The sequence below is a fragment of the Actinomadura rudentiformis genome (assembly GCF_008923185.1).
GTDB lineage: Bacteria > Actinomycetota > Actinomycetes > Streptosporangiales > Streptosporangiaceae > Spirillospora > Spirillospora rudentiformis.
Genome location: NZ_WBMT01000016.1, coordinates 230687 through 285604, shown reverse-complemented (window position 1 = coordinate 285604; position 54918 = coordinate 230687). Strand labels below are relative to the sequence as shown.

Sequence of the window (54918 nt, the reverse complement as noted above, 5' to 3'; positions counted from 1 at the left end):
CGAGCATTTCTCAGCCCACGCGCCCAGGGAGAAAATGGTGTTCTTCCTGGGGGCGGCCTTGGAGGATGCGGACCGGCGGGAGCGGGCGCATCTGCTGGGGTCGCTGCCGCTCCCGGCACGGCTGATCTGGTACACCATCGGGCGCGTCAAGTACGCGCGCCGGGTCCGCAGTGTGCGCAGGGCCTGACACGTGCAGCCCCGCACTTGCAGCACTGCAAGTACAGCCCGGCACTTGCAGCACTGCAAGCCTTGCCTGAGGCTTGCAGTGCCTGGGCTTGCCGTGCTTTGCGGCCCTAGTCCTTCCTGCCGGGCAGTTTCTGCGCCTGCTTGATCCACGAGACGAACTGCTTCTCGTCGAGCTCGTCGTCCTCGCGGAGGTTGAGGTAACGCATCCCCTCGTGCTTGGACTCCTTGGGCGGAACGGGGTCAAGCGAGGTCCCGCTGGAGAACTGCAGCTGGATGTACTCGGTGTAGCAGCGGAAGGCGAAGAACCAGCCGTCACCTTCGTTGCCATAGAACGGCTGATTCCACTTCACGACCTTGTGCACATCGGGAACGGTGCTCACGACCAGGTGGTCGAGCCGCTTGCCCACCGAGCTCTTCCAGCCGGGCATGGCCGCGATATAGGCCTGCACCGGCTTGTCGCCCTCCCCCTTCGGGATCTGCGGGTTCCCACCGGAGAGCAGTTTCGGTCCAGAGCCGGACTTCTTGGCGGTGTCCTTTTTGTTCGGCATCGGTGCTCCGTCGTCGTGCTGGTCAATTGCCGTGCTCGTCAATGGCCGAGGAAGGTGTGGACCTATCAAGGCGTTACCCGGCTCCCACGATTGAAACGGCCTGCGGCCGTCCGCTAGGGAGGAGCCGCGTGCGGCGAACTCGTCTCGTGTCGCCAACGACCGACCGGTTGGTCAGGGGCCGGCCCGATGTCCAGCGCCTTCTCGCGTTCGGTCTCCTCCGGGCTCAGGGTCTCGCCGCGGCGCACCGCGTACCGCAACATCGGCGGCGCCATCAGCGAGGTGCCGACGGCCACCAGGACGATGATCGTGTACATCTCCATGGTGAGCACGCCGAGCCGCAGCCCGACCATCGCAATGATCATCTGGATGACGCCGCGGGCGTTCAGCCCGGCGCCGAGGGCCAGCGCGTCCCAGTGGCCGAGCCTGCCGGCGCGCGCACCCACGTACCCCCCGGCCAGCTTGCCGGCGACGGCGACCACCAGCATGAGGCTCGCCGCACCCAGCACCACGGGGTCGCCCAGCGCGGTGAGGTCCATCCGCAACCCGGCCGTGGCGAAGAAGAGCGGGGCGAGCACGGACAGCACGAACGTCCGCAGCGGTGCGAGGCGTTCGCGGTCGACCCATCGCGACGAGCCGATGAGAATGCCGGCGAAGAACGCGCCGAGGACCCCCTCCATGCCCAGTGCCTGCGTCCCCGCCGCCGACAGCATCACGATCAGGACCGCCACCGCGACGACCACGCCCGGGTCGGCCGACCGGGAGGGCAGCCGCAGCATCATGCCCACGACGGGACGTCCGATGAGCCAGGCGAACAGGAGAACGCCCGCGAGGCAGCCGACCGCCACCGTCGCCTCGCGGCCCCGGATCCCGGTGGTGGCCATGGCCGACACCATCGACATCAGCAGCCAGCCGGCGACGTCGTCGACCGCCGCCGCACTGATGATCAGCTGGCCGACGTTCCGGTGGAGCAGGCGCATGTCCAGCAGCGTCTTGGCGATGACGGGGATGGCGCTGACGCACATCGCCACGCCGATGAACCAGGCGAAGACGGCACGGTCGGCGCCCTCGGCGATCAGCGACGCGGGCAGCATGAACCCGACGGCCACCCCGAGCGCCAGGGGGACCAGCAACCCGCCGGCACTCACCTGCGCCACCGCCAGGCTCCTGCGCCGCAGCAGCTTCGTGTCGATGCTCATACCGGTGACGCCCACCAGCAAGAGCACGCCGAAGTACCCCACCGCGTCCAGCAGATGCATCTGGCCGGGAGTGCTCGGAAACAGCCAGCCGGACAGACCGGGGGCCACATGGGCGAGCAACGAGGGCCCCAACAGCACGCCGGCGGAAAGTTCACCCACGACGGCCGGCATTCCCAGTCGCCGCGCCAGCTGCCCCAACACCACCGCGAGGCTCAGCAGAAGGCTGATCTGCAGCAGCAGAACGAGCGCCTCATGGGCGTTCATCGGGGCGATCGGGGGTGCCGCCACGACCATCTGATGCTCCCGGGGGCACGTCAGTGGACGGGGCATTCGTAGATGGGATCGAAGTCGTCGAACAGGCCCCAGGCCTTTTCTTCACGCAGGCGCTGGAAGAACCGGTTCTCGCCCGACCAGAAGTCCCCGTTCAGGGCCCGCACGAGCCAGAAGTGCTCGATCGATTCCTTGGTGTCGAACGGTCCACCCGACGTGGCCTGGAGTCTCTCCTGAATCCCCCACCACCCCGCACCGGCAAGGCGGTCGCCGCCATTCTGCGGGCTCACCCTGAGTTCCCGGCCCTCGGACACGTACCTGTTGTCGTACACCGCGCGAATGAGCCGGTAGTACGTCTCGTAACCGGTCTTGAAGAAGTTCTGGTAGCGCAGCGCCGCCTCCTTCTCCTCCGCTTCCCCGGCCAGCACCCGGGCGGTCTCCTCGGCCGCCCTGCGCCCGGTCGTGAGGGCGAGGAGCACGCCACCGGAGAAGACCGGGTCGGTGAAGCACCCGGCGTCGCCGATGATGAAGAAGCCGGGCCCGGCAAGGGTGTCGCAGTGATATTCGAAGTTGTTCTCGCCGGTGAGCTCGCGGATCACCGCCGTGCCCTTGATGCGCTGGGCGATCCGGGGAATCCGCTCCAGGTTCTTGGTGAACATGTCCTCGGGCACCGATTCCCGGAGGATCTCCGCCGGTGCCAGGCAGCCGATGCTGATGACATCGGGACGGATCGGAATGGCCCAGAACCACCCGTCCTCGTACAGCCCGAGCTGGATGTCGCCTTCGGTGGCCGGGTTGTTGCGTTCGTCCAAGCCTCCGAAGTGCTTGAACACCGCCGCCATCCTGAGGTCGTTGTCGGTCTTGCGCAGGTCCAGCCCTCGCGCGATCACACCAGCCCGGCCGCTCGCGTCGATGACGAAGCTCCCGGTGGTCTCGTGGTCCTCGCCGTCGCAGGTGTACCGGACGCCGGAGATGCGCTCGCCGGAGAAGAGGAGTTTCCGCACCCGGGCCTTCTGGAGGACGGTCACACCCGGCGTCTCCGCCGCGGCGTCGAGGAGGATCTTGTCGAAGTCCGAGCGCTCCACGTGGAGGGTCCAGCCGCGCCGCCCGTCCCCGATCTGGCCGAGGTCGAGGCGCCGGAACGTGCCTTCGGTCCCGGTCAGCTCGATTCCCCTCTTGATGACGAAGCCGCTCTTGGCCACCCGGTCCAGGAGCCCCATCTGCTCCAGCACGTCCGCGGTGTAGGTCAGCAAGGACTCGCCAATGTGGAACCGTGGCATCTCCTCGCGCTCCAGCAGGAGCACCGAGTGGCCTTTGCGGGCGAGTGTGATCGCATACGCAGACCCACTGGGCCCCCCGCCGATCACGATGGCGTCATAATCGTTGTTGCGAGCCTCGGCCACTGGTTACTCCTTCACGTCTTCAGGGGCACATCATGAAGAGCCCCGGCACTCTGGCTCATTTCTCAGGTGCATGTCCCTACCAGATGCCAGAATCCATATCCCCCGACTGAAAGTCAACGCATTCCATTCCGCGCAAGAGTCGAGCAGGCCTTTGAACGTTGCCGGTCAAGAGGCGAAACAGCCGACGCCCGGCGGTCCGGGCGTTCGACTGCGGAAGTTTCTCGGTTGAACGTCTCGACGGCACCTCAGACCAGGCCTGACACAGGATAGGACCGGAAAGACGACCGTACAGAGCGCCGGGTCGACATCAACGATCTGCAGTTGAACATCCGTCGTGATTGACTGAGATATGCCCCCGACAATGGGCGGCTCTACGGGTCCGCCCATCTTTCATCGGAATTACCACGAGCCGAGGCTTGAATCAATTGGACCGACGCGAGGAGCTCGATCGTGCTCATTTTGACCGGCACCGCCGTTGAGGCCATCCGCATCCTGACGAAGAAACCTGGGCTTTCGGAGGATTCCGGCCTCCGCATCGTGCATCACGATTCCGCCGGCGGACTCGAACTGTCCATCGCACCCGGGCCGGACGCGGAGGACGAGGTCATCGAGACCGACGGCGTGCGCGTGTTTCTGCAGACCACGGCCGCCCGCATGCTGGGCGGCAGAGCCCTGAACGCGGAGATCGCCGAGGACGACGTGGTGTTCCGCATCACGAACCCGACGAACGGTGAAGGGGCCCCGGGGACTCAGCGCCCATAGCGGGTCGCGAGCCTTTCTGATGATCGTTGGCGCGGGCCTCACCTGACCACGCCACCACAAGGCGCCGCTGTGCTGTCAGCAGCGAAAGTGCTGCTTGCGCGAGTGCTGCGTGCGCGAAGGTGTGCGCCAGGTTGTCGCGTCGTCTCCACGGCGCGACCCACATCTGCCATCACGGTTAGTAGTTGATCCGTGACGTCCGGGAAGGGTGGAGGTGCTGTCTGCTCCCGCCGCCCCGTGCGGCGGGCCGCCATCTTGCGCTGGCCCCTGAGGGCCGGAGCGGGGCTGCGGCGCCCACGTGTCTTCGAGGATCGGAAAGGGAACCCCCATGAGCAGTCCTGAGACACCTGCGCCCGCCGTCACCGTCGCCCCGGCCGATGTCCGGTATCCGGCTCTGAGCCGCGGGTTCAACCAGCGCTGGATCGCCCGGCCCGAGTACGTGCGCATGGTGACCTCGCCGCGCGGGGTGGTCAGGGCACTGTCAGAGGCCGTCAATCAGCCGGCGGTTGATCCGGCACGTACCCGCGTGACCGTTCGCTCCGGTGGGCACTGCTACGAGGACTTCGTGTGCGGCGACGACGTACGGGTGATTTTGGACGTCAGTCCCATGTGCGGGATGCACTACGACCCCGACATGGAGGCCTGGTGCGTGGAGCCCGGGGCGACCAACTGGCACGTCTACAGCCACCTGTTCCCACTGTCGGGCCGCACCCTGCCGGCCGGGTCGTGCTACTCGGTGGGGCTGGGCGGCCACATCACCGGCGGCGGTTACGGGCTGCTGTCGCGCCAGGCCGGCCTGACGGTGGACTACCTGTACGCCGTCGAGGTCGCCGTGGTCACCGACCGCCGCACGGTCGAACTCGTGGTGGCCACCCGCGACTCCCCCGACCCCGACCTGCGGGACCTGTGGTGGGCCCACACCGGAGGCGGTGGAGGCAACTTCGGGGTGGTCACCCGGTTCTGGTTCCGTGACCCGCCCGCCCCGCCGCGCCGTGTCCTGGTCACCGCCCGCACCTGGAGCTGGCAGGGTTTCACCCAGAAGCATTTCACCCATCTGGTCAGCTCCTACGGCGAGTACTTCGCCGCCCACCAGGACCCCGCCACCGCCGCCGGCCGGTTGTTCACCCTGCTGACCCTCACCCACAGCAACCAGGGCACGAACAACATCGGCCTGGTCGCGCAAGTCAACGCCGACGGTGACGATCCCGGCGACGAAGGCGTCGCGGCCATGCTCGGCTTCCTGGACACCGTCGACAGCGACGCGATCCCCACCTCCGGGCCGATGTTGTCGTCAGTGGCCGAGCACGGTCCCATCCCCGACGCCTGGAAACCGAGACTGATGCCGTGGCTGACCGCCACCCAGGCGCTCAACAGCTCAGGAGAGAACCGCTGCGGCAAGTACAAGTCGGCCTACCTGCGCCGCCCCTTCTCTGGCCGGCAGATCCAGGCAATGTGGGACTACCTGGGCAACACCCACTACACCGACTACACCAACCCCGAGGCGGTCATCCAGATCGACTCCTACGGCTCGGCGATCAACCGCCCGCCCCGTGACACCGCCGTACCGCAGCGCGACTCGATCCTGAAAATGCAGTACCAGGTCTACTGGCGCCGGCCCAGCGACACCGACCCCGGTGACGCGGCCCGGCACGTGGCCTGGATCCGCGACACCTACCAGGCCACCTTCGCCGACACCGGCGGCGTCCCGATCGTCGGCAGCCGCACCGACGGCTGCTACATCAACTATCCCGACGTCGACCTGAACGATCCGGAGTGGAACACCTCCAACCAGCCCTGGTCTCAGCTGTACTACAAGGACGCCTACCCCCGGCTGCAACGCGCCAAGGCCCGCTGGGACCCCCTGAACATCTTCCGGCACCAGCAGTCGATCGAGGCATCCTCAGACCCCGCCGGCTGACCTGACACGTCCTTGATGAAGGCGTCCCAGGTCTGCCACCTGAGTCTCGGGCGCCTTCGCGGTCACCGGTTCTTGGCGGTGAACGTCAGGTGAGTGACGCCACTGGGCGTGGAGACCGCCTCGATCTGATACGCCTCCTCCAGCGACTCCAGGCCGTCCCAGAGCCGGACACCTCGACCGAGCAGGATCGGGACCTGGACGACGTGCATGTGATCGACCAGCCCCTCGGTAAGGAAGTCGCGAATCACCGAGGGCCCGCCGCCCAGGCGCACGTCCCGGCCACCGGCCGCCGCGCGGGCCTGGCTGAGCGCCTCGGCGGGTGAGGCGTCGAGGAAGTGGAAGGTGGTGCCGCCCTCCATCTCGACCGATGGCCGCGGCCGGTGGGTGAGCACGAAGACCGGCGTGTGGAACGGCGGGTTGGCGCCCCACGCACCCTTGTAGCCGGGGTCGTCCTGCCAGCCGGGCGGGCCGAACTTGCCGGCGCCCATGATCTCGGCGCCGATGCCGGGGCCGTGCATGGCGGCGAACGCGTTGTCGGCGCCGACGCTGCCGCCCCGGCCGCCGCGCATCTGATGCCAGAACCGGGTGGCGAACATCCACTCGTGCAGGCGTTCGCCTGCGTGACCGAACGGGGCGTCGGGGGCCTGACCTGCGCCGGTGGCAAAGCCGTCAAGCGAGATCGTGAAGTTGTGAACGCGGACGTCGGACATCAGAGTCCTCCTTCGATGGGTGAACTTCCTGGTGCACCTCCAGCATGAATCAATACGAGAATGACGTCCAATGCCTATTCCCATGGAAAAACATTGACAACATTAATCAATGACTGGCGGAGAAAACTGCACTGGCGGACGGGTGGTCACGTGTTGCCTTTGGCGTACACGTCAAGGGTTAGGGTCGCGCAGTCGTACCGGCCTTCAGAATCGAGATGCGATCATGGCTGATCTGCCCCGTACCCACCGAGAAGTACAGCGCCGGCGGCGACGGGGAGATCGGGTCGGAGTGGCTCGACCGGTTCGCCGCCTGGCTGCGCGCCGGCGACATCACTTTCCCGTACGTCAGTGTCCCGGGCATCCATGCGGCCCTCAGGCGTTGCACGACATGATGACCGGTCGACACCTGGGCACCGTGGTGGTCGCCCTTTAGAGACTCAGGAGGCCCGATGCGGATCGGCGACGCCGCGGCGGCAGCCGGCACCACCCCGCGTGCCCTGCGGTTCTACGAGCAGGAGGGACTCCTGCCCCCGCCACGGCGCACCGCCACCGGGCAACGCCTCTACAGTCCCGAGGAGGTCGCCCGCATACGCGTCATCCGCGACCTCCTCTCCTTCGGCCTGACGATCGCCGACCTGCGAGGTTGCGCCGACCGACTGGCCATGCTGGACACCGAGGTCCTTCCCGAGTACGGCGCTCCCGGGGGAGCCTGCTCCCGGCCCGCAGGCATCGCCGAACGCCGCCTGGCCGCCCTCGACACCGAGATCGCCCGCCTGACCGAACTCCGCGTCCGCCTGGCCGCCCAGCTACCGGATGTGCGAGTCGGTCAGGCGGACGACGCGACGGCTTGAGCGGCCTGGAACGCCACGCGCCGTACCTCGTCGGCCTTTCTGGTCTCGGTGGAGTAGGCGAGCGTGACGGCGATGTTCCCGCGCCGGACGAGCACGACGGCCGAACGCAGGCGTCCGTCCACGATCACCGCGCACGCCGCGTCGCCCAATCCCACGGGTTTTTCAACGACGCCCATGCCGGCAAGCGCGGCACAGGAGCGGTCGTGCTCGGCACGAGCGACCTTCCCGGGCTTCTTCGCGACGTCGATCTCAAGGTCGGTGTGGCCGGTGGCGGAGGAGGTGTACGTGGTCCGGCACGAGGCCTTGGCGCGCCCATCTCGCCCGAGGAGGGGCCGGCCATCGGTGATCGTCTTCATGCCCGCGAGAGCATCGCACGGGTCACGCAGCGCGAAAGGGCGGCCGTAGGGCAGGAACCCGAAGAACGTGGCGACAAGGACGCCCACCATGCCGACGACGAGACTGAAGATGAACGCGAGCAGGGCGGGCCCATAGGGTTGGCGCGCGACCTCCCGGAGCGAGTGCCGCCGCGTCATCGGGCGGCCGCCAGGATCGTCCCGGCGAGGCGTTCGAGCTCCAGTTCCCTACCGGGCGGGAACTTCTCGCCGGTGAGCCAAAGGACGAGATCGTCCCGGTGCCCGAGCACCCTGTAGCCCAGGCGTCCCGCGGAGTTCCATGTGCAGAAGACCCCTCCCGCTGCCGGGCCGCTTCCGCATGACGCGGCGCCTTCACTCCGCTCGTGGTCGAAGGCCGTCCTCGCCTCGCGCGCACCCGAGTACGTCACATACCTGGTGCCCTTGCCCTTCTGCTCGTCCACCCTCCGTTCCCCGTAACGCCGCAGCCGCAGACTGATCGCCGGGCCGGAACGATCCGGCGCCACAAATCGGCAAGACGCGATGCTCCACCCCGACTGGCGAGGATCGGGGAGTGTGGCGTAACTGATCCTCGCCTTGGGCAGAAGGCGGTCCAGCGATGCACGGTCCGGCAGATTGCAGGGCGAGGGAACCGCCCGGGCCGGGGCCTCTGTCTCGGTCTGATCGTTGGCCATCCCCCAGGCGACTCCACCACCGAGCAGCAGCCCGGCCATGCCCGCCGCCATCGCGGAGCCGATGCGCCCCCACGGCCACCCTTTGATCCTCACAAGTACGGGATTATGCCGCCAAGCGGCTTCAGCGCTCGTCGTAGGGTCGTCATATGAAGGGTCGTCATATGGGACCTGGGCACGAGGTATGGGCTGCCGGCGACGCCTACGAGGCGTACATCGGCCGTTGGAGCCGCAGCGTCGCGGACGCTTTCCTGCAGTGGCTGAACGTTCCGGCCGGGCGGCGGTGGCTGGATGTGGGGTGCGGTACCGGGGCGTTGACAGCGACCGCCCTGGCCACGGCGGAGCCCGCTCAGATCACCGGCGTGGACACCTCCGCGGCCTTCCTGGCACATGCCCGCGCTCACATCGTCGACAAGCGGGCCACCTTCCACCTGGCGGACGCACAAGCACTGCCCTTCCCCGACCAGCACTTCGACGTGGTCGTCAGCGGCCTGGCGCTCAACTTCGTTCCTGATCCCCACCGTGCCGCCGCAGAGCTCGCCCGCGTCACCGCGCCGGGCGGCCTGGCCGCCGCCTATGTCTGGGACTACGCCGAGGGCATGGCCATGCTGCGCTACTTCTGGGACGCCGCGGTCACCCTCAACCCTGCCGCAGCCGAGCTGGACGAGGGCCGCCGATTCCCCCTGTGCCGTCCAGAACCGCTCAGCCGGCTATGGGCCCTCGCCGAAATGGACGAGGTGACGGTGCAGGCGATCGAGGTGCCGACCGTGTTCGCCGACTTCGACGACTACTGGAACCCGTTCCTGGGCGGTCAGGGCCCGGCCCCCGGTTGGGTCATGTCGCTGGCCGGAGAGCGGCGCGACGCGTTGCGCGATCTGCTCCATGCACGCCTCCCCCGCGGCCAGGACGGATCGATCCCGCTCACGGCCAAAGCTTGGGCTGTACGGGGCGTTGCGCGTCCTAGGACATAGGTCCGATCCGGATGGCTGACACGATCCAGGCCTCGCTGGGGCATTGAAGTGTGAATCCGGGCGCGTGTCCGGCCAGTTCGCCCCGCTCGACGGTCACGCCCGCCGCCGCAAGCTCGTCGACGACCTCGGAGTAGCGCCGTCCGAGCATCTGAACTCCCTGACAGGTGACCGTTCGGGCGAGAGATGCGATGACGATCCCCGTCAGGACATCGTCGGCGGCGAACTCCAGCGTCAACCCGTGCTCAATGTAGGAATCCTCGCCCGCCGCTCCGTATTCGGGAACCGATTCCAGGCACGTGCCGAGCATGGCGCGAAGCTCGTCCCGCCGCATCCCGAGCCGCACCGGCCCGGTGCCCACGCCCGGCGTGACGTCGTGGGCGCGGAGCGTTCCCACGCGCGACTCGCCTTCCACGAAGTCACCCACGCTGCCGCGCCGGTCCTTGGGGAAGAGGCCGACCATGGTGACGTCTGTGTCCACGCACCACAGGTTGAAGCCGTCGTCAGGGAGCTCACACCCTTCGTCGTCTTCGACGATCCGGCAGCCCAGCTCTGCCAGATCGTTCCGAACGCTCTCGTACGGCCGGTCGAGCAACGGCACATCGCGGTGATAGAGGGGAACGTCGCTGACTTCGATATAGAAGAGACGCTCCCGGTCGTCGTGGTGCAGGATCAGCCCGCGCTCCACATACTGGTCGGCCAGCCCGATCTGGGCGTGCCCCTTGCGGAACGTGCGATGTTCACCCAGCCGCCGCTGAAGCACGGCCCGCTCCTCCCCCAACCGCGCCTCAGCCAGCCCTTCGAACGGCAGCACCTGGTACATGCTCATCCCCTCTCATCTGCCATCTCTCGCCCCGTGCGATCCCCCAGACACCGAAGCGCTCTGGGCTATATGTGATGGTCGCAGCATCTGACAGCGGAAGGACGTCAGACGCACCCATCATGATTGTTGGGGGAAATTTCGGGTGTGGGTGTGTCCGGAAGCGCGGGGGGCGTTCGTCACTAAGGTGCGATCACGTCACACCAAGGAGCGCAGAGTTGAAGTACATGATGTTCGTCTGCACCGACGCCGAGCCGGATCCGGATCCGGAGAACCGGCCTGACATCGACGTGTGGGTCTCGGAGAACGACGCGAGTGGCCGGCGCCTGCAGGGCAGCGCGCTGGCGCCGGAGTCCGCGGCCACCACCGTCCGGGTCCGTCAGGGGCAGCTGCTGCTCAGCGACGGTCCGTTCGCGGAGACCCAGGAGGTGATCGTGGGCTTCGACCTGCTCGAATGCGCCGACCTGGATGAGGCGATCGAGGTCGCCCGCGCTCACCCCATGGCCCGGGAAGGACGGCTGGAGCTCCGCCCGTTCGCCGAGCTCGAGCGGTGACGGACAGGCGACCGGCTGCGGCGGCTTCGGCCGCCGCAGCCGCGTGCTCGGACGCCTACCCCCGCATCGTCGCGGCCCTGATCCGCGTCACGGGCGAGTGGACGCTGGCTGAGGACTGCGCCCAGGAGGCACTGGCCCTCGCCTTGCAGCGGTGGCCCGAGCAGGGCGTGCCCGCGAACCCGGGCGGCTGGCTCATGACGGTGGCCCGCAACCGGGCGATCGACGTGTTGCGGCGCGCGTCGGTGGAACGCCGCAAGCTGCGTGAGCTGGCAGTGCTCGCGCTCACCGATCCGGATCCCGCAAGCGCACAGCCCGTACAGGAGGAGGTCGTGGACGACCGGCTGCGGCTCATCTTCACGTGCTGCCATCCCGCGCTCACGCTCGAGGCGCGCGTGGCGCTGACCCTGCGGACGATCTGCGGCGTGCCGGCCGCCGACATCGCCCGTGTCCTCCTGGTCAGCGAGTCGACCATGACCCGCCGGCTGACCCGCGCCAAGTCGAAGATCGCTGACGCGGGCATCCCGTACCGCGTGCCCAGCGGGCCGGCTCTCGCCGAGCGGCTCCCCGGCGTCCTGGCTGTGCTGTATCTGCTGTTCACTCGCGGCTACAACGCCGACGGGCGGCCCGCGTTCGCCGAGGAGGCGATCCGCCTTGCACGGCTGCTCAAGCAGCTCATGCCGGAACAGAATGAAGTGTCCGGGCTGCTGGCGCTCTTCTTGTTCCAGCACTCTCGCCGCGACGCACGCCAGGACGCCGAGGGCAATCTGCTCTCCCTGGACAGGCAGGACCGGTCCCGCTGGGACCACGCCGCGATCGCTGAGGCCCTCGACCTGCTTGCCGCGACAGGGCGGAACGGCCCATACGCGTTGCAGGCCCGCATCGCAGCCTGCCATGCCACTGCCGCGTCCGCCGACGCCACCGACTGGCGGACGATCGCGCGGTGTTATGACGAGCTGGCCCGGCTGCAACCCACGCCCGTCGTCCAGCTGAATCGCGCCGTGGCGCACGGCTACGCGCACGGACCCTCCGCGGGACTGGCGCTGCTCGCTCAGGCCCGCGCCGGCGGCTCCCTTGCCGACCATCCCCATGCCTTGGCCGTACAAGCCGATCTCACCGCCCGCCAGGGTGAGCATGATCGGGCTGCCGTGTTGTTCCGGCAGGCCGCAGCCCTGGCCCACAGCGAACCCGAACGCCGCGCGCTGCTCGACCGCGCCGATCGTGGATGAAAGATCCGTTGTCATGTGCCCCACCGACATGACCTTGCCGGGCCTTGCGCCGCAAATGGCACCCGTGGACGCCTGAGGTACTCCCCGCACATCAGGTCCAATGGCCGCGTTGCGTCGAACGGCGTACTGCTCATGTCGCCACCGGATGGACGCCACAGGGCGTACCGGTGGCTGAGTGTGAGCGCGTGAACGAGCGAGGAATCACTGTTGCCCTGCTGGGCCCGCTGGAGGTGCGCCGGGACGGGGTGTCGGTTCGTCTCGCCGGCGGCCGCGTGCGCACATTACTGGCCCTGCTGGCAGTCTCGGCGAGCGACACCGTGCCGGTGCAGCGGCTGGCGTCGGCCCTGTGGGGAGAGGACCTGCCGGTCAACGTCCGGCGCAGCGTTCAGACACTGGTCACCCGGCTCCGCCGCGCGCTGGGCTCGCACATGGTCTCCACGATGCCCGGGGGTTATCGGCTGGATGTCGAGCCGGACCGGATCGATGTGCTGCGGTTTCGCCGGTTGCTGGCCGAAGCGGGCCGCGCCCGGGACGCGGCCGAGGAACGCCGCCTGGTCGTGGAGGCGCTGGCGCTGTGGCGAGGCCCGCCGTTCGAGAGCATCGATTCGGACTGGCTGCGCACTGCGGAGTCGGCCTACCTGATCGAGTCGTACCTCGGCGCGATCGAGCGGCGGATCGACCTGGACCTGGCCGAGGGGCGTCACCATGAGCTGATCGCGGAACTGATGCGGCTCACCTCACACCATCCACTGCGCGAATCGTTGTGGGAGCGTCTGCTCGTCGCGCTCGGTCGCTGCGGCCGTCCGGCCGAGGCGCTGGCCAGTTATGAACGGCTGCGCCGCAGTCTCGCCGACGAGTTGGGGATCGACCCCTCGGCAGAACTGCGTCGTATCCACGCCTCTCTGCTTCGAGCCCGAACACCGTGAACGCGCAGTGGCCGCGCAATCTGGAGCTGGCCCGCCCTGAAGAATCGGACGGGCCGCTCAGTCATGGGGCCTGGCTGTCAAAGCTTGCTCTTGACGTAGTCGGCGGCTTCTTGGGCGTTGCGGAAGTAGAGCAGGTGCGCCAGGAAGCTGTTGCCGTTGCTGCAGACGGGATCGCCTTCCTGGCAGAAGTCCTTGATTTTGCTGCCGTACGGGCCGCTCGTGCCCTGCCCGCGCTGGGGGTTGCCGAAGAACAGGACGGCCGCGACTCTCGACTGCAGCGACGCGGGGATGGTGGCGACGCTACCCGTGCCGATGCCGATCGAACGGTTGAGGACCGCGGCGCCCTGCGAGTAGCCGGCCAGGACGAAACGCTGGCCCGGGCAGGCGGCGGCTTGGCTGGTGACATGGTTGACCATGTCGGTGTTGCCCTTGACGGGCGAGTCGGCGTCGAGGTTGGCGGGGTAGTTCACGGGGTAGGCGCTCACGGTCCTGCCGGTGAGCGTGGACCTCAGCGCGGTGTTGACGGGGTCGCCGACGATGACGCCGAGCGTGCCCGGCTCGAAGGTGCCGCGGGCGACCACGAACTCGATGTCGGTGCACGCCGCGGCGCCGGCGGACGCTTGTCCGGCGGCCGAGACGAGGCCGGCGGACGTGGCCAGCGCGGCCAGCACGATGCCGAACGTACGCTTGGTACGGGCGACAGGCATGGGGGGATACCTCTCTTCCCTGGACGGCCGACGGGGCGTTCAGCCGTGCGGAAGCGTCAAGGTAGTCACGCCCGGCAGCCAGGCCATCAATGGGCGCGACAAAACGGGCACCGAGCCCTATCAGGCGGCTGACAACCGGATCGGCGCACGTCAATCCGGGCTATGCGTTCATTGCATGGGCCTAGGTCTTGGACTCAGCCGGCGGATCCGCGCTCTCCTTGATCAAGAGGGACGTCCACGTCCCCGATCACCTTGATCTATCCGACAGGAGTACGCCCATGCGATTGCGCCGAGGGATCGGCCTTGCGGTGATGGCGCTGACCGTGGCGTCCGGCTGCTCGGGCACGGAGGCGGCCGCCGGCGACCCCGGCCCGTCCCGGCCGCCCGCCGGCTCGGGTGCGAGTCCGTCGACGCCGGAGAAGGGCGGCCGGCCAGCCGACCAGGCAGGTGCGGAACGGGTCGCGCAGCGCTTCGTCACGGCGGCCAACGCCGGGGACGAAGCGGGTGTCGCGGCCACGTTCGCCGAGAACGCCAGGTTCGACAGCGTCGGCCGCATCTACCCGTCGCGCAAGTCGATCATGAACGACTTCCTCATCCCGGAGGTGCTGCGGGTCGGCGGTCGCTACAAGGTCTCCGGCAAGCGCTGGGAGGCCGGACGTCACGTCGTGGACTACGACTTCTCGACCGGGCACGGCGGCAGCGAGAGCTTCTCGTACGCCTACCTGATCCGCGACGGCCTGATCCGCGATGTCATCGGCCGCTACCACTGATCGCCGGCCCTCTCCCCCGCCTTCAGGTAGGAGCGCACGTGACCACGAACCTCGCCCTTCGCCGGGAAGGGCCGCCCGGCGCCGTCACCCGGCGCACCTGGCTGGCCCTTGTCGTCCTGGCGGCGGGTCTCGCCATCGACACCGGCAGCGTCGCCGTCGTGAACTCCGCACTGCCGGTGATCGGACAGCGGTTCGCCATGGACGACGCTCTGCTGCAATGGACGATCACTCTGTACGCGGCCACCTTCGCGGGGTTCCTGCTCTTCGGCGGCAGGGCGGCGGACGTCCTGGGCCGGCGGTTCGTCTTCGCACTCGGCATGGGCATCTTCACCGCCTGCGCGGCCGCCGCCGCAGTGGCTCCGAGCGCCGAGGTGCTCGTCGTCGCCCGGGCTGGGCAGGGCCTCGGAGCCGCCCTGTCCGGACCCGCCTCGCTCGCCCTGGTGACCCAGCTGTTTCCTGAAGGCCCCCTCCGCAACCGCGCCCTGGCCGTCTACACCTCTGTCGGGGCTTCCAGCTTCAGCGGCGGCCTCGTGCTGGGAGGCGTCCTGACCGACGCCTTCGGATGGCGCTCGGTGTTCGCCGTGCTCACGGCGACGTCCCTCGGCGTCCTGCTGATGGTGCACGGCGTGCTTCCGCGCGGCACCTCGCTCGCGCAAGGTATGGATCTGCAGGGCGCCGTCCTCGCCACCCTCGGCCTGGTGTCGGCGGTCTACGGCGTCGGCAACGCCTCCACCAATGGGTGGAATGACGTGCGAACCTGGGCTCCGCTGGCCGCCGCCATTGTGCTGCTCGGCGGATTCGCGCTCTGGGAGCAGCGCGCCTCCGAGCCGCTGCTGCCGTGGACGATCTTCCGTTCCGCGCCGGTGCGGGCAGCGACGCTGGCCGCGGTGACGTTCTTCACGCCCGTGCTCGGCCTCCTGTTCTTCGCCCCCCTCTACATGCAGGGGATGCTGGGATACTCGCCGCTGGAGTCCGGCCTGGCGATCGTGCCGATGGGGCTCATCGTCATGGTCTCCGCCAACGTCGCCGGCCGCGTTCTGACCCGGGTCGGGCAGCGCCCGCTGATCGTCAGCGGGCTGCTCCTCATCGCCGCGGGCGTCGGTGCCCTCTGGACGCGTACCCCGGTCGAGGGCGCCTACCTGCCGCACGTCCTCCCCGGCATCGCCGTCATGAGCGTGGGTCAGGGCCTGGCCTTCGCCGCGCTCACGGCGGCATCGCTCACCGATGTCCCTCTGGAACGGCACGGCGTCGCGGGCGCGCTGAACGTCACCGCGCAGCAACTCGGCGGCAGCCTCGGCGTCGCGGCACTGGTGACCGTCTCCCAGGCGGCCGACACCACCGCGAACGCCGCCGGCGTGCTCGACGGCTACCACGCCGCCTACCTCGCGGGCGCCGCCGTCGCAGTGATCGGCGCACTGGTGATCGCGCTCCTCCCCTATGGGCCGCGGGACTGAAATCGTGTGGACGCTTCGCCGTCGATGCCGTACACAGACCGAATGCACGAGATCGAGTTCCGGGTGCCCGGTCACGGGCTGGTCGAGGTCCTCATAGACGGCGTCCTGCTCCTCGACCTCGTCCGCGAGGCTGAGCTTCCGTACGCGCGGTACGAGCAGCTCGAACGCGCTGAGGAGTTCGCACCCGAGGCGGCTCCATTGCTCGCGGGCGACTACAGCGAATTTCTCGGGCGCTGGACAGGCTGGCCGACCCGGCACTACCTGGGCGAGCCCGTCGAGGTCGCCTACAACCAGGACGACGGCGAGACCATGCTGCTCGGATGCACCTGCGGCATCGCGGAGTGCTGGGCGCTGCTGGCCAGGATCGAGCTCACGGACACGGAGGTCCGCTGGTCGGGGTTCCGCAACAACCACAGGGACTGGGACCTGTCGGCGACGCTCGGGCCGTTCGTCTTCTCCCGCCACCAGTACGAGACGGCCCTCACCCTTACCGCCGCCGACCCGGCCCAAAAGCCCTCGGAAACCGACCCGCCCACGCAAGCAGGTCAGTAGTTGTATGGTCCATCTCACCTACGGCGGCCGGCAGCGGTAGTGGGGGGTGGCCTTGAAGAAGACGCTTCTTGTCCTCGCCGTCCTCCTGACGGCGTCCTGCGGCTTGTCCGATGACAGCTCCACGAAAGAGGTCAACGCAGCCGAAGAGGGGAATGACGGCGCGCGAGCGTGGGTCAGCGCGGACCAGCGCCACATCGAGCTGATGGCGCCCGGTGGCGCCTGTGATCAGTCCGCCGAGATCCGGGTCTCCGAGACGGCTCCCCGGGTCAGGGTCGCCCTCCGCGTGACCACGAAGAAGGGGAACTGCATCGCGCTCCTCGTGAGCCGCAGTTTCCGGGTGGACCTGAAGAAGCCCTTGGGTCATCGGGCCCTCGTGGGCGCCAACGGCGCCGCCTACCCGCGCTTGAACGCGCCGCCCTGGCCAGGCAAGCCCAAGTCCGAGATCCCGACAAAGGTCATCCACGACGTGTTCATGTGATCGTCTCGGCCAGGGTCTGGTGGCGGCCGGCGGTGTATTCAGTGGTGAAGATCTCTTCGCCCAGGATCTGGCGGCAGGTCGCGGCGATTCTGTCGGCGTCGGCACGTTCCGCTGGGGACTGCGGGAGGGCGGTGGCCTCTCGGGACGCAGCCGCCGCACCGAGGAGCCGGGCGGCGTGGGCGTGGGCGCCCGCGAGGGCCATGGCCCCGGCCAGGCCCTCCGCGGCGGCGACCGCGCTGCGCGGGGCGTCGAGCTTGCGTGCCGCGCTGTACGCCTCCAGGTGCAGGGCGCGGGCGGCCTCGGCGTCGCCGCGTTCCTCGGCGGTGAAGCCCAGTTCGACCAGGACCATCGAGAGGTACAGGGGCTCGGCGCCACCTCCTGACTTCGCCCGCCGTACCAGGTTGCCGAGGTGTTCCTCGGCGAGATCGAGCTCGCCCTGCCTGCGGGCGGCGTAGCCGAGGACGATCTCTGCGAGGATCTCGCCGCCCGCGTGGTCCTGCTCCGTGGCGAGGCGGAGAGCGCGCTCGCACAGCTTCCAGGCCTTCGCGTAGTCGCCCAGTTGCACATGGGTCCAGCCGAGCCAGGCGAGTTGACCGCTGACCTCCGGCCACAGGCCCAGCTCCTCCGCCATGTGCACACCTGCCTCGTGCAGCCTGGCGGCGCGGTCGTTGTCGCCGGTCAGTTCTGCCAGGCCGCCCAGCCAGCCCGAGGCCTGCAGTTGACCCCATCGGTCGCCGAGCTCGGTGAACAGCTCCGCGCTTCTGGTCGCTGCCCGCTCGAGTACGGTCAGGTCGCCACGTACGTGCGCGAACTGGGCGCGAGTGCTCAGCGCCGCAGCCTCGCCCCACCGGTCGCCCGTGGCGCGCAGGGCCTCCAGAGCCCTGTCGAGCAGGTCTTCAGCGGCTTCCATCTCGCCCAGGTTCACCAGCGCGAAGGCCAGGAACCACGCGGCCCTGGCCCGCTCGCCCAGCTCTCCGGCGAACACCTCGGCTGCCTGCTCCCGGCGTGCGGCCCACTCGGCACTCCCACCGTTCAGAACGGAGATGCCCACAAGCCACGCCATCGCCACGGACCCCGTTACCTTTTTCGCGTCCCCGCCACCCGCTGCGGTGAGGGCGGTTTCGAGTGAGCGCCTGGCTTCGGTCAGGCGGCCGCGGAGGTACCAGTACCAGGTGAGGGCATTGGCGAGACGGAGGGCCAGCTCCGGGTGAGCGCCGTCCACGACGGCGCGGAGGTTCGCGGCCTCCGCGTCGAGCAGGCCAAGCCACTGGCGCTGGTCGGGGCCGTGGAGGTGGGGGACGGCTCGTTCAGCGAGATCGGTGTAATGAGCATGGTGGCGGTGCCGTACCTCATTCAGGTCGCCCGCCTCTCGCATGCGTTCCACGCAGTAGGCGGCGACCGACTCCAGCAGGCGGAAGCGGTTCCCCGCCCTTGCCACCAGCGACCGGTCGACGAGGCGGGCGAGCAGGTCGAGGACGTCATCGGCGGTCACGCCATCGCCGGGGCACACGGCCTCGGCCGCCTCCAGGACGCACCCGTCGGCGTGTACGGCCAGGCGGCGCAGCACGAGCCGCTCCTGCTCGGTCAGCAGCTCCCAGCTCCAGTCGATCATGGCGGTCAGCGTCTTCTGGCGGGGAGGCGCACCCCGATGCCCGGTCGCCAGCAGCCTGAAGCGGTCGTCCAGCCGGTCCACCAGGCCGTCCACGCCCAGCGCCCGCACCCTGGTGGCGGCCAGCTCCAGCGCCAGCGGGATCCCGTCCAGCCGCTTGCACAGCAACGAGACGGCGGGGGCGGTCGAGTCGTCGAGCCGGAAATCGCTCTGCGCGGCAGCCGCCCTGGCCGCGAACAGCCGGACCGCGCTGTCGTGCTCCAGCGGCGGCACGGTCCACACCACCTCTCCAGGCAGCGCCAGCGGCTCCCGGCTCGTCGCGAGGATCCGGAGTTCTGGTGCGGCCCGCAGCAGCGCCTCCGCCAGGTCCGCCACCTGTTCCACGACGTGCTCGCAGTTGTCCAGCACCAGCAGCACCCGCCGGTTGCGCAGCGCACGCGCCAGCCGGTCGCGTGCCGGGAGCGGCTCGCCGCCCGGGTCGCGGATCTCCATGACCGCCATCACGAGCTCGGCCACCTCGCCGGACCGGGGCATGGAGGCCAGCTCGACCAGCCAGACACCGTCGCCGTGGGCGGAGACCAGCCGGCCCGCCGTCTCCACGGCCAGCCGCGTCTTGCCCACCCCGCCGGACCCGCAGAGCGTCACCAGCCGGTTCGTCCCGAGCTGTGCGGATACCGCGGCCACTGACTCCTCCCGTCCGATCAGCTCGGTGAGCGGAGCGGGCAGGTTGGTGGCGTGCCGTACCGCTGGAGCGAGGTCAGCGTCCTGGGCGAGGATGGCCCGCTGCAACTCGGCCAGCTCGGGGCTGGGGTCCAGGCCGAGCTCCTCGCCGAGCCGTTCGCGCAGGTCGGCGTAGCTGTCCAGCGCCTCGCTCTGCCGTCCGGCCCGATACAGGGCCTTCAGGTGTACGGCACGCAGCCGCTCACGCAGCGGATGGCGCGCCACCAGGTCGGCCAGCTCCCCGGCGAGCAGGGCGTGTTCTCCCAGCTGCAACCGGGCCTCGGCGTGCGCTTCCACGGCGGTCAGGTGCTGCTCTTCCAGCCGGGCGACCGCCGCCCTGGTGAACTCCTCGTCGGCGAAATCGGCGAACGCCGGGCCCCGCCACAGGGCCAGCGCGTCGGCCAGCAGCGCGGCCCGCGTTCCCGGGTCTTTCGCCGCTTCGGCCTGCTTGGTGAGCTCGGTGAACCGGCGCGCGTCCACGGCGTCCGTCTCCACCTGCAGCAGATAGCCCGCGGGCCGGTGCGCCACCAGGTTCCGATCGCCCAGCGCCTTGCGCAGCTGCGAGACCCTGACCTGCAGCGTGGCCGATGGATTGGCGGGTGCGTCGTCTCCCCACAGGTCGTCGACCAGCCGGTCGGCCGACACCGGGCGGCCCTCGTGCAGAAGCAGGTCGGCCAGGAGCGCACGGACCTTCAGCCCGCGGACCGTGACGGGCACCCCATCCGCGTCCCACACCATCAGCGGGCCAAGCACCCCAAACCGCATGACCGCCACCTTATGCCGGGGCGGTAAGTGCGGTGGAAGGAAACGGTAAGGGCCGCCCAGCACAGTAGTCACATGGCAAGCAACGAACGGCTGCGGGTGGCGGTGATCATCGGTAGCACCAGAAGCGGCAGGTTCGGCCCGACGGTGGCCGAGTGGTTCGCCGCCCAGGCCCGCAGGCGAAGGGAGCTGGAGGTCGACGTCGTCGATCTGGCCGAGGCGCGGCTGCCCGAGGTCCTCACCGACGAGGACGAGGAACTGCCCGCCGAGGTGCGGGAGCTGGCTCCGCGGCTGGCCGCGGCGGACGGCTTCGTGGTGGTGACCCCCGAGTACAACCACAGCTTCCCCGCACCGCTCAAGACCGCCATCGACTGGTACTACGCGGAGTGGCAGGCCAAACCGGTCGCCTTCGTGTCGTACGGCAGAGAGTCGGGCGGCCTGCACGCGGTCGCCCAGCTCCGCGAGGTCTTCGCTGTGCTGCGGGCGGTGGCCGTCACCGAGGCGGTCAGCCTGCCCTGCTACTGGGATCTCTTCGACGCCGACGGCTCCTGGCCCAAACGGGGCGCGAGCTGCCATGCGGCGGCCGGAATCACGCTTGACCAGCTGTCATGGTGGGCCCGCACGCTGCGGGACGCCAGAAACGACTACCAGTGGAGAGAACAATGAGGAAAGTCATCGCTTCGACCTACACCACGCTCGACGGCTACATCGACGAGCCGCAGAACTGGTCGTTCGACTACCGGACGGACGATGCCAGCCAGTACGCCCTGGACCTGATGCGCAGGTCGGACGCCCTGCTGGCGGGACGGGTCACCTACGAGGGGTTCGCGTCGGTCTGGCCGACCAGGCCCAGCGACGAGTTCTCCGACCGGATCAACGGCATGCACCATTACGTGGTCAGCGACACCCTGGAGAAGGCCGACAACTGGGGCACCTCCACCATCATCAGGGGCGAGAACCTCGTCGAGGAGGTCACCAAGCTCAAGCAGCAGCCGGGCCGCGACATCATCATCTACGGCAACGGGCAGCTGACTGACGCGTTGTCGCAAGCCGGGCTGCTCGACGAGTACCACCTGTGGGTGCACCCCCTCATCATCGGTGAGGGTGAGCCGCTGTTCAGGCGTGAGTCGAAGGCGAAGCTGAAGCTGCTGGAGAGCAAGACGTTCAGCTCCGGCCTGGTCATCCTGGTCTACCAGCCCGAGCAGTAGGTCATATCTCGTCGTCATCTCCGGCACCGTCCGGATCGCGCAGGTCGCGGATGGTGCCGGAGGCCAGGTCGGGCAGCAGGGCGTACATAGGTCTGGGTGATGGCTCTGATCGCAATCAGGACTTGGTCTCGGGGCGGCGGCGTGTGATTGGTTCAAAGGGCTTTGGCAGGCCTGTCTAAGGAGAATCGTGAGGGACGCGGTCATCGTCGACGCGGTTCGTACGCCCGTCGGAAAACGCAACGGAGCCTTGGCGGGCGTTCACCCCGCGAATCTCTCGGCACATGTTCTGAAGGCGCTCGCCGAACGTGCCGGGGTCGAGCCGGCCGAGATCGACGATGTCGTGTGGGGGTGTGTCAGCCAGGTCGGCGACCAGTCGGGCAACATCGGCCGGATCGCCGTGCTGGCGGCGGGGTGGCCCGAGTCGGTGCCCAGCACGGCGGTCGACCGGCGGTGCGGCTCCAGCCAGCAGGCGGTCCATTTCGCGGCGGCGGGTGTCATCGCCGGGCACTACGACTTCGTGATCGCCGGTGGTGTCGAGTCGATGAGCCGCGTGCCCATGGGCTCGGCCGGGCGGGACGGCCGGCCGTATCCGGATGAGGTGCTGGAACGCTATGGCGTATCCGGCTTCAACCAGGGCATCGGGGCCGAGATGGTCGCCGAGCGGTGGGGCTTCTCCAGGCGCCGGCTCGACGAGTATTCGGCCCGATCGCATGCCAGGGCCGCCGCGGCCGTCGACTCCGGTGCGCTCGACGGGCAGCTCGCCCCGGTGGGCGAGCTGAAGGCAGATGAGGGCATTCGCCGTGGATCCTCGGTGGAGACGCTCGGCGGGTTGAAGACCGCGTTCCGCGACGACGGTGTGATCACCGCCGGCAACGCCTCGCAGATCTCCGATGGGGCGGGCGCCCTCCTCATCACGTCCAGTGACATCGCCCGGGCGCGTGGGCTGCGGCCGATCGCCCGCGTGCACACGGTCGCGCTGGCCGGCGACGATCCGGTCATCATGCTGACCGCGCCGATCGAGGCCACGGCCAAGGTGCTCAAGAAGTCCGGGCTGCGCATCGACGACATCGGCGCGTTCGAGGTCAACGAGGCCTTCGCGCCGGTGCCGCTGGCCTGGCAGGCGGAGACCGGCGCCTCCGATGATCGGCTCAATCCCCTGGGCGGGGCGATCGCCGTCGGGCACCCGCTGGGCGGTTCCGGGGCCGTCCTGATGACGCGGCTCGTGCACCACATGAAGGACCAGGGCCACCGGTACGGGCTGCAGACCATGTGCGAAGCAGGCGGCATGGCCAACGCCACCATCCTCGAATTGCTCTGAAAGGATCCGCGCACATGCGTCTGGAAGGACTCTCTGTCGCCGTCAGCGGCGGCGCCTCCGGCCTGGGGCTGGCGACGGCCCGCCGGGTGGTCGAGGCAGGCGGCAAGGTCACCCTCATCGATCTGCCCATCTCAGATGGTGCGGAGGCAGCCAAGGCGCTTGGTGAGGCTGCCCGGTTCGTTGCGGCGGACGTCACCGACGCCGACCAGTTCGCGGCGGCGCTCGACGCGGCCGACGACTTCGGGGACCTGCGGGGGCTCGTGCACTGCGCGGGTGCCGGCCGGAGGCTCCGGCTGCTCGACAAGGACGGCGCCCCCGGCTCGGTCGAGGACTTCGAATGGGTGATCAAGCTCAACCTGATCGGCTCGTTCAACGCGCTGCGGCTCGCCGCGGCGCGCATGGCCCGCCACGAGGAAATCGGCGGCGAACGCGGCGCCATCGTGCTGACCGCCTCGGTGGCTGCGTATGAGGGCCAGATCGGGCAGATCCCGTACACCGCCGCGAAGGCGGGCATCGTGGGGATGACCTTGACGGCGGCTCGTGACCTGGCCAGCAGGTCGATCCGGGTGTGCACGATCGCGCCGGGCGTGATGGACACTCCCCTGTTGGCCCGCCTCCGGGATGACGTGCGGACGGCGCTTGAGGCCAGTGTCCCCAACCCCGCCCGGCTTGGGCAGGCGGACGAGTTCGGGCAGTTGGCGTGCCAGATCCTGGAGAACGGCTACCTCAACGGGGAGACCATCCGCCTCGACGGCGCCATCCGCATGGCACCGCGCTGACCTCCCGCGACCGGGCTCCCCGGCGGCCCGTCCGGGCCTCTGCCGAACGTGGCGCCGGGGATACAGTCGGCCCCGTGGACCTGCACCAGATCAAGTACTTTCTCGCGGTCGTCGACCACAACGGCATCAACGCCGCGGCGGCCGTGCTCGACGTCGCCCAGCCCACCATCTCGCAGGCCGTTCAGGGCCTCGAACGCGAGCTCGGCGTGCAGCTGTTCCACCGCATCGGCCGCGGCATGGTGCTCACCTCGGCCGGGCACAGCCTCGTCGGCCCCGCACGGCGCATCCTGCGCGACGTCGTCGCCGCGGAGGGCTCGCTCGTCGACGCGGCGGGGCGGCCTCGGGGGCGGCTGGACATCTTCGCCATGTCCGCGTTGTCGGCCGATCCCGTGGCGCGCCTGGTCGGCGCCTTCCGCAGGGAGTTCCCGAAGGCCGCCATCAGGATCGGGGATCTCCGTGACGAGGCGATGGCGGCCTCCCTGATCAAGGAGGGGCACTGCGAGATCGTGGTCTGCCACCTGCCGGCGACGGACCAGGCCGGGCTGGACGTCTGCGAGCTCGGCGTACAGGAGTACTGGCTCGTCCTTCCGCCCGGATCGGCGGCGCCTCCGGACGATCCGCTGCCGCTCGCCGAGCTGCCGGACATCTCGCACGTGACCGTGCCGCAGGGCAGTTCCCTGGCGGTCGGCGAGATCGAGCAGGCGGTCACCGCCGCGGGCCGGGCCATCCACCCGTCCGTCGTCGTGGAACACCGCGAAGCCCGGCTGCCCTTCGTCCTCGCCGGGGTGGGCGCCACGTTCCTCGAACGGTCGATGGCCGAGGCCGCCGCGGCCCGCGGAGCCGTCGTGCGGTCCCTCGAACCACGGATCAGCCGGGCCTACGGGCTGGTGTACGACTCCGCCGCGCTGTCCCCGGCGGGCCGCGCCTTCGTCGATCTGGCGCGGGCGAACGGCTGCCCGTGAGCACGCGCCACGTTGGTCACCCGCTCCGCTCGGGCTTCGGTGCGAGGGAAGGGGCGCGTTCCCGCAGCTCGTGCTTGCGCACCTTCCCGCTCGCGTTGCGCGGCAGTTCGGAGACGACGGCGAGCCGGCGTGGCACCTTGTACGCCGCCAGCCGCGACCGGCACCACTGGTCGAGCTCGTCAAGCGTCGGCGAATCGGACTCCGAAGCCGGGACCACCACCGCCAGCGGCGTCTCGCCCCACCGCTCGTCCGGCATGCCCACCACGGCGACCTCGGCCACCTTGGGATGGGCGGCGAGGGCCTCCTCCACCTCGGCGGAGTAGATGTTCTCGCCACCGGAGATGATCATGTCCTTCAGGCGGTCGACGACGTAGATGTAGCCGTCCTCGTCCTGCCGGACGAGATCGCCGGAGTGGAACCAGCCGCCGGCGAAGGCCGCCGCGGTCTCGGCGGGCTTGTTCCAGTAGCCGGTCATGATCGACGGTCCGCGATAGACGATCTCACCGACCTCCCCCTGCGGAACGTCGTTCATGTGCTCGTCCACGATGCGGACCTCGACGTTCAGCAGCGGAGTCCCCACCGAACCGATCTTGCGCAGGGCGTCCTCGCCGAGGAGCACGGTCGCCACCGCGCTGGACTCCGTCTGCCCGAAGACGCTCAGCAGCTTGGCGCCCGGGAACGTCTCGAGCATCGTGTGCAGCAAGTCCTTCGTCGCGGGCGCGGCGCCCCACGAGATGATCCGCAGGGCGGACCAGTCCCGGTCCTTGACGTCCGGGACGTCGCAGACCGCCTGCCATTGGGCCGGGACGAGAAAGCAGTAGCCGACCCGTTCGCGTTCCAGCAGGTCGACGGTCTCGGCGGGATCGAAGCGGCCCGATTTGGCGATCACCGTCCGGCCTCCGACCAGGATGCTGGACAGCAGGGCCGCCAGGCCCCCGATGTGGAAGAGCGGGGTGTTGATCAGCCAGACCCGGCAGTCGACCGGTGGAGCGAAGTGGGCGAACCTGCTCATGGTCTGGATGAGGAGGTTGTAGTGCGTGAGCACCGCGCCCTTGGGCCGTCCTGTCGTGCCGGACGTGTACATGATGAAGGCCGGGGCGAAGAGGTCGACCGCCACTTCGGGCAGGCTCTCGGGGGCGTCGCGCAGCGCGTCCTCATAGCGGTCCATGCGGTCCATGTCCGCGATGGGCTCGTCGTCCGCTCCGAGCACGAGACAGTGGCGCACCGTCGGGGCGTCTTTCCATGCCCGTGCGAAAGTCTCGGTCAGTGCGGCGTCGACGACGGCGAGGACGGCTCCGCTGTCGGACAGCTGGTAGGCCACCTCATGGGCATGCAGACGGAAGTTGATCGGCACGCAGATGGCGCCCAGCCTGGCGCAGGCGAAGAAGGTCTCCACCATTTCGAGACTGTTGAACGTCATCACCATGACGCGGTCGCCCTCGTCCACGCCGCGCGCCCGGAAGGCACTGGCGAGCCGGTCGACCCGCGCGTCCAGCCGGCGGTAGGTGCGTTCGGCGCCGTCCATGCGCAGCGCCACGGCGTCCGGGACGGAGCGGGCGTGCCGGGCCAGCTGGTCGCTGATCGTCATGCGCGCGGACGCCGGGAGCGCAGAGTTCATATCGGGGTTCTCCGTTCGTGTCCGGACCAAGCCACGCTGGTGAGAGTCGATCATCCAGCCGGGGTGTGACGCAAAGAGCGAACGCCGCATCGTCCGATAGGCCGAACCTATGCGTCCCGCCTCACGGTGGCCGCGGTCGCCGCGACGTCCAGGAACGCCGTGGCGGCCGGGGACAGCGGGCCGGGTCGAAAGACCAGCCGTACCGTACGGCTGACCTGCGGTGACGTGGATCGCACCACCACGTTGCGGAGCTCGGTCTCGGCGATCCGCCGGGGCAGGAACGTGGCGCCCGCGCCGTGCATGACCAGTTCCCAGATCGCCTGCCGGTGCGCGCATTCGACGGCCACGTAGTCGATGGCGTCGCCCAGCGCCTCGTCGATGGCCGTCCGGCCGCCGGTGGCGGACGACTCCAGCACCAAGGGGAGCTCGGCGACCGCTTCGAGCGGGACCGGATCCGGGAGCGCGGCGGCCAGGTCCGGCGGCAGGACGAGGGCGATCTCCTGCTCCCAGAGGTCGCGGGTCTGCAGCATGTCGCCCTTCACCGGGAAGTCCGTCAGGCCCAGCTCGGCCTGCCCCTGGCGGACCTGGGTCACGACGTTGGACGAGCTGCCGGGATCGAGGACGGCCATCAGGATGCCCGGGTGCCGCTCGTGCAGCATGCTGGTCAGCTCCGGCAATGGATCAGCGGACAACGTCGACAGGACCGCGAGCTCCAGCCGCCCGGTGATCAGGTCCCGGACGGCGTGCACCTTGCTCTTGGCGTTCTCGACGTCGGCAAGGATCTGCCGGGCCGGGCCGGCGAACGATCTGCCGTCGGCGGTCAGGGTGAGCCCGCGGCCCGATCGGTCGAACAGCTCGGTGCCGAGCTGGCGTTCGAGGCTGCGGATCGCCTGGGACAGCGAAGGCTGGGCGATGTACAGCGCCTTCGCCGCCTTGGTGATGCCGCCGTGGTCGATGACCGCTACGAAGTACGCGACGAGCCGCAGATCCATAGTCGAACGATACGTGCCCGCCTGAACGACCGGATACCCGCTGACCTCGGCACATAGGTACGGCCAATAGATCCATACGCACCCCGGTCTTTGTGCGCGCCGGTTCCGGGGTGATGCAGTCGGAGCATGCCAGCCGAGACCAGCACGACCGCCGTCGCCGATGAGGTGCTGGTGCGTCACGAATCGCGCACCGCGGTGATCACCATCAACCGCCCGCACGCGAAGAACGCGGTGACCAGGGCGGTGGCCGAGGGCATCGCCGCCGCGCTGGACGAGCTCGACCGCCGCGACGACCTTTCTGTGGGCGTCCTGACCGGAGCGGGAGGCTCGTTCTGCGCGGGAATGGATCTGAAGGGATTCCTGCGCGGTGAGCGGCCGACCATCGAGGGCAGGGGGTTCGCCGGGCTGACCGAGGCGCCGCCGAAGAAGCCGCTGATCGCGGCGGTCGAGGGTTACGCGCTGGCGGGAGGCTGCGAGATCGTCCTCGCGTGTGACCTCGTCGTCGCGGGACGGACGGCCAAGTTCGGCATCCCCGAGGTCAAGCGGGGACTGGTCGCCACCGGCGGCGGGCTGCTGCGCCTGCCGCACCGCGTTCCCGAGCAGATCGCGATGGAGCTCGCCCTGACCGGAGACATGATCACCGCCGCGCGGGCCTACGAGGTCGGCCTGGTCAACCGGCTCACCGACGAGGGCGGCGCCCTGGCGGAGGCACTCGCCCTCGCCGGCCGCATCGCGGCGAACGGCCCGCTCGCCGTCCTCGCCAGCAAACAGGTGATCAAGGAACACGGGCAGTGGCCGGAGACCGAGAGGTTCGCCCGCCAGCGCCGGATCACCGAACCCGTCTTCGCCTCGGCGGACGCCCAGGAAGGCGCCCGTGCCTTCGCCGAGAAGCGCCTGCCGAACTGGCAGGGCCGATGAGCAGCGACCTGAACGCCCCGCGGGCCTCCGGTCCCCTGACCGGGATGAGGATCATCGAGCTCGGCGGCATCGGGCCCGTCCCCTTCGCCGCCATGCTTCTGGCCGACCTGGGCGCGGAGGTGATCCGTATCCAGCGGCCCGCCGACCGGGAGGCGCGCCCGAACCCGGTGCTCGACCGCGGCCGCCGATCGTTGATCGTCGACCTGAAGCACCCGCGCGGCGCCGCGGTCGTCCAGAGCCTGATCTACGGGGCGGACGCGGTCCTGGAGGGCTTTCGCCCGGGTGTGGCCGAGCGGCTGGGCTTCGACCCCGTGACGCTCGCCGAGCACAATCCCCGGCTGGTGTTCGGCCGCATGACCGGCTACGGCCAGGACGGGCCGCTGGCGATGCGGGCCGGCCACGACATCAACTACATCGCCCTGTCCGGCGCGCTCGCCGCGATCGGGCGGCCCGGCGAGCCGCCCACCCCGCCGCTCAACCTGGTCGGCGACTTCGGCGGCGGCGGCATGCTCCTCGCCGTCGGCGTGCTGGCCGCGATGCTGAACGCGCGGACGTCGGGACGCGGCCAGGTCGTGGACGCGGCGATGGTCGAGGGGTCCGGCCTGCTCATGTCGATGATCTACGGCCGGCTGGCGCAGGGGGTGTGGACCGTCAACAGAGGCGAGAACGTGCTCGACGGCGGCGCCCCGTTCTATGACACCTACGAGTGCGCGGACGGACGGTACATGGCCGTGGGCGCCATCGAGAGCCAGTTCTTCGCCAATCTCGTGGACGTCCTCGGCGTCGCTCACGCGGTGGACCTCGCCGCCCAGCGGGACCCTGACACCTGGCCGGCGATGCGGGATGCCTTCACGACGGCGTTCAAGGAGGCCTCCCGTGACGAGTGGGTCGAGCGGTTCGCCGGGATCGACGCCTGCGTCTCCCCCGTGCTGACCATGGACGAGGTCGCCGCGCATCCCCACAACGCCAGCCGGGAGAGCTTCTTCACCGACTCCGGCGGTGCGATCCATCCCCGGCCCGCACCCCGGTTCGCCGGCACCCCGTCCGGACGGCCGGCCCCCGCGCCGGTCCCGGGCCAGGACACCCACGCGATCCTGTCCGAGATGGGTCACACCGCCAAGGAGATCGCGGACCTCCTCAAGGAAGGGGCGGTGGTGCGTTGAACACATACTGGCCTGAGGGACTGCCCACCTCGCTCGACTACCCCGAGCTGACGGTGGGTGAGCTGCTCACCGCCGCAGCCGGGTTGTACGGCGATCGCACGGCCGTCGTCGACGGAGAAGAGCGGCTCACCTTCGCCCAGTTGCGCGAGCACGCCGCCGCGTTCGCCAATGCCGTGCGTGACTCCGGCGTCCGCGACGGCGACGTGGTCCTCCTGCACCTGCCCAACAACATGTGGTTTCTGGTGGGCTATTACGGGGCGCTCCTCGCCGGAGCAACCGTGTCGCTGGCCAACCCGCTACAACCCGCGCCTGCCCTGCGCACCCAGCTCACCGACACCGGCGCCGTGCTCGCGGTCAGCCATCCCGCCCACGTAGGGACGCTGCTGGAGGGAGGCGCTGGGTCGTCACTGCGAACGATCGTGCTCGTCCCACCGAGCGCCTGTGCGCCATCCGCAGCGGATGAGCACAATCCCACCGGTGACACTGCGGCGGTGGGCCTCGCTGATTTCGTCGCGGGCCGGTCCGCCGGCGTCCCGAAGATCACGGTCACGGCCGACGACGTGGCACATATCGCGTACACGGGCGGCACCACCGGGGTCTCGAAGGGTGTGCGCGTCCTGCACCGCAACATGGTGGCCAATGTCATCCAGATGACGGCCTGGCGCGCCGCCCATCTGGTCTCCACCGCTGAGAACGGCGACCTCCGGCTCAGCCCGATCCCGGGACTGCACGACGCCGGAGTACGGCCCGGCAACGCGGTCACCGTGATGGTGTCGCCCCTGTTCCACGCGCACGCGCTCATCCACGTCAACTTCCTGCTGCTGTGCGGGGCGACCATCGTGCTCACCGGGCGCTTCTCCCCCGAGCTCCTGCTGGAGGAGATCGAGCACCACCGCGTCACCTACGTCACCGGCAGCCCGACCATGTGGCACGCCCTGCTGGACAGCCCCGGGCGGGACGACCGCGACCTGTCGTCGGTCGAGGTGATCTCCTCCGGGGCCGCCCCCATCGACCCGGCCACCCTCCAGGCGCTCGGCCGGGCCTTCCCCAACGCGGTGATCAGCGAGGGCTACGGGCTCACCGAGGCGACCTGCCTGGTGACGGCCGCGCCGCTGCTGCGCAGTGCCAGGCGCAAGGAGGGCAGCGTCGGTCTGCCGATCTTCGACACGTCGGTGCAGGTCCGGCCGGTCAGCGGCGGCGCGGCGGTGCTCGGGCCGAACGAGACCGGTGAGCTCTGGGTGCGCGGCCCCCAGGTCACGGCGGGCTACCTGGACCAGCCGGAAGCGACCGCCGAGCAGTTCGCCGGCGGCTGGCTCCGCACCGGGGACATCGGCCGCATCGATGAGGAGGGCTTCGTCTTCATCGCCGACCGCGCCAAGGACATGCTCATCTACAAGGGCTACAACGTCTATCCGCGCGAGCTCGAAGACATCCTCCACAGCCATCCGCGGGTGGCGAGGGCGGCGGTCGTCGCCCGGTCCGTGCCGCGGGCCGGTCAGGAGCCGGTCGCCTTCGTCGTCCCCCGGCCCGGCGCGCGCGTCGACCCCGACGAGATCATGGCGTTCGTCGCCGAACGTGTCCTTCCGTACAAGAAGATCCGCGCCGTCCAGATCGTCGACGCGTTGCCCACCTCCCCCGCCGGGAAGATCCTCAAGGCCGAGCTGCGCGCGATCGCGCAGGACGGCCCGCAACCGGCCGACGACCCTGTGACCACCAGCGACTCTGTGACCACTTGAGGAGACAGACAGTGGAGACCGAAGCGTTCCAGACGGTGCTCGCCTCCGTGCGCACCTTCGTGCGCAAGGAGGTCGTGCCGGCCGAAGACGTCATCGAGCAGACCGACGAGATCCCCGAGCCGATCCGCGCGAAGGCGGCCGACATGGGACTCTTCGGCTACGCGCTGCCCGAGGAGCACGGCGGCCTCGGGTTCTCGATGAGCGAGGACGTGCGGCTCGCGATGGAGCTGGGCTACACGGCGCCGGCGTTCCGTTCGATGCTCGGCACCAACAACGGGATCGCCGGCCAGGTGCTGGTGAACTTCGGCACCGACGAGCAGAAGCGGCGCTACCTGCCCGGCCTGGCCGCAGGCCGCACGATCGCCTCGTTCGCCCTGACCGAGGCCGAGGCGGGCTCGGACCCGAGCGGAATGCGCACCCGGGCGTCCCGGGTGGACGGCGGGTACCGGCTCACCGGCCAGAAACGGTTCATCACCAACGCCGATCGCGCCGACCTGTTCATGGTCTTCGCCAGGACGAGCCCGGACACCGAGGGCACCAAGGGCATCTCCGTCTTCGCGGTCGGCGCCGGTGCCGAGGGGCTCACCGTCGGGCCCAACGACGCGAAAATGGGGCAGCGCGGCGCGCACACCGCGGAGGTCTTCCTCGACGACGTCTTCGTGCCCGAGTCCGACCTGATCGGCGGGGTCGAGGGCGAGGGTTTCGCGGCCGCCATGCGCTCCCTGGCTCGCGGCAGGCTGCACATCGCGGCGATCTGCGTCGGGCTTGCCCAGCGGCTCGTCGAGGAGAGCGTCGGCCATGCCGCGGCGAGCCGGCAGGGCGGCCGTCCCATCGCGGAGTTCCAGCAGGTGCAGGCGATGCTCGCCGACTCGCAGACCGAGACCCTTGCGGGGCGCGCGATGGTGCTGGACGCGGCGAGGGCGTACGACGACGGCAGCGACCGCCGCATGGCGCCGTCCTGCGCGAAGCTCTTCTGCTCGGAGATGGTCGGCCGGGTGGCCGACCGCGCCGTCCAGATCCACGGCGGCATGGGATACATGCGGTCGGTTCCGGTCGAACGGTTCTACCGCGACGCCCGCCTCTTCCGGGTGTACGAGGGCACGAGCGAGGTGCAGAAGGTCATCATCGCCAAGCAGCTGCTCAGGGAGGCGAACCGATGAACCGCCGGGTGGTGTGCCCGGCCGACACAGCCACCCTGCGCTCGCAGCCCCTGCGCGGCATGCGGATCATCGAGCTGTCGAGCTATGTGGCGTCCCCGTTGAGCGGGATGACGCTGGCCCAGCTCGGCGCCGACGTGATCCGCGTCGAGCCGATCGGTGGTGGACCCGACCGCACCCGATGGCCGCTGGCCGAGAGCGGGACGAGCCTGTACTGGGCGGGGCTCAACAAGGGCAAGCGCGCCATCGAGGTGGATCTGTCCACCGCGGACGGGCGCCGGCTCGTCAGCGATCTGATCGCCGGCGCCGGGACCGTGATCAGCAACTCGGAGCGGTACCCGGAGCTGGCCTTCGAGGCGCTGAGAGCGCGCCGTCCCGACGTGATCCACGTGCTTCTCACCGGGCGCCGGGACGGATCGACCGCGGTGGACTACACCGTTCAGGCGGCGACCGGATTCCCCCTGCTGACGGGCCCGGAGAACACGACCGGACCGGTGAACAGCCCGGTGCCCGCCTGGGATCTGGCCGCCGGGCTCTACCTCGCGATCGGGCTGCTGGCCGCGGAACGGCACCGGCTGCTGACCGGCGAGGGGCAGAGCCTCCGGGTCGCGCTGGAGGACGTGGCCCTGGCGGCCGCCGGAAACCTCGGCTACCTCGCCGAGGCGCAGCTGAACGGCACGTCACGAGAACGTGACGGCAACCACGTCTACGGCACGTTCGGCCGCGACTTCGCCACCGCTGACGGCGAGCGCCTGATGATCGTGGCGCTCACGGCCCGGCACGCTGAGGACCTCTTCGCCGCGACCGGCCTCACCGGCGTGGTCTCCGCGCTGTCCGCCGCCCTCGGGGCGGACTTCGACGAGGAGGCGGAACGGTACCGGCATCGCAAGGTGCTCGGTGAGCTGCTCGCCGGATGGTTCGAGACCCACACTCTCGCCGAGGCGGAGGAGGCCCTGCGCGCCACGCGGGTGCTGTGGTCGCCGTACCGGAGCTTCACCGATCTCGTCGCGGACGACGCTCGCCTGCTCAGGGAGAGCCCTCTGATGGCAGAGCTCCGGCAGCCAGGGGCCGGCGAGCACTGGGCACCCGGATCACCCCTGGTCCTGGACGGTGAGCAGTCGCCACCGGCGGCGGCGCCGCTGGTCGGCCAGCACACCGAGGAGGTGCTGCGGGACGAGCTCGGGCTGTCCGCACCGGACCTCGCGAAGCTGAGGGAGAACGGCGTCATCCCGCCGGGCGGCGATCGTGACGGGGAGGGATCGCCTTGATCGCACGGATTCTGCGAACGGTACGGAGCGGAGAACGGTCATGAGTGTGCTGAGTGAGGACGAGCGTGAGATCGTCGCGCTGGCCGGCGAGTTCGTCGACGCGCGGGTACGGCCACGGGTACGGGACTTCGAGCAGGAGGACACATACCCCGCCGAGTTCATCGAGGAGATGAAGAAGCTCGGCTTCTTCGGCCTGCTGGCGCCCGCCGAGCACGGCGGCGTGGACGTCAGCGCGGCGTGCTTCGCCCGGGTGACCGAGGAGCTGGCCCGTGGCTGGATGAGCCTCGCCGGAGCCATCGGCGGGCACTCGGTGATCACCTATCTGATCCGCACGTTCGGCACCCCGGAGCAGCGGGAGCGCTACCTCCCAGTGATGGCCGACGGCACCGTCCGGGCGACGATGGCGCTCACCGAGCCGGGCGGCGGCAGCGACCTGCAGGCCATGCGCACCCACGCGGTGGCCGACGGGGACGACCTGGTCATCACGGGGTCGAAGACCTGGATCTCCAACGCCCGGCACTCGGGACTGATCGGGCTGCTGTGCGTGACCGACCAGGACGCCAGGCCCGCGCACAAGGGTATGAGCGTGGTCCTCATCGAGCCCGGCGACGGCATGGAGGTCTCCAAGAACCTGCCCAAGCTCGGATATCGCGGCGTCGAGGCGTGCGAGATCGTGTTCGACGGGATGAGGGTCCCCGCGTCCGCCGTTCTCGGGGGCGAGCCGAACCACGGCTGGGCGCAGATGATGCGCGGCCTCGAGGTCGGCAGGATCCAGGTGGCCGCCCGCGCGGTCGGGGTGGCTCAGGCCGCACTCGGTGACGCGGTGCGGTACGCGCAAGAGCGGGAGTCGTTCGGCAAGCCGATCTGGAAACACCAGTCGGTCGGCAACCTGCTGGCCGACATGGTGACCAAGGTCCGGGCGGCGCGGCTGCTCACCGAGGACGCCGCGCGCGTCCTCGACGGCGGCGACCGTGCCGACATGGAGGCCGGCATGGCCAAGCTGTTCGCCTCCGAGGCCGCCATGGAGGTGACGCTGGACGCGATGCGCGTGCACGGCGGCTACGGCTACTCCAAGGAATTCGACGTCGAGCGGTATTTCCGGGACGCCCCCCTGATGATCCTCGGCGAGGGCACCAACGAGATCCAGCGCAACGTCATCGCCGCCCAGCTGATCGCGCGCAACCCCATCACATGACGAACGAAAGCTGATCATTCATGCCACTCCTTCCCGGCAAGACCGCCGTCATCACCGGCGGCGCCCAGGGCATCGGGCTCGCCATCGCAGAGGCCTTCGTCAAGGAGGGCGCGAAGGTCGTCCTCGGCGACCTGAACCTCGACGCCGCCGAGGCCGCGGCCAAGGAGCTCGGCGGGCCCGACGTGGCGCAGGCGGCCCGGTGCGACGTCACGAGCGCCTCCGACGTGCAGGCCCTCGTCCACTCGGCACCCGAGGCCTTCGGCTCGCTGGACGTCATGGTCAACAACGCCGGGATCACCCGCGACGCGACGATGCGGACGATGACCGAGGACCAGTTCGACCAGGTCATCGACGTCCATCTCAAGGGCACCTGGCACGGCACCCGCACGGCGGCCGCGGTGATGCGGGAGCAGAAGAGCGGCGCGATCGTGAACATCTCCTCCCTGTCGGGCAAGGTCGGCATGGTCGGCCAGACCAACTACTCCGCCGCCAAGGCCGGCATCGTCGGCATGTCCAAGGCGGCCGCCAAGGAGCTGGCGCACCACGGCGTCCGGGTCAACGTCATCCAGCCGGGCCTGATCCGTTCGGCCATGACCGAGGCGATGCCGCAGAAGGCGTGGGACCAGAAGATGGCCGAGATCCCCATGCGGCGCGCCGGCGAGCCGGACGAGGTCGCCGGCGTGGCGCTGTTCCTGGCCTCCGGCCTGTCCTCGTACATGACCGGCACGGTGCTGGAAGTCACCGGCGGACGGTTCATGTGACACCGGTGAACTGGGAGCCGCGATGAACTGGGAGCCGCACACGCTCACCACCGTCGAGACGGTCGACCCCCATCCGGTGGCGACGCTGTCCGCCCTCTTCGACGACGGGACGCCCCCGGTCGGCCCGGGAGACGCCCTGCCGCCCCTGTGGCACTGGCTCGCCCTGGCCCGCTGGCCGCCGTCGTCCACGCTCGGCGTGGACGGCCATCCGGCACGCGGGACGTTCCTGCCTCCTGTGGAGCTGCCGCGTCGGATGTTCGCCGGCGGCGAGGTCACCTTCCACGCCCCGCTGATGGTGGGGAGCACGGTGCGCCGGGAGGCACGCGTGGAGTCGGTCACCGAGAAGTCCGGGCGTTCGGGGAAGCTGGTCGTCGTGGTCGTCGCCACCAGGCTGTACGACGGGGACGGCCTGCTCGCCATCGACGAGCGGCAGGACATCATCTACCGGGACGCCGGAGCCGTCTCCCCCTCGGCGAGCCCGGCCGAGGAGGCAGCCGGACTGGCTCCATCTGGCGCCCCCTTCTCGCGGTCCGGCGACTGGTCCTGGGACTTCGCCACGGATCCGGCGCTGCTGATGCGATTCAGCGCGGCGACGTCGAACCCGCATCGGATCCACTACGACTGGCCGTACGCCACACGGATCGAGGGCTATCCGGGCCTGGTGGTGCACGGGCCCCTGATGACGCTCGCCCTCGCAGAGGTGCTCCGCCTGGAGGGGCACGGGGCACGGGTCTCCCGCATGCGGCACAGGAACCGTAGCCCCCTGTTCTGTGGACAGAACGCACGGCTGCGCCGGATCGAGGACGCCGCACCCGACGCAGCCCCCGACGCGTTCACCCTGGGCCTGTTCGCGCCGGATCCCGGTGCCGCACCGAGCACCACCTTGACGATCGACTTCGAGCCCCGCCAAGAAGAAGGGACCGGCCATGCGTGAGGCGGTCATCTGCGAACCCGTCCGTACCCCGATCGGCCGCTACGGCGGGGCCTTCAAGAGCCTGACCGCGGTCGACCTCGCGGTGACCGCTCTCAAGGGACTCATCGACCGCACCGGCATCCCGCCGGAGGTGATCGAGGACGTCGTCCTCGGTCACTGCAACGCCAGCAGCGAGGCGCCCGCGATCGGCCGCGTCGTGGCGCTCGACGCCGGGCTGCCCGTCAGCGTCCCCGGCCTGCACCTCGACCGCCGGTGCGGCTCCGGCCTGCAAGCCGTCATCCAGGCCGCCCTCCAGGTGCAGACCGGCGCGCACGAGGTCGTCGTCGCGGGCGGGACCGAGAGCATGAGCAACGCCACGTTCTACTCGCTGGACATGCGATGGGGCGCGAAGAACGGCGTCGCAATGCACGACAGCCTCACGCGGGCCCGGCAGACCGCGGGCGGCCGGAGCCATCCCGTCCCCGGCGGCATGCTCGAAACGGCCGAGAACCTGCGCCGGGAGTACGCGATCCCGCGCGAGGAACAGGACGAGCTGGCGCTGCTGTCGCACCAGCGGGCGGTCAAGGCCCAGACCGGCGGGATCCTGGCCGAGGAGATCATCCCGACCCGGGTCAGGACCAGGAACGGCGAGACCGTCATCGACACCGACGAGCACCCGCGCGCCGACGCCTCGCTGGAGTCGCTGCGCAGGCTCAAGCCGATCCTCCTCGGCTCCGACCCGGAGGCCACGGTCACGGCCGGCAACGCCAGCGGCCAGAACGACGCGGCCGCGATGTGCGTCGTCACCACGCCCGAGCGCGCCGAGCGGCTCGGGCTGCGGCCGCTGGTCCGGCTCGTGTCGTGGGCGGTGGCCGGGGTCGGGCCGGAGACCATGGGCATCGGCCCGGTCCCGGCCACCGAGGCCGCCCTCCACCGCGCGGGCCTGACGCTGGACGACATGGACCTCATCGAGCTGAACGAGGCGTTCGCGGCCCAGGCGCTGGCGGTCATGCGGGAGTGGAAGTTCACCGGCGAGGACCTGGAGCGCACCAACGTCCACGGCTCCGGCATCTCGCTCGGGCATCCGGTCGGCGCCACCGGGGTGCGCATGCTCGCGACGCTGTCGCGGGAACTCCACCGGCGGCAGGCCCGGTACGGGCTGGAGACCATGTGCATCGGCGGAGGCCAGGGACTGGCGGCCGTCTTCGAGCGGGTGACGTCATGACCGTGCGCGTCTTCACGTCCCTGGAGGAGCTGAAGAGCGCCCTCGACGAGCCGATCGGACCTACCCCCTGGCTGGTGGTCGACCAGGAGCGCATCGACGCCTTCGCCGACGCCACCGGGGACCACCAGTGGATCCACGTCGACGCCGAACGGGCCGCGGCCGGGCCGTTCGGCCGCACCATCGCGCACGGCTACCTGACCCTGTCGCTGATACCGATGTTCGGCCAGCAGCTCGTCCGCCTCGATCTGGGCCAAGCGCGCGTGAACTACGGCCTGAACAAGGCGCGCTTCCCCTCCCCTGTGCCCGTGGGATCACGCCTGCGGGCGCAGGCCACATTCATCGGCCTACAGCAGACCGAGGCGGGCACCGCCCTGACGACGCGCTACACGATCGAGATCGACGGCGTGGGGAAACCGGCCTGCGTGGCGGAGACCATCACCATCGTCGTGCACTGATCAGCGGTCCTGCCAGACCGGCGCCCGCTTCTCTGCGAAGGCGCGGGCGCCCTCCATCGCGTCGGCGGACGCCGTCACCTCCAACCACACCTTCCGCTGCTCCGCGAACGCCTCCGCGTCGGTGTAGCTCACCGACGCCGCGACGATCTGCTTGGACGCGCGCACCGCGAACGGCGCGTTGGCGGCGATCCGGCCGGCCAGAGCCCGCGCTTCGCCGAGCGCGCCGCCCGGCTCGGTGAGCACGTTGACCAGCCCGTACTCATGCGCCTTCGTGGCCGGGAGCGGGTCGCCCGTGAGCACCAGATGCATGGCCAGGTGGTACGGCAGTGCCTTCGCCACCCGCAGCAGGCCGCCTCCCACCGCGATCAGCCCGCGCTTGACCTCGGGCAGGCTGAACGTGGCGTCCCGTGCCGCGACCACCAGGTCGGCGGCGAGCGCCAGCTCGCAGCCGCCCGCGGCCGCCCATCCCTCGACCGCGGCGATCAGCGGTTTGCTCGGCGGGCGCTCGGTGATGCCGGCGAAGCCGCGCCCCGGCAGGGCCGGACGCTCACCGCGCGCGAACGCCTTCAGGTCCATGCCGGAGGAGAAGGTGCCGCCCGCGCCGGTGAGGATCCCGACCAGCAGGTCCGGCCGGGCCTCCAGCTCGTCGATCGCGGCGGCGATCGCCTTGGTCGTCTCCAGGTCGACCGCGTTGCGCGCCTCCGGCCGGTTGATGGTGATGACCGCGATCCCGTCGCCGAACTCGGTCAGCACTGTGCTCATTCGTCACTCCTCAAAGGCGGGTGTCCTCGAAGGCGGGTGTTCCTCAGAGGCCGATGGACTTGGCGATGATGCTCTTCATCACCTCGCTGGTGCCGCCGAAGATGCGGGTGACCCTCGCGTCGGCGTACATGCGGGCGATCGGGTATTCCAGCACGTATCCGTAGCCGCCGTGCAGTTGCAGGCACTTGTCGACGACCCGCGACTGCAGCTCGGTGCAGAAGAGCTTCACCTTGGCCGCGTCGGCGACGCTCAGCCCGCCGGCGTCGTGCTCCTCCAGCGCGCGGTCGACCATCGCCTGGCCGGCCTCCACTTCGGCCGCGCATTCGGCGAGCACGAACTTGGTGTTCTGGAAGCCCGACAGCGGCTTGCCGAACACGTTCCGCTCGGTCACGTACGCGAGGGTCAGGTCTACCGCCGCCGCTGCCGCCGCCTGCGCGTTCACCGCGATCGACAGCCGTTCCTGCGCGAGGTTGTGGCCCAGGTACTCGAACGCGCGGCCCTCCTCCCCCAGCAGGTTCTCCGCCGGAACGCGGACGTCGTCGAAGGCAAGCTCGGCGGTGTCCTGCGCCTTGAGGCCGATCTTCGCCAGGTTGCGGCCCACCGAGAAACCCGGCGACGACGTGTCGACGACGAGGATGCTCAGCCCCGCCCGGCGGTTGCCCGGCGATACCGACGTGCGGGCGACGACGAGCACGAGGTCGGCGTTGACGGCACCGGTGATGAACGTCTTGGCGCCGTTGAGGATCCAGTGGTCACCGTCCCGCGTCGCGGTGGTGGTGATGCCGGCGAGATCGGACCCGGTGCCCGGCTCGGTCATCGCGATCGCCGTCATCAGCCCGCCGTCGGCCACGCCGGGCAGCCAGCGCCGTTTCTGCTCGTCGTCGGTGTAGCGCAACAGGTACGGCAGCACGATGTCGGTGTGCACCCGTACCGTGCCGAGGCCCAGCTTCGCGCGTGCCATCTCCTCGTTCACCACGGCGTTGAACTTGAAGCTGGACTGGCCACCGCCCCCGTACTCCTCCGGGACCCGCACGCCGAGGACGCCCAGCTTGCCCAGCAGCCGGTAGAAGCCGCGGGGCGCCGCACCCGCCTTCTCCCACTCGGGGAAGACCGGGACCACCTCGCGGGCGAGGACGTCGCGAACGGTGGCCCGGAAGACCTCATGGTCGTCGTCGAAGACGGTGCGGCGCATCATTCTCCTCTACCTTGTCGAACGATCGTTAAATGGCCACGATGTGCCGGAGGTGCAGATCCGGATGGTGGTGGTCCTACGGGCGGTGCTGCACGAGAGTGAGCGACAGGTGGATGTACCGGTCGACCAGGTCGTTCACGCCCAGATCACCGGACGGCTGGTACCACTGCGCGACCGCGTTGCACATCCCGAGGATCGCCCGCTGGGCCTCGTCGGGGTAGGGCGTGACGAAGGCACCGCGCGCCACACCGTCGTCGATGATCTCTCGCAGCAGCCTGGGCAGCGCGTCCCGTCGCTCGACGAACCGTTCCAGCAGTTCCGGCTCCAGATTCCTTATCTCGCGCAGGGCCAGCAGGCTGTCCACCTGGCGCCGCACCCGGTACTCCACTATGGCGCGCACGAAGGCGCCCAGCCGCGCCGCCGGGTCGTCCCCGGCTGCGCGCAGCGCGACCTGGCAGCCGTGGAAACAGTCCGCGAGGGCGTCCTCCAGCAACGCGTGGAGCAGCTCCTGCTTGCCGTCGTAGTAGTAGTACAGGGCCGACAGGCTCAGCCCCGCCCCCTTGGCGATGTCCCGGATCGACGCCCCGTGGTAGCCGCGCTCAGCGAAGATCTCGCGAGCCGCACCCATGATCGCCGCGAGTCCACCGCCCCGGGTCACCGCCGCCGGCTGCTTTCGAACCGGCTGCTTTCGAACCGGCTCAGCATCGGCCGTGCCGCGTGTGGCCATAACCCCATCCTATGTGTATCGAACATCCGGCCTGCGCGGGATTTCCGCGCTAGCCGGCCTGCACTTGGTACTTCTTGGCGAGGTCGGAGGCCTTGAAGTCCTCCACGACCTTCATGCCGGCGTAGACGGACTTGTCGGGGCGGTGAATCTGGCTCGCCCGCGAGGTCGGCTGCGCCGGGTCGGACAGGTTGAGCGCCGGTCCCAGCCCCGCGATGCTGAAGTCGGTGACCTTGGCGCGGGCCGCGAGCACGCCCTTGCGCGTCAGGTCACCGCACGTGCCGCCGATGATCTTGGCGAACAGGTGGGTCGTCACGTACGAGAGCACGACCGCGCCGCCCGACTCCGGCTGCACCGCGCCGAACTTGGCCTTCCACTTGCCGGCGAGCTTGGTCACCTCGGGCGTGTCCGCACCGAGGAGTCCGATGCCCGACACCCGGTAGTAGTTCTTGAGCAGCGCGGGTGCGGCGGCCGTCGACAGCAGGCTCGTGGCGAACGTGGCGACATTGCCCATGATCGGGACATCCAGCCCGGCACCCCGGGCGGCACCGGCCACCGCCGCGGTCTGCTTCGCCGTGGAGTCCAGCAGGATCGCCTTCGCACCGGCCGACTTCATCGCGTTCACCTGGCTGGTGAGGTCGGCGTCGGTCGGCTTGATCTGCTGGCTGGCCAGCTTGAGCCCCAGCTGCTGCGTCGCGTACTTGCTGCCCTTCAGGCTGTTCTCGCCGATCTCGCCCTGCAGGTAGATGTGCCCGAGCGTGTCCCCGCGCTTCAGCATGCCCTCGCGCACCATCCAGTCGACGCTGTTGACCGCCTGGATGTCGTACGTGGAGCCGACCACGATGAGATGCGGATCGCCGAGCAGCGTGGGCGCGAACGCCGTCAGCCCGACGAGCGCGTCGTTGGCGGAGATCTTGTCCCGCAGCGCGGAGGTGATCGCCGACCCGTAGACGTTGAGAAAGCCCAGGACCTGGGGCGCGACCTCGTCATAGGCGGTGACCGCCTTCTGCACGTCGTATCCGTGGTCGCGCGCGACCAGTTCGATCTTGCGGCCGCACACCCCGCCGGCCGCGTTGATCTCCTCGACGGCGAACTGGCTGGCGGTGTTGCTGGTCTTGCCGGAGGTCGCGAACGGGCCGGTCATGTCCACCAGCATGCCGAGCTTGATGGTGGAGTCGCTGACACCCGGGGCGGACTTCGAGCTCGCGGCCTTGGGCGAGCATGCGGTGACGGACAGAGCGAGCGCGACGGCGGCCGCCGTGAGGACGCGTGGACGGGACCGGTTCATGTGATTTTCTCCAGGTGAACGGAGGGGGTGGTTCAGGGGTTGACGGGGTGGTTCGGGGCCGTGTCAGTGGGCGGTGGAGCGGCGGTCCCGGAGGGAGTGCACCATCGCGCGGAGCCCGCCGGGCTGGGTCAGCATGACGATCACGACGAGCACGCCGTACACGAACGTCGCGGCGAACGAGGCCTGGATCCCTTCCTGCCCGGGCGCCACGACGAGCGGCAGCACGTCCGCGTACCGGGACAGCACGATCGGCAGCGCGATCACGAACGTCGCGCCGACGAGCGCGCCCGACGTCGAGCCGAGCCCACCCAGGATGATCATGGCGAGGAAGTCGATGGACAGCTGCAGGTCGAAGTAGTCGGGAACGGCGCGCTGGAAGGCCAGCGCGGTCAGCACGCCCGCGGTGCCGGCGTACATGGAGGACAGGACGAACGCGCCCGCCTTGGCGCGCTGGACGCGTACGCCCATCGCGGCGGCGCCCACCTCGCTGTCGCGCATGAGGCGGAACGCCCTGCCGGGCCGGCCCCGCAGCACGTTGCGCGCGACCAGCGTCGCCACCACGGTGACCGCCAAGAAGAGGTACCAAAGGCTCTCCACCGCCCCGAACGGAATGCCGAGCACAAGGCGGTCCGAGACGTCGGAGAAGGTGAACCCGCCCAGCGCGAACGGCTCGACCGAGCGCCCGTCGTAGCCTCCGGTGACCGCCGGCAGGTTGAGCAGCAGATGGTGGCCGAGGAAGACCAGGCCGAGCGAGGCGATCCCGAGATAGATGCCGCGCAGCCTGCTGGCGACCGGGCTGAACAGCAGGCCGCACAACCCGGCGAACAGGATCGCGAGCACGGCCGCCAGGAGCGGGGGCAGACCCAGGCCCTTCACCTGACCGTGGTCGTCGCCGGCGAGGAACCCGTACCCGTACGTGCCGACCGCGACGAAGAACGCGTGGCCGAGTGACAGCTGCCCGGCCGCGCCGAACAGGATGGTCAGGCCGAGCGCCCCGACGGCCGCGGCCATGGCGAACAGGCCGATGCGCAGCCAGAACGCGTCCACGTAGAACGGCAGCACCAGCGGGACGGCGAGCGCGGCGACCATGGCGGCTGCGCCCAGCACCCGGCGCGACCGGGCAGAGGAGGGCGCGGTGGCCGGCGCACCCGACGGCGGCGGCGCCTCGGCGGCGGTGGAGCGGGGAGGTGCGATGGTGTCGTCAGACACGGCTGAACTCCTTCGACCCGAACAGTCCGGACGGTCGCCACAGCAGGACGATGATCATCACGAGGTAGGCCACGACGTCACCGACGCCGAGCCCGAGGAAGTCGAGCGAGTCCTGGTGACCGGACACCATGACCTGGACGACCCCGACGATGAGCCCGCCCGCGATGGCCCCGCCGAGCGAGTCGAACCCGCCGATGATGGCGGCCGGGAACGCGGTGATCGCGACGGCCTCCAGGCTCACACTGACACCGGGACTGGGGAACGAGGCCAGGCCGATGCCGGCGGTGGTGGCCAGCAGCCCGGCCATCACCCACGCGGTGGCCGACACCCGGCGAAGGCGGATGCCCACCAGCGCCGCGCCCTCGGCGTCGGCGATGGACGCTCGCATCGCCAGCCCCCAGCCGGTCAGCGTGAGCAGCGCGGTGAGGCCGCCGATCAGCAGCGGTACCGCCACCACGGTGATGACGACGGTGAGCGGGAGGGTCAGCGGGCCGATGTCGACCACGTGGCCGTCCCACGGCGCGCCCAGCGGGAGCACCCGTTCCTCCAGCCGCCGCGTCAGCTCGGCGGTCAGCACGACGTTCAACCCGATGGTGGCGATCGCCATCGCGTGGTGGTTGTGCATCTCGATGCGGCTCGTCAGCAGCCGCTCGGTCGCCAGACCGAGCGCGCCCGCGACGGCGAGCCCGAGCAGCGCCGCCGCGGCGAACCCGATCCGCGGCTGGGTCGAGGCGACCACATAGACACCGAGCAGCAGGAACGACGCGTGCGCGAAGTTGACCGTCCGGGTGGCCTTGAAGACGATGACGAACCCCAGCGTGATGAGCGCGTACAGCAAGCCCAGGGACACACCGTTGACGAGCAGTTCCAGCAGGCGGGTCATGGTGAGGTCCTCTCTGCCCGAGGTTCGGTCTCGGCGGTCAGGGAGTCGTCGGGATCGGGCTCGTCGGGATCGGACTCGTCGGGATCGGGCTCGTCGGGCGCACCGAGGTAGGCGCTGACCACCGTCGGGTCGCTGCGCACTTCGGCGGGTGTGCCTTCGGCGACGACGCGGCCGAAGTCGAGCACCGTGATGCGGTCGGCGATCGACATGACCACGCCCATGTCGTGCTCGACGAAGACCACGGTGAGGTCGAGTGACGCGCGCGCCGCGAGGACGAGCTGCCCCAGCTCCCAGCTCTCCGTGGCGTTCAGGCCCGCGACCGGCTCGTCCAGGATGAGCAGGCGCGGCTCCAGGCACAGCGCCCTGGCGAACTCCAGCCGTTTGAGGTCGCCGAACGGCAGCCGCCCGGCGGTGCTGTCCAGCTTGTCCGACAGCCCGACGAACTCGGCGATCTCCCGCACCCGCGCCTCGTGGCGGCGCTGTTCACGGCGGCCGAGCCACAACGCGGTCGAGACCAGGCCGGCGCGGGTCAGCCCGTGCCGCCCGACCATCAGGTTGTCCAGCACGGACTCCCGCGGCGAGACGACGATGTTCTGGAAGGTCCTGCCGACTCCCAGCGCCGCGACCCGGTCCGGCCGCAGCCGCGTCACCTCCTGCTCGTCCACCAGGATGCGCCCGCCGGTCACGGGATAGATGCCGCACAGGACATTGAGCAGCGACGACTTCCCGGCTCCGTTGGGGCCGATGACCGCGTGGATCGAGCCCGGCTCGACGGTGAACGCCACCTTGTCCAGCGCGAGCAGGCCGCTGAACGCCAAGGTCACCTCGTCCACGGCCAGGCGTGGCGCGCTCATCCCGCCCACCGGGCCAGGCGGCGCGTGGCCAGGTCTCCGCGGACGCCCCGGGGTTTCCCGTCCGGGGTCCCGGCCTCGTCGCCGGCCGGGTCCTCTCCCAGGTAGAGCCGGCGGACCTCGTCGCTGTGGGACAGTTCGCCGGCCGGCCCGCTCAGCACGACGCGGCCCAGCTCCAGGACGTACGCCCGGTGGGCGACCGACAGCGCCATCGCCGCGTTCTGCTCCACCAGCAGCACGGGGACCCCGTCGCGGCTGATCTCGCGTACCGTCTCGCCGATCTGCTTCACCAGCAGCGGCGCCAGGCCGAGCGAGGGCTCGTCGAGCAGCAGCAGCTTCGGCTGGGACATCAGCGCGCGGGCGATGGCCAGCATCTGCTGCTCGCCGCCGGACAGCGTGCCCGCGCGCTGGCGGCGCCGCTCGGCCAGCCGGGGGAACAGCTCGAACATCTGGCGGCGCGTGCGTTCCTTCGCTTCGCGGGACCGGACGGTGATGGCGCCCGCGTCGAGGTTCTCGTCGACGGTGAGCGCGCCGAACACATGCCGTCCCTCGGGGGTCTGCACCAGCCCGCCGGCCACGACGGCCGCCGGGTCCTTGCCGGCGATGTCCTTGCCGAGGAACCGGATCGACCCTGCGGCGACCGACCCCCCGTGCAGCGGCAACGTGCCCGAGACGGCCCGCATGAGGGAGGTCTTGCCCGCGCCGTTGGCGCCGAGCAGCGCCACCACACCTGCCTCGGTGACCTCGAGGCTCACTCCATGGAGTACCGGCTCGCGTCCGCCGTAGCGGACGACGAGCCCTTCGATATCGAGCATCCGGCCTCCCTGCCGTGCCGAGCTACTTACAGATCGTTCGTTAAGTGACGTTTCCTCTATCGATCGTTCGTTAAGTAGGCGTAATGTAAGTGCGCGATGTGACCTACGTCAACGTCCCCGGACCTGGAGGTTTCCCATGCGGATCGGCACGACCCTCGCCTACAGCGCCGGTTTCAAGGAGGCGGCCGCGGGCCTGCGCGACCTCGAAACGGCCGGAGTCGAGATCGCCTTCGTGGCCGAGGCCTACTCCTTCGACGCCGTGAGCCAGCTCGGCTACCTCGCGGCGGCGACCGACCGGATCCACTTGGCCTCGGCGATCCTGCCGATCTACACCCGGACGCCGTCGCTCCTGGCGATGACCGCGGCCGGGCTCGACTACGTGTCGGACGGCCGGTTCACGCTCGGCCTCGGCGCGTCCGGCCCGCAGGTGGTCGAGGGATTCCATGGCATGGCCTACGACGCGCCCATCGCCCGCACCCGCGAGATCGTGGAGATCTGCCGCCGCGTGTGGCGCCGCGAAGAAGTGATGTACGAGGGCGAGCACTACCGGCTCCCGTTGCCCCCGGACCGGGGCACCGGCCTGGGCAAGCCGCTGAAGCTCATCAACCACCCCGTGCGCGACCGCATCCCGATCATGCTGGCCGCGATCGGGCCCAAGAACGTTCAGCTCGCCGCCGAGGTGGCCGAGGGATGGCTGCCGATCTTCGTCCACCCCGGCAAGCTGGACGAGGTGTGGGGACCGTCGCTCGCCGCCGGGCAGGCCCGCCGCGACCCTGGCCTCGGCCCGCTGGACATCGTGGTCACCATGAACCTGGCCATCGGCGACGACGTCACCCACCTGCTCGACCGGGGACGCCCGCAGCTCGCGCTCTACATCGGCGGCATGGGCGCGCGGGGCAAGAACTTCTACAACGGCCTCGCCCGCCGGTACGGCTACGAACGGGAGGCCGAGCTCATCCAGGAGCTCTACCTGTCGGGACGCAAGCAGGAGGCGGAGGCCGCCGTACCCGAGGAGCTGCTGCGCGCCACGTCGCTCGTCGGGCCGAAGGAGTACGTGGCCGAGCGAATCGCGGAGCTCGCCGCGTGCGGCATCACCACGGTCAGCGTGAAACCCCTCGCCGACGACCCCGCCGACCGCCTCGCCGCCATCGAGCAACTGCGCGACCTCATGCCCTAGCGGACCCCGCCGGCCAAGCGGGTGTTTTGCCCCTGCCTCCTCGGGGACATCGGATCGAGGCCCAACCCCGAGGAAGGCGAGGTACTCATGGTCGTGGCGGCGATCGTCGGAGTCTGTGTCCTGTTGCTGATCCTTGGCTTCCTGGTGCCGAGGTTGTCGCACGGTCCGCAGCGCGGGACCAACCGCGCTCTCGGAACGGGCGGACGGGCCGCAGGCAAGGCGCCGGGCGCGCTCGGCCGCTGGCTCTCCAAGCCGTTCCACTCGTCGAGCCGTGCGGCCAACCGCAGCGCCCAGGCCGGACGCGGCACCCGCTGGAAGATGCCGTTCTGAGCGACATGCACGTCGCTCAGCACGGCAGGCTTCCCCGGGCGCCGCGTGACGGCGGGCCGTGGGTCAGTCCTTGGTGTGCTCGGTACGGGCTGTGACGGCGGTGTCCGGGTTGTCGGTGACAATGGCGTCGACGCCCGCGGCGAGGAAGCGCTCGTACTCGGTGAGTGCCTTGCCGTAGTCGGTGGGAACGGTGCCGTTGCGCAAGTCGGCGGGCAGGAACTGGTTCTCGTTGCGGAAGGTGTAGGGGCCGATCCTGAGACGGGCCGCGTGCGCGTCCTTCACCAGCGTCGTCGGTGCTCCCATGGAACCGTCCGGCTTGAGCGCGATCACCAGCGACTTGTCCGGGCCGATCCAGTCGGCGTACCCGGCGATCTGCTTGAGCCCGGCCGGCTTGACCATGTCGGCGTAGGTCGGGCCCTTGCCGCCGGCGACGGTGTCGTACGGCGCGCCCGAGGTGGCGATGGCCTGCCACACCGGCACGCGCAGCGCCTTGTTGAGCGTCTGGAGGCTGGTCGGCTCGAACGACTGCACGATGACGCGGCCGTCGGGGCGGTTCAGGCCGTTGCGCTTGACCGTGGCGATGAGCGCGGGTTCCAGCGGCAGCCCGATCGAACGGAAATAGGTGGGGTGCTTGGTCTCCGGGAAGACACCGACACGGCGGTGGTGCTCGCGGCTGAGCCGCTTGGCCAGGTCGATGATCTCCTGGAGGGTCAGCACCTGGTAGCGGCCGTCGTAGAGGGTGTTGCGCTGCCGTACGGCGGGGAGCCGTTCGACGGCGCGCAGGGTCTTGAGCTCGGCGAGCGTGAAGTCCTCGGTGAACCAGCCGGTCACCTTCCGGCCGTCGATGGTCTTGGTGGCCTTCCTGGCGGCGAACTCCGGGCGGCTCGCGACGTCGGTGGTGCCGCCGATCTCGTTCTCGTGCCGCGACACCAGCTGGCCGTCCTTGGTGGGCACCAGGTCGGGCTCGATGTAGTCGGCGCCCATCCGCACGGCGAGCTCGTACGAGGCGGCGGTGTGCTCGGGGCGGTAGCCCGCCGAGCCCCGGTGCCCGATCACGATCGGCCCGCGGGCCTTCTCCCCGGCGGGGGCGGCCTGGGCCGATCCCACGGTGGCGAGGAGGGGCAGCAGGACGGCGGAGGCCGCCACGATCGCGGCCTTGCGGCGTCCCCGCGTTCCAGGGGTGACCATTTCGGCTCCTTCCGGCGGACGCCATCGTGGACGGCCCTCGTCCGGATGATCATCACGCCGGGCGAAATGTACCGTTCCAACCCGCTGTCCGGCGATGGCCGCGACTCCAACACCGGCCGTCCATCCGATGAACGCGGCGCTAGCGGTTCGCCGGGGCGAATCGGAGTACGGCCATCCCGCCGTCGATGGCCACCGCAGTGATGCTCAGACCGTTCTGGCTGCTGAGGCTGTCCGGGGCCAGGGTGAGTTCGAATCTGGTCCCCTTGCCTACCGAGCTGCACTTGACGCCCGTGCAGTAGCCGCTCTGCCGGCCCCCTATGTAGCGGCCGACGATGGTGATGGCGTCGGAACCGACCGCTTCCACCTGCACCGAGTCGACTCCCAGTTTGCGCGGCACCGGAATCCGCCCCGACGCACCGACCCGCACCTCACACCGGCCGTCGGCGCAGGCGGAGAGATCGGTGCCGTCCGCGGCCTGCGCCGAGGTCGCGGGCTTGCTCTGCGACGTGGAAGGCGGTGACGTGGAAGGCGGTGACGCGGAGGGCGATTCCTCATCGCCCAGCCCGCACCCCGCCAGCACCAGCGTTCCGCTCAGCGCCACCGCCGCGACCACTCTGTCCACAGGCCCTCCTAGTCTGTGACCGGGATCAAGCGGGCAAACTACCGCTTGCTGTAGATCGAGTGTGACAGACCGTTGCGTGCCCGCGACAGTGAGAAAGAACGGAAGGGAACCGCGATGACCCACGCACTCGACGGGATTCCATCCAGCGTTGCCAGAATCCGGGTCAAGCCCCGCCACTGCGACGCGCAGGCCATGGTGCACGCGATCCGCTACTACGCCTACTTCGAAGACGCCTTCCTTGAGTGGCTCGACCGTTTCGCGGGTGGTTACGCGGGGCTTCGCGAGGACGGAGTCGACATGGTCATCGTGGCCAACGGCTGCCAGTACCGGGGTAGCGCCCGCCTTGACGACATGCTGGCGGTGGAGGCACGGCCCTCCGCCGTCGGCCGCACCTCCCTGTCGATGACCTTTGACGTCCGTCGCGACGACACGGCGATCGTGACCGGTCATGCGACGTACGTGGCGGTTCGAGATGGTGAGGGCGTGGCGCTTCCCGAGCGGCTGCGCACGGTCCTGCGCCACGTTCCTCAGCGCGAACGCCGCAGCCAGTAGGCCACGGTGACGATCGCCAGCAGTGGCCCCCAGGCGAACAGCGGCCCGTAGGACAGCACGAAGACGACCAGTTTCCAGCCGCTCAGGTGCACGACGGCCCCGTCGGGTCCGATGAAGTCGTTGAACGAAGGCAGCCACGACAGGGTGGACACCATCAGGACGGCCGCGCCGAGAGCCGCAGGAATCACGGCGGCCGGAGTCGGCACCCTGCGACCGCCGATGAACGGGATCCAGCGGGGGAACACCTCGCCCCAACTCCTGACCAGGCCGACGGTCAGGAACGCCAGCGCCTCGGTGACGACGCTCAGGACGACCAGGTAGGCCCACCCTGGGACCCAGGAGGGAAGGTCTCCATCAGGGTCGCCCTCACCGGTGATCGGCGGGCCCAGCGGGGCACCGAGACCGAGCGCGATCCGCCAGATGGCGGAGGGCACGGCGGCCAGGGTGGTGGCATAGGCGGCCAGCACGATCCAGCGGGGAACGCCGTCGACCGGCCGTCCGTGCAGGCGACCCGCAAGGGCCGTCACGTTCCTGGGAACGGTGTGGAGCATCACGCCTCCGTCAGCGGTGGAATCATCGGGAGCAAGTCAAAAGCCCTTGCCCGCGAGGTGCCTCCCGCCGCAGAGTGATCCATCTCCCCCAGGGGAGTGAGCCTTGTCCGGCCGTGTGTCCCGTGCTGTGGAACCGGCGCTGGGCGCACACGCGTCTCGTCTGCGGAGACGGAGGCAGGGATTGGGGCCGGCGTGGGATCACGGAACTACGATTTAGCGACCGTAAGCGTGAGGTCCTCATTTGGGGCGTGCTCTTTCCAGCGCTGGCCATCTTCATCATCTTCATGAGCGGCCGGGAGCTCCTGCCGTCGATTTCCGTCATCGCTCGTTCGTGCGAGCACGGCACGTTCACCGCCAAGAGCGAACATCGTGAACTCGACCGCGACCTTCATGTTCTTCATCGAAGGGGTGGCATGGCTGCTGTATTGCGGTCGGTTCATCTGGCGGCTGTGCAAGCTGTCGCGAGCCCGCCAAGCGTCCAAAAAGCGGAGAAGACGGCCGTGAGGACGTCGTGGCCGGTGAAGGCGCCGGGCGTTTCAGCCGAAGGGCAGGCCCCCAGCCGGGCTCAGCTCTTGTAAGTGTTCAGGAACGCGAGCAGGTCCTCGTTCAATTGCTGTTTGTGGGTGTCGGCGATGCCGTGGGGAGCGCCGGCATAGGTCTTGAGCTCGGCGTCCTTGATCAGGGCCGCGGACGCCCGGCCGCCGACGTCGAACGGGACCACCTGGTCGTCGTCACCATGGATGACGAGGGTGGGCACGTCGAAACGGGCCAGGTCGTCGCGGAAGTCGGTGGCCGAGAAGGCGGCGATGCTGTCGTAGGCGTTCTTGTGCCCGGCCTGCATGCCCTGGTGCCAGAACGAGTCGCGCATCCCCTGCGAGATGTTCGCCCCGGGACGGTTGTTGCCGAAGAAGGGACCGTCGGCCAGGTCTCGGTACAACTGGGACCGATCGGCGATGGAGCCTTGCCGCAGGCCGTCGAAGACCTCGATCGGGACGCCGCCGGGATTGTCGTCGGTCTTGAGCATGAACGGGGGCACGGCGCTGACGAGGACGGCCTGGGCGACACGATCGGTCCCATGGCGCCCGATGTATCGCGCCACCTCCCCGCCGCCGGTGGAGAAACCGATGAGGGTCACCTCACGCAGGTCCAGGGCCTGGATGAGCGCGGCCAGGTCATCGGCGTAGTGGTCCATGTCGTTGCCGCTCCAGATCTGCGCGGAACGCCCGTGACCGCGCCGATCGTGCGCGATCACGCGGTAACCGTTGTCGGCGAGGAAGAGCTGCTGGGCCTCCCAGCTGTCGCTGTTCAACGGCCACCCGTGGGCCAGCACCACGGGACGGCCCGTGCCCCAGTCCTTGTAGAAGATCTCGTTGGCATCGGAACCGGCGATGAACGGCATGATCGCTCCCTTCGGGACAAGGCGCCCCATGCCACGACGCTAACCCATCTGGATCGTCCATTGATCTGGCATCGCCATTCCTTGGTTCCCGGACGAAGAAATGCGTGATTCCCGGAAAAGGAACTGGTCAGGACGGGAAGCGGAGGATGACGTATTCCAGTTCGGCGGGGCGGACGATGTGGAACTTGCCGTCGTTGGCCTTGGGGGCATAGATGGCCAGGTAGAGGTCCCCGCGCTGCTGCTGGAGGGGCTTGTCCTCCTGAGCCTGGAAGACCTGGCTGAAGTCCACCTTGCTGGTGTCGGCTGACAGCGATTGGATGCGCGTGTCGACGAGGTAGTTGAAACCCTCGTTGTTGAGCATGAGGGTGCCGCTTCCGAACTCGTAGTCGGCCATTCCCCGGCCCTCGCCCAGGCACTGATCGCTCCTGGTCGGCATGCCTTCACGAGGGATGAAGATCGACCTGTCGGTCCAGGCGCAGATCTTCAATGACGTCACGCTCTGCTTGGGGAAGCGCAGTTGGAACGGCGCGGCTTTCATCTGGACGGTCACGATGGCGTTGGAGCCTGTCGGGTCCGCGTTGAACGACATCGGGACCGCGGCACTGCCCTGCCAGAACTCCAGACCCAGACGAGGGGTGCGGGTGATGCCTCCCACCGGTGCGCCACTGGCCGGCGAGGAGGTCGATGGAGAGTTCGTCGGTCCTGCGTTCGAGTCGTTGAGGAGGGGTCTGGCCAGCGCGCCCGCCGCTATCGCGACCGCTATGACCGCCGCCGCGGCGACAACGCCCATCACCCGGCCGCGCCGCGGGCGGCCTGCTGGCGCCTCCACCGTGGTCGCCTCGACGGCAGGCAGTGGTGTGGCGGGGAACCCCGCAGGCAGAGGGGGTGGGGCCGGAGGGAAGTCCGACGGTTCGCCCAGCAGGCGCATAACGATCTGCTGCATTGTCGGGCGGGTGGCGGGGTCCTTGCGGAGGCCGGCGTGGACGATGTCGCGAAGCGGGCCCGTGAGCTGCCCCAGGTCCGGCTCGTGGTTCAGGATCTGGTTGACCAGCGTGGGCATGTCGGCGCCTCTGAACGGCGGGTGGCCGCTGGCGGCGTACACCATCACGCAGCCCCAGCCGAAGACGTCGGCGGGAGCGCCGGCCTTGCCGCTGAACTGCTCGGGCGCCATGTAGCTGGGGGTGCCGACGATCGTGCCGGTCTGGGTGACCGCGGTGTCGACGACCCGTGCGATGCCGAAGTCGATGACGCGTGGCCCGTCCGCGCCGAGCAGCACGTTCGCCGGTTTGAAGTCGCGGTGCGCGACGCCGGCCTGGTGGATCGCGGCCAGCGCGGTCGCCGTCGCCACCGCGAGCCGGTGCAGTGCCGCCCCGGTCCGCGGTCCGTCGTCGCGGATCGACTGACCCAGCGTCGGCCCGTCCACGAACTCCGTGACCACGTACGGCGGGGTCGCCGCCAGGTCGGCGTCGAGCACCTGGGCGACGCAGAACTGCGCCTCGACCCGCTGCGCCGCGGTGACCTCCTTGGCGAAGCGGCTCCGGGCCGCGGCGTTCGCGGCGAACTCGGACCGCACCACCTTGATCGCGACCGGGACGTCCTCCGGATCCCGGCCCAGGAAGACGACCCCCTGACCGCCCTCACCAAGCCGGCCGACCAGCCGATAACGCCCCAGCCTGTCCGGATCGCCCTCGCGCAGGGGACTCACGTCCCGCATTCACACCCCCAGGTGCCGACGGCCTTCCGGCCATCAACCCGAACGGTGATCGTAACATCGGCCGGTCGGTGGTTCCTGACGGCTTCAGCAGGTGTTCCTGGCGGGTTTGCCGGCGTAACGGTCGGCCAGGAACGCCAGCACCTCGCCGTTCTTGAACACCATCTCCAGGGCGTGCTCGCCGATCCACGAGCGGGTGGTGTGCACCCTGGCGCCCTTGGCGCACCAGTCCTTGACGAGCTTGTCGGCCTGGGCGACGGGAACGATCTCGTCGGTGTTGGCGTGGTAGTTGAAGATCGGGATGGCGGGGGCGGCGCCGCCCATCGTGTTGAGCTTCAGCACGGCACGGACGGACGGGACGGCCAGCGGGTCCGGCACGGTGCTGTAGTCCGACAGCCTCTTGAAGGCGAAGGCCCCCAGGATCTCGGTCAGGCACTTGCCGCGGGCCTGTTCGATCGCCTTGCGTCCCTCCTCGTTCAGGAGCGGGTCGATGTTCATCTCGGGGAACTCGGTGGCGAGACTCGCCGCGGCGGCCGCCTCGAAGCCGGAGAACAGCCCGCCGTCCAGGAAGCGGGCCACGGCCTCGGGGTCGGCCGGTGTCCCGCCCATCGCGGCGCCCTTGAGTTTGACGTCCGGGGCGTAGGACGGCTGCATCTGCGCGGCCCATCCGGTGGCCTGCGCGCCGCCGGAGTAGCCGTTGAGCGTCCAGGGATTGAACGTGCCGATCCCGGGCGCGCCGGTGAAGTTCTTCACGGCGCGGATCCCGTCGAGAACGGCGTGCCCGGCCTGCGGTCCGGCCATGAAGACCGACTTGGGCCCTTCGTGGTCCGGCATCGCGACCGCCCAGCCCTTGTCGAGCAACTGCGTGGACCACACCGCCGACCATGCGGCGATCGCGTTGCCGGACGACAACCCGTAGGAGGGCGCGCACTGGGTGCCGGTGGCGTCCTCGGCGGCCTGCACGGACACGATGGGCCGCGGCCCGGGTCCCGTCCACGCCTTCTTCGGCACGATCAGGCTGGTGACCACCAACTGGGGCGCCAGGTGCGAGTCGTTGCTGCGGTAGGAGATCTGCCAGACGTCCGTGGTGGAGTCCAGATCGCCGACCTTCGGCGTGATCTTCCGGCTGGCCACGACCTGGCCGGCCCGGTAGGAGCCGATGTTCGCGGGCGCGGCGTAGAACGGATCCTGGTCGGGCGGCACGGAGCCCGGCGGCGGGTCGTCGGCGTGGGCGGGCGCGGCGAGTCCGGCCACCGCGAGCAGGGCGGCCACCGGCAGCACGATCCAGGCGAACGCATTCCGGCGGAAGAACGGGGCAACACGCATCGGGCGCTCCAGGGGCGGGAAATCCGATCTCGTCGCCCTGAACTGTGACGTGCCGGAACCGTCCGGCATAGACACACGTCTTCACATCCCGCGTCGTCCAACTGAGCGCCAGTGACAAACCGGCGGGACGGTCATGCCGGTGAAGGGTGCCGGGGTTTGCGCGGGCTGATTCCGGGCAGCCCACGGCGCGTCAACGATCTAACGCCGACTCCGTTCGACAATGTCGAACAGAGGCCCTGAT

Annotated in this window: 57 protein-coding genes (1 of these 57 running past the window's edge); 32 read left to right on the top strand and 25 right to left on the bottom strand. The window is 69.7% G+C overall.

Annotation, left to right across the window (positions count from 1 at the left end; all coding sequences use genetic code 11):
- Window positions 1-187 carry the 3' end of a hemerythrin domain-containing protein gene (locus F8566_RS31725; protein WP_151565524.1) on the top strand. 470 nt of this gene lie to the left of the window's left edge, so only the last 187 of its 657 coding nucleotides appear in the window; the start codon falls outside the window, past its left edge; the stop codon is at window positions 185-187.
- A 106-nt stretch (window positions 188-293) separates the two neighbouring features.
- Here the strand turns inward: F8566_RS31725 and F8566_RS31720 are convergent, their stop codons facing one another.
- The 3 genes from F8566_RS31720 to F8566_RS31710 form a co-directional block, all read right to left on the bottom strand.
- On the bottom strand, window positions 294-734 hold the full coding sequence (locus F8566_RS31720) for a DUF1801 domain-containing protein (protein ID WP_151565523.1): 441 nt from the start codon (window positions 732-734) through the stop codon (window positions 294-296).
- A 113-nt stretch (window positions 735-847) separates the two neighbouring features.
- Window positions 848-2260, bottom strand: coding sequence for a cation:proton antiporter (locus F8566_RS31715; protein WP_225993691.1), 1413 nt, complete (start codon window positions 2258-2260; stop codon window positions 848-850).
- Entirely contained in the window at window positions 2245-3603 is a 1359-nt protein-coding gene (locus F8566_RS31710) for an NAD(P)/FAD-dependent oxidoreductase (RefSeq protein ID WP_151565522.1), read from the bottom strand. Before F8566_RS31710 ends, F8566_RS31715 begins: the two co-directional genes overlap by 16 nt.
- Before the next feature lie 459 nt (window positions 3604-4062).
- On the opposite strand from F8566_RS31710, the gene F8566_RS31705 reads away from it, so the two are divergent.
- The gene (locus tag F8566_RS31705; RefSeq protein ID WP_151565521.1) at window positions 4063-4365 is read left to right on the top strand and encodes an iron-sulfur cluster assembly accessory protein; all 303 of its coding nucleotides are present in this window, start codon (window positions 4063-4065) and stop codon (window positions 4363-4365) included.
- A 325-nt stretch (window positions 4366-4690) separates the two neighbouring features.
- Window positions 4691-6280 (top strand): FAD-binding oxidoreductase, encoded by a 1590-nt coding sequence (locus tag F8566_RS31700; protein WP_151565520.1) that lies wholly within the window; start codon window positions 4691-4693, stop codon window positions 6278-6280.
- A gap of 62 nt (window positions 6281-6342) precedes the next feature.
- Here the strand turns inward: F8566_RS31700 and F8566_RS31695 are convergent, their stop codons facing one another.
- Window positions 6343-6990 carry a dihydrofolate reductase family protein gene (locus F8566_RS31695; protein ID WP_151565519.1) on the bottom strand — a complete coding sequence of 216 codons (648 nt, stop codon included), beginning with the start codon at window positions 6988-6990 and terminating at the stop codon, window positions 6343-6345.
- Window positions 6991-7205: 215 nt separating this feature from the next.
- On the opposite strand from F8566_RS31695, the gene F8566_RS50225 reads away from it, so the two are divergent.
- Complete coding sequence (locus F8566_RS50225; RefSeq protein WP_192809949.1) at window positions 7206-7382, top strand: hypothetical protein; 177 nt, start codon at window positions 7206-7208, stop codon at window positions 7380-7382.
- A 57-nt stretch (window positions 7383-7439) separates the two neighbouring features.
- Window positions 7440-7841: a MerR family transcriptional regulator gene (locus tag F8566_RS31690; protein ID WP_151565518.1), complete on the top strand. Its 402-nt coding sequence runs from the start codon at window positions 7440-7442 to the stop codon at window positions 7839-7841.
- On the opposite strand, the gene F8566_RS31685 is transcribed toward F8566_RS31690, so the two are convergent.
- Both F8566_RS31685 and F8566_RS31680 read right to left on the bottom strand, forming a co-directional pair.
- Window positions 7817-8374 (bottom strand): hypothetical protein, encoded by a 558-nt coding sequence (locus F8566_RS31685; RefSeq protein WP_151565517.1) that lies wholly within the window; start codon window positions 8372-8374, stop codon window positions 7817-7819. The genes F8566_RS31690 and F8566_RS31685 overlap by 25 nt on opposite strands.
- A complete protein-coding gene (locus F8566_RS31680) occupies window positions 8371-8979 on the bottom strand; it encodes a hypothetical protein (protein ID WP_151565516.1) in 609 nt (202 codons plus the stop codon). Before F8566_RS31680 ends, F8566_RS31685 begins: the two co-directional genes overlap by 4 nt.
- A 68-nt stretch (window positions 8980-9047) precedes the next feature.
- Here F8566_RS31680 and F8566_RS31675 point away from each other — a divergent pair, with 68 nt between their 5' ends.
- Window positions 9048-9854 (top strand): class I SAM-dependent methyltransferase, encoded by an 807-nt coding sequence (locus tag F8566_RS31675; protein ID WP_151565561.1) that lies wholly within the window; start codon window positions 9048-9050, stop codon window positions 9852-9854.
- On the opposite strand, the gene F8566_RS31670 is transcribed toward F8566_RS31675, so the two are convergent.
- The gene (locus F8566_RS31670) at window positions 9844-10680 is read right to left on the bottom strand and encodes a hypothetical protein (RefSeq protein ID WP_151565515.1); all 837 of its coding nucleotides are present in this window, start codon (window positions 10678-10680) and stop codon (window positions 9844-9846) included. The two genes, F8566_RS31675 and F8566_RS31670, sit on opposite strands and share 11 nt — an antisense overlap.
- A gap of 218 nt (window positions 10681-10898) precedes the next feature.
- Here F8566_RS31670 and F8566_RS31665 point away from each other — a divergent pair, with 218 nt between their 5' ends.
- The 3 genes from F8566_RS31665 (at window position 10899) to F8566_RS31655 (ending at window position 13377) form a co-directional block, all read left to right on the top strand.
- Window positions 10899-11225, top strand: a complete 327-nt coding sequence (locus F8566_RS31665) for a YciI family protein (protein ID WP_225993695.1) — start codon at window positions 10899-10901, stop codon at window positions 11223-11225.
- Window positions 11222-12451, top strand: coding sequence for an RNA polymerase sigma factor (locus tag F8566_RS31660; RefSeq protein WP_151565513.1), 1230 nt, complete (start codon window positions 11222-11224; stop codon window positions 12449-12451). The genes F8566_RS31665 and F8566_RS31660 overlap by 4 nt, the downstream gene beginning before the upstream one ends.
- A 185-nt stretch (window positions 12452-12636) precedes the next feature.
- Window positions 12637-13377 (top strand): AfsR/SARP family transcriptional regulator, encoded by a 741-nt coding sequence (locus F8566_RS31655; protein ID WP_192809948.1) that lies wholly within the window; start codon window positions 12637-12639, stop codon window positions 13375-13377.
- A gap of 77 nt (window positions 13378-13454) precedes the next feature.
- On the opposite strand, the gene F8566_RS31650 is transcribed toward F8566_RS31655, so the two are convergent.
- Window positions 13455-14084: a cutinase family protein gene (locus tag F8566_RS31650; RefSeq protein WP_151565511.1), complete on the bottom strand. Its 630-nt coding sequence runs from the start codon at window positions 14082-14084 to the stop codon at window positions 13455-13457.
- A 278-nt stretch (window positions 14085-14362) separates the two neighbouring features.
- On the opposite strand from F8566_RS31650, the gene F8566_RS31645 reads away from it, so the two are divergent.
- From F8566_RS31645 to F8566_RS31630, 4 genes are read left to right on the top strand one after another with little or no spacing between them, the layout of a single operon-like run.
- Window positions 14363-14854 carry a hypothetical protein gene (locus F8566_RS31645; RefSeq protein WP_151565510.1) on the top strand — a complete coding sequence of 164 codons (492 nt, stop codon included), beginning with the start codon at window positions 14363-14365 and terminating at the stop codon, window positions 14852-14854.
- Between the two features lie 38 nt (window positions 14855-14892).
- Complete coding sequence (locus F8566_RS31640; RefSeq protein ID WP_151565509.1) at window positions 14893-16308, top strand: MFS transporter; 1416 nt, start codon at window positions 14893-14895, stop codon at window positions 16306-16308.
- Window positions 16309-16350: 42 nt separating this feature from the next.
- On the top strand, window positions 16351-16860 hold the full coding sequence (locus F8566_RS31635) for a hypothetical protein (protein WP_151565508.1): 510 nt from the start codon (window positions 16351-16353) through the stop codon (window positions 16858-16860).
- 52 nt (window positions 16861-16912) lie between these two features.
- Window positions 16913-17338 (top strand): hypothetical protein, encoded by a 426-nt coding sequence (locus F8566_RS31630; protein WP_151565507.1) that lies wholly within the window; start codon window positions 16913-16915, stop codon window positions 17336-17338.
- Here the strand turns inward: F8566_RS31630 and F8566_RS31625 are convergent.
- Window positions 17331-20432 carry a BTAD domain-containing putative transcriptional regulator gene (locus F8566_RS31625; RefSeq protein WP_151565506.1) on the bottom strand — a complete coding sequence of 1034 codons (3102 nt, stop codon included), beginning with the start codon at window positions 20430-20432 and terminating at the stop codon, window positions 17331-17333. The genes F8566_RS31630 and F8566_RS31625 overlap by 8 nt on opposite strands.
- 72 nt (window positions 20433-20504) lie before the next feature.
- Here F8566_RS31625 and F8566_RS31620 point away from each other — a divergent pair, with 72 nt between their 5' ends.
- From F8566_RS31620 to F8566_RS31600, 5 genes are all read left to right on the top strand, one after another.
- Window positions 20505-21095, top strand: a complete 591-nt coding sequence (locus F8566_RS31620; protein WP_151565505.1) for an NADPH-dependent FMN reductase — start codon at window positions 20505-20507, stop codon at window positions 21093-21095.
- Window positions 21092-21637 (top strand): dihydrofolate reductase family protein, encoded by a 546-nt coding sequence (locus F8566_RS31615; protein ID WP_151565504.1) that lies wholly within the window; start codon window positions 21092-21094, stop codon window positions 21635-21637. Before F8566_RS31620 ends, F8566_RS31615 begins: the two co-directional genes overlap by 4 nt.
- A gap of 187 nt (window positions 21638-21824) precedes the next feature.
- Complete coding sequence (locus tag F8566_RS31610) at window positions 21825-22955, top strand: thiolase family protein (protein ID WP_151565503.1); 1131 nt, start codon at window positions 21825-21827, stop codon at window positions 22953-22955.
- A gap of 14 nt (window positions 22956-22969) precedes the next feature.
- Window positions 22970-23734, top strand: a complete 765-nt coding sequence (locus tag F8566_RS31605; RefSeq protein ID WP_151565502.1) for an SDR family NAD(P)-dependent oxidoreductase — start codon at window positions 22970-22972, stop codon at window positions 23732-23734.
- Between the two features lie 74 nt (window positions 23735-23808).
- Window positions 23809-24696 (top strand): LysR family transcriptional regulator, encoded by an 888-nt coding sequence (locus F8566_RS31600; protein WP_151565501.1) that lies wholly within the window; start codon window positions 23809-23811, stop codon window positions 24694-24696.
- Window positions 24697-24712: 16 nt separating this feature from the next.
- On the opposite strand, the gene F8566_RS31595 is transcribed toward F8566_RS31600, so the two are convergent.
- Complete coding sequence (locus F8566_RS31595; RefSeq protein ID WP_151565500.1) at window positions 24713-26314, bottom strand: long-chain-fatty-acid--CoA ligase; 1602 nt, start codon at window positions 26312-26314, stop codon at window positions 24713-24715.
- A 107-nt stretch (window positions 26315-26421) separates the two neighbouring features.
- Window positions 26422-27306, bottom strand: coding sequence for a LysR family transcriptional regulator (locus tag F8566_RS31590; RefSeq protein ID WP_151565499.1), 885 nt, complete (start codon window positions 27304-27306; stop codon window positions 26422-26424).
- A 126-nt stretch (window positions 27307-27432) separates the two neighbouring features.
- On the opposite strand from F8566_RS31590, the gene F8566_RS31585 reads away from it, so the two are divergent.
- Genes F8566_RS31585 through F8566_RS31540 form a run of 10 tightly spaced genes read left to right on the top strand, consistent with a single transcriptional unit; the run spans window position 27433 to window position 38097 of the window.
- The gene (locus F8566_RS31585) at window positions 27433-28224 is read left to right on the top strand and encodes a crotonase/enoyl-CoA hydratase family protein (protein ID WP_151565498.1); all 792 of its coding nucleotides are present in this window, start codon (window positions 27433-27435) and stop codon (window positions 28222-28224) included.
- Window positions 28221-29387, top strand: a complete 1167-nt coding sequence (locus F8566_RS31580) for a CaiB/BaiF CoA transferase family protein (RefSeq protein WP_151565497.1) — start codon at window positions 28221-28223, stop codon at window positions 29385-29387. Before F8566_RS31585 ends, F8566_RS31580 begins: the two co-directional genes overlap by 4 nt.
- A complete protein-coding gene (locus F8566_RS31575; RefSeq protein WP_225993690.1) occupies window positions 29384-31123 on the top strand; it encodes a class I adenylate-forming enzyme family protein in 1740 nt (579 codons plus the stop codon). Before F8566_RS31580 ends, F8566_RS31575 begins: the two co-directional genes overlap by 4 nt.
- A gap of 11 nt (window positions 31124-31134) precedes the next feature.
- On the top strand, window positions 31135-32283 hold the full coding sequence (locus tag F8566_RS31570; RefSeq protein ID WP_151565496.1) for an acyl-CoA dehydrogenase family protein: 1149 nt from the start codon (window positions 31135-31137) through the stop codon (window positions 32281-32283).
- Window positions 32280-33548, top strand: a complete 1269-nt coding sequence (locus F8566_RS31565) for a CoA transferase (RefSeq protein ID WP_151565495.1) — start codon at window positions 32280-32282, stop codon at window positions 33546-33548. Before F8566_RS31570 ends, F8566_RS31565 begins: the two co-directional genes overlap by 4 nt.
- 40 nt (window positions 33549-33588) lie before the next feature.
- A complete protein-coding gene (locus F8566_RS31560; protein WP_151565494.1) occupies window positions 33589-34743 on the top strand; it encodes an acyl-CoA dehydrogenase family protein in 1155 nt (384 codons plus the stop codon).
- Between the two features lie 20 nt (window positions 34744-34763).
- Window positions 34764-35504, top strand: coding sequence for a 3-oxoacyl-ACP reductase FabG (gene fabG, locus F8566_RS31555; protein ID WP_151565493.1), 741 nt, complete (start codon window positions 34764-34766; stop codon window positions 35502-35504).
- 22 nt (window positions 35505-35526) lie between these two features.
- Window positions 35527-36438, top strand: a complete 912-nt coding sequence (locus F8566_RS31550) for an FAS1-like dehydratase domain-containing protein (RefSeq protein WP_151565492.1) — start codon at window positions 35527-35529, stop codon at window positions 36436-36438.
- Window positions 36431-37642, top strand: coding sequence for an acetyl-CoA C-acetyltransferase (locus F8566_RS31545; RefSeq protein WP_151565491.1), 1212 nt, complete (start codon window positions 36431-36433; stop codon window positions 37640-37642). The genes F8566_RS31550 and F8566_RS31545 overlap by 8 nt, the downstream gene beginning before the upstream one ends.
- Complete coding sequence (locus tag F8566_RS31540) at window positions 37639-38097, top strand: MaoC family dehydratase (protein ID WP_151565490.1); 459 nt, start codon at window positions 37639-37641, stop codon at window positions 38095-38097. Before F8566_RS31545 ends, F8566_RS31540 begins: the two co-directional genes overlap by 4 nt.
- On the opposite strand, the gene F8566_RS31535 is transcribed toward F8566_RS31540, so the two are convergent.
- The 8 genes from F8566_RS31535 to F8566_RS31495 all read right to left on the bottom strand — a co-directional run bounded on the left by F8566_RS31535 (window position 38098) and on the right by F8566_RS31495 (window position 45821).
- On the bottom strand, window positions 38098-38859 hold the full coding sequence (locus F8566_RS31535) for a crotonase/enoyl-CoA hydratase family protein (protein ID WP_151565489.1): 762 nt from the start codon (window positions 38857-38859) through the stop codon (window positions 38098-38100).
- 43 nt (window positions 38860-38902) lie between these two features.
- Window positions 38903-40051 carry an acyl-CoA dehydrogenase family protein gene (locus F8566_RS31530; RefSeq protein ID WP_151565559.1) on the bottom strand — a complete coding sequence of 383 codons (1149 nt, stop codon included), beginning with the start codon at window positions 40049-40051 and terminating at the stop codon, window positions 38903-38905.
- A gap of 76 nt (window positions 40052-40127) precedes the next feature.
- Window positions 40128-40778 (bottom strand): TetR/AcrR family transcriptional regulator, encoded by a 651-nt coding sequence (locus tag F8566_RS31525; RefSeq protein ID WP_151565488.1) that lies wholly within the window; start codon window positions 40776-40778, stop codon window positions 40128-40130.
- Window positions 40779-40827: 49 nt separating this feature from the next.
- Complete coding sequence (locus F8566_RS31520) at window positions 40828-42063, bottom strand: ABC transporter substrate-binding protein (RefSeq protein WP_151565487.1); 1236 nt, start codon at window positions 42061-42063, stop codon at window positions 40828-40830.
- A gap of 63 nt (window positions 42064-42126) precedes the next feature.
- Window positions 42127-43272, bottom strand: a complete 1146-nt coding sequence (locus F8566_RS31515; protein ID WP_225993689.1) for a branched-chain amino acid ABC transporter permease — start codon at window positions 43270-43272, stop codon at window positions 42127-42129.
- On the bottom strand, window positions 43265-44155 hold the full coding sequence (locus F8566_RS31505) for a branched-chain amino acid ABC transporter permease (RefSeq protein ID WP_151565485.1): 891 nt from the start codon (window positions 44153-44155) through the stop codon (window positions 43265-43267). The genes F8566_RS31515 and F8566_RS31505 overlap by 8 nt, the downstream gene beginning before the upstream one ends.
- Window positions 44152-45009, bottom strand: a complete 858-nt coding sequence (locus tag F8566_RS31500) for an ABC transporter ATP-binding protein (protein ID WP_151565484.1) — start codon at window positions 45007-45009, stop codon at window positions 44152-44154. The genes F8566_RS31505 and F8566_RS31500 overlap by 4 nt, the downstream gene beginning before the upstream one ends.
- Window positions 45006-45821, bottom strand: a complete 816-nt coding sequence (locus tag F8566_RS31495; protein ID WP_151565483.1) for an ABC transporter ATP-binding protein — start codon at window positions 45819-45821, stop codon at window positions 45006-45008. The genes F8566_RS31500 and F8566_RS31495 overlap by 4 nt, the downstream gene beginning before the upstream one ends.
- 136 nt (window positions 45822-45957) lie before the next feature.
- On the opposite strand from F8566_RS31495, the gene F8566_RS31490 reads away from it, so the two are divergent.
- Window positions 45958-46998, top strand: coding sequence for an LLM class F420-dependent oxidoreductase (locus F8566_RS31490; protein ID WP_151565482.1), 1041 nt, complete (start codon window positions 45958-45960; stop codon window positions 46996-46998).
- Between the two features lie 87 nt (window positions 46999-47085).
- Window positions 47086-47328, top strand: coding sequence for a DUF6411 family protein (locus tag F8566_RS31485; protein WP_151565481.1), 243 nt, complete (start codon window positions 47086-47088; stop codon window positions 47326-47328).
- Window positions 47329-47391: 63 nt separating this feature from the next.
- On the opposite strand, the gene F8566_RS31480 is transcribed toward F8566_RS31485, so the two are convergent.
- Both F8566_RS31480 and F8566_RS31475 read right to left on the bottom strand, forming a co-directional pair.
- The gene (locus F8566_RS31480; protein WP_151565480.1) at window positions 47392-48516 is read right to left on the bottom strand and encodes a glycerophosphodiester phosphodiesterase; all 1125 of its coding nucleotides are present in this window, start codon (window positions 48514-48516) and stop codon (window positions 47392-47394) included.
- 139 nt (window positions 48517-48655) lie between these two features.
- Window positions 48656-49138 (bottom strand): hypothetical protein, encoded by a 483-nt coding sequence (locus F8566_RS31475; RefSeq protein WP_151565479.1) that lies wholly within the window; start codon window positions 49136-49138, stop codon window positions 48656-48658.
- Between the two features lie 114 nt (window positions 49139-49252).
- Here F8566_RS31475 and F8566_RS31470 point away from each other — a divergent pair, with 114 nt between their 5' ends.
- Window positions 49253-49690: an acyl-CoA thioesterase gene (locus F8566_RS31470; protein WP_151565478.1), complete on the top strand. Its 438-nt coding sequence runs from the start codon at window positions 49253-49255 to the stop codon at window positions 49688-49690.
- Here the strand turns inward: F8566_RS31470 and F8566_RS31465 are convergent.
- Entirely contained in the window at window positions 49666-50241 is a 576-nt protein-coding gene (locus F8566_RS31465; protein WP_151565477.1) for a hypothetical protein, read from the bottom strand. The two genes, F8566_RS31470 and F8566_RS31465, sit on opposite strands and share 25 nt — an antisense overlap.
- Window positions 50242-50489: 248 nt before the next feature.
- On the opposite strand from F8566_RS31465, the gene F8566_RS31460 reads away from it, so the two are divergent.
- A complete protein-coding gene (locus F8566_RS31460; protein WP_151565476.1) occupies window positions 50490-50819 on the top strand; it encodes a hypothetical protein in 330 nt (109 codons plus the stop codon).
- Here the strand turns inward: F8566_RS31460 and F8566_RS31455 are convergent.
- The 3 genes from F8566_RS31455 to F8566_RS31445 all read right to left on the bottom strand — a co-directional run bounded on the left by F8566_RS31455 (window position 50807) and on the right by F8566_RS31445 (window position 54677).
- Window positions 50807-51670 (bottom strand): alpha/beta fold hydrolase, encoded by an 864-nt coding sequence (locus tag F8566_RS31455; protein WP_225993688.1) that lies wholly within the window; start codon window positions 51668-51670, stop codon window positions 50807-50809. The two genes, F8566_RS31460 and F8566_RS31455, sit on opposite strands and share 13 nt — an antisense overlap.
- Before the next feature lie 97 nt (window positions 51671-51767).
- Entirely contained in the window at window positions 51768-53354 is a 1587-nt protein-coding gene (locus tag F8566_RS31450; RefSeq protein WP_151565475.1) for a serine/threonine-protein kinase, read from the bottom strand.
- An 84-nt stretch (window positions 53355-53438) separates the two neighbouring features.
- Window positions 53439-54677: a lipase family protein gene (locus tag F8566_RS31445; protein ID WP_151565474.1), complete on the bottom strand. Its 1239-nt coding sequence runs from the start codon at window positions 54675-54677 to the stop codon at window positions 53439-53441.
- Window positions 54678-54918 lie beyond the last annotated feature (241 nt).

What these genes read in the sequence shown, in the direction of transcription:
- F8566_RS31720 (WP_151565523.1), bottom strand. Translation starts at nt 734, where the DNA reads ATGCCGAACAAAAAGGACACCGCCAAGAAGTCCGGCTCTGGACCGAAA.
- F8566_RS31715 (WP_225993691.1), bottom strand. Translation starts at nt 2,260, where the DNA reads ATGCCCCGTCCACTGACGTGCCCCCGGGAGCATCAGATGGTCGTGGCG.
- F8566_RS31700 (WP_151565520.1), top strand. Translation starts at nt 4,691, where the DNA reads ATGAGCAGTCCTGAGACACCTGCGCCCGCCGTCACCGTCGCCCCGGCC.
- F8566_RS31695 (WP_151565519.1), bottom strand. Translation starts at nt 6,990, where the DNA reads ATGTCCGACGTCCGCGTTCACAACTTCACGATCTCGCTTGACGGCTTT.
- F8566_RS50225 (WP_192809949.1), top strand. Translation starts at nt 7,206, where the DNA reads ATGCGATCATGGCTGATCTGCCCCGTACCCACCGAGAAGTACAGCGCC.
- F8566_RS31690 (WP_151565518.1), top strand. Translation starts at nt 7,440, where the DNA reads ATGCGGATCGGCGACGCCGCGGCGGCAGCCGGCACCACCCCGCGTGCC.
- F8566_RS31685 (WP_151565517.1), bottom strand. Translation starts at nt 8,374, where the DNA reads ATGACGCGGCGGCACTCGCTCCGGGAGGTCGCGCGCCAACCCTATGGG.
- F8566_RS31675 (WP_151565561.1), top strand. Translation starts at nt 9,048, where the DNA reads ATGGGACCTGGGCACGAGGTATGGGCTGCCGGCGACGCCTACGAGGCG.
- F8566_RS31670 (WP_151565515.1), bottom strand. Translation starts at nt 10,680, where the DNA reads ATGAGCATGTACCAGGTGCTGCCGTTCGAAGGGCTGGCTGAGGCGCGG.
- F8566_RS31665 (WP_225993695.1), top strand. Translation starts at nt 10,899, where the DNA reads ATGATGTTCGTCTGCACCGACGCCGAGCCGGATCCGGATCCGGAGAAC.
- F8566_RS31650 (WP_151565511.1), bottom strand. Translation starts at nt 14,084, where the DNA reads ATGCCTGTCGCCCGTACCAAGCGTACGTTCGGCATCGTGCTGGCCGCG.
- F8566_RS31645 (WP_151565510.1), top strand. Translation starts at nt 14,363, where the DNA reads ATGCGATTGCGCCGAGGGATCGGCCTTGCGGTGATGGCGCTGACCGTG.
- F8566_RS31635 (WP_151565508.1), top strand. Translation starts at nt 16,351, where the DNA reads ATGCACGAGATCGAGTTCCGGGTGCCCGGTCACGGGCTGGTCGAGGTC.
- F8566_RS31625 (WP_151565506.1), bottom strand. Translation starts at nt 20,432, where the DNA reads ATGCGGTTTGGGGTGCTTGGCCCGCTGATGGTGTGGGACGCGGATGGG.
- F8566_RS31620 (WP_151565505.1), top strand. Translation starts at nt 20,505, where the DNA reads ATGGCAAGCAACGAACGGCTGCGGGTGGCGGTGATCATCGGTAGCACC.
- F8566_RS31615 (WP_151565504.1), top strand. Translation starts at nt 21,092, where the DNA reads ATGAGGAAAGTCATCGCTTCGACCTACACCACGCTCGACGGCTACATC.
- F8566_RS31605 (WP_151565502.1), top strand. Translation starts at nt 22,970, where the DNA reads ATGCGTCTGGAAGGACTCTCTGTCGCCGTCAGCGGCGGCGCCTCCGGC.
- F8566_RS31595 (WP_151565500.1), bottom strand. Translation starts at nt 26,314, where the DNA reads ATGAACTCTGCGCTCCCGGCGTCCGCGCGCATGACGATCAGCGACCAG.
- F8566_RS31590 (WP_151565499.1), bottom strand. Translation starts at nt 27,306, where the DNA reads ATGGATCTGCGGCTCGTCGCGTACTTCGTAGCGGTCATCGACCACGGC.
- F8566_RS31585 (WP_151565498.1), top strand. Translation starts at nt 27,433, where the DNA reads ATGCCAGCCGAGACCAGCACGACCGCCGTCGCCGATGAGGTGCTGGTG.
- F8566_RS31580 (WP_151565497.1), top strand. Translation starts at nt 28,221, where the DNA reads ATGAGCAGCGACCTGAACGCCCCGCGGGCCTCCGGTCCCCTGACCGGG.
- F8566_RS31565 (WP_151565495.1), top strand. Translation starts at nt 32,280, where the DNA reads ATGAACCGCCGGGTGGTGTGCCCGGCCGACACAGCCACCCTGCGCTCG.
- F8566_RS31560 (WP_151565494.1), top strand. Translation starts at nt 33,589, where the DNA reads ATGAGTGTGCTGAGTGAGGACGAGCGTGAGATCGTCGCGCTGGCCGGC.
- fabG (WP_151565493.1), top strand. Translation starts at nt 34,764, where the DNA reads ATGCCACTCCTTCCCGGCAAGACCGCCGTCATCACCGGCGGCGCCCAG.
- F8566_RS31550 (WP_151565492.1), top strand. Translation starts at nt 35,527, where the DNA reads ATGAACTGGGAGCCGCACACGCTCACCACCGTCGAGACGGTCGACCCC.
- F8566_RS31545 (WP_151565491.1), top strand. Translation starts at nt 36,431, where the DNA reads ATGCGTGAGGCGGTCATCTGCGAACCCGTCCGTACCCCGATCGGCCGC.
- F8566_RS31540 (WP_151565490.1), top strand. Translation starts at nt 37,639, where the DNA reads ATGACCGTGCGCGTCTTCACGTCCCTGGAGGAGCTGAAGAGCGCCCTC.
- F8566_RS31535 (WP_151565489.1), bottom strand. Translation starts at nt 38,859, where the DNA reads ATGAGCACAGTGCTGACCGAGTTCGGCGACGGGATCGCGGTCATCACC.
- F8566_RS31530 (WP_151565559.1), bottom strand. Translation starts at nt 40,051, where the DNA reads ATGCGCCGCACCGTCTTCGACGACGACCATGAGGTCTTCCGGGCCACC.
- F8566_RS31525 (WP_151565488.1), bottom strand. Translation starts at nt 40,778, where the DNA reads ATGGCCACACGCGGCACGGCCGATGCTGAGCCGGTTCGAAAGCAGCCG.
- F8566_RS31520 (WP_151565487.1), bottom strand. Translation starts at nt 42,063, where the DNA reads ATGAACCGGTCCCGTCCACGCGTCCTCACGGCGGCCGCCGTCGCGCTC.
- F8566_RS31505 (WP_151565485.1), bottom strand. Translation starts at nt 44,155, where the DNA reads ATGACCCGCCTGCTGGAACTGCTCGTCAACGGTGTGTCCCTGGGCTTG.
- F8566_RS31500 (WP_151565484.1), bottom strand. Translation starts at nt 45,009, where the DNA reads ATGAGCGCGCCACGCCTGGCCGTGGACGAGGTGACCTTGGCGTTCAGC.
- F8566_RS31495 (WP_151565483.1), bottom strand. Translation starts at nt 45,821, where the DNA reads ATGCTCGATATCGAAGGGCTCGTCGTCCGCTACGGCGGACGCGAGCCG.
- F8566_RS31490 (WP_151565482.1), top strand. Translation starts at nt 45,958, where the DNA reads ATGCGGATCGGCACGACCCTCGCCTACAGCGCCGGTTTCAAGGAGGCG.
- F8566_RS31485 (WP_151565481.1), top strand. Translation starts at nt 47,086, where the DNA reads ATGGTCGTGGCGGCGATCGTCGGAGTCTGTGTCCTGTTGCTGATCCTT.
- F8566_RS31480 (WP_151565480.1), bottom strand. Translation starts at nt 48,516, where the DNA reads ATGGTCACCCCTGGAACGCGGGGACGCCGCAAGGCCGCGATCGTGGCG.
- F8566_RS31470 (WP_151565478.1), top strand. Translation starts at nt 49,253, where the DNA reads ATGACCCACGCACTCGACGGGATTCCATCCAGCGTTGCCAGAATCCGG.
- F8566_RS31465 (WP_151565477.1), bottom strand. Translation starts at nt 50,241, where the DNA reads ATGCTCCACACCGTTCCCAGGAACGTGACGGCCCTTGCGGGTCGCCTG.
- F8566_RS31455 (WP_225993688.1), bottom strand. Translation starts at nt 51,670, where the DNA reads ATGGGGCGCCTTGTCCCGAAGGGAGCGATCATGCCGTTCATCGCCGGT.
- F8566_RS31450 (WP_151565475.1), bottom strand. Translation starts at nt 53,354, where the DNA reads ATGCGGGACGTGAGTCCCCTGCGCGAGGGCGATCCGGACAGGCTGGGG.
- F8566_RS31445 (WP_151565474.1), bottom strand. Translation starts at nt 54,677, where the DNA reads ATGCGTGTTGCCCCGTTCTTCCGCCGGAATGCGTTCGCCTGGATCGTG.